The 57671-nt window shown below is 71.1% G+C and carries 50 protein-coding genes, 3 tRNA genes and 1 pseudogene (2 of these 54 running past the window's edge); 21 read left to right on the top strand and 33 right to left on the bottom strand.

Annotated features, from left to right (window positions below; genetic code table 11):
* Together ABH941_RS20030 and ABH941_RS20025 are read right to left on the bottom strand one after the other, a co-directional pair.
* Positions 1 to 2030: pseudogene (locus ABH941_RS20030) on the bottom strand (sarcosine oxidase subunit alpha family protein) (it extends 1110 nt beyond the left edge of the window).
* Positions 2031 to 2063: 33 nt separating this feature from the next.
* Positions 2064 to 3311: a sarcosine oxidase subunit beta family protein gene (locus ABH941_RS20025; RefSeq protein ID WP_370130776.1), complete on the bottom strand. Its 1248-nt coding sequence runs from the start codon at positions 3309 to 3311 to the stop codon at positions 2064 to 2066.
* 107 nt (positions 3312 to 3418) lie between these two features.
* Here ABH941_RS20025 and ABH941_RS20020 point away from each other — a divergent pair, with 107 nt between their 5' ends.
* From ABH941_RS20020 to ABH941_RS20010, 3 genes are all read left to right on the top strand, one after another.
* Positions 3419 to 4078 carry a GntR family transcriptional regulator gene (locus tag ABH941_RS20020; RefSeq protein WP_370130775.1) on the top strand — a complete coding sequence of 220 codons (660 nt, stop codon included), beginning with the start codon at positions 3419 to 3421 and terminating at the stop codon, positions 4076 to 4078.
* A 168-nt stretch (positions 4079 to 4246) separates the two neighbouring features.
* Positions 4247 to 5824 carry an amino acid permease gene (locus tag ABH941_RS20015; RefSeq protein WP_370130774.1) on the top strand — a complete coding sequence of 526 codons (1578 nt, stop codon included), beginning with the start codon at positions 4247 to 4249 and terminating at the stop codon, positions 5822 to 5824.
* Between the two features lie 89 nt (positions 5825 to 5913).
* Complete coding sequence (locus ABH941_RS20010) at positions 5914 to 6660, top strand: FadR/GntR family transcriptional regulator (RefSeq protein ID WP_370130773.1); 747 nt, start codon at positions 5914 to 5916, stop codon at positions 6658 to 6660.
* A gap of 5 nt (positions 6661 to 6665) precedes the next feature.
* Here the strand turns inward: ABH941_RS20010 and ABH941_RS20005 are convergent, their stop codons facing one another.
* Positions 6666 to 7496 carry a DUF6597 domain-containing transcriptional factor gene (locus ABH941_RS20005; RefSeq protein ID WP_370130772.1) on the bottom strand — a complete coding sequence of 277 codons (831 nt, stop codon included), beginning with the start codon at positions 7494 to 7496 and terminating at the stop codon, positions 6666 to 6668.
* A 67-nt stretch (positions 7497 to 7563) separates the two neighbouring features.
* Here ABH941_RS20005 and ABH941_RS20000 point away from each other — a divergent pair, with 67 nt between their 5' ends.
* Positions 7564 to 8148 (top strand): TIGR03086 family metal-binding protein, encoded by a 585-nt coding sequence (locus tag ABH941_RS20000; protein WP_370130771.1) that lies wholly within the window; start codon positions 7564 to 7566, stop codon positions 8146 to 8148.
* Positions 8149 to 8211: 63 nt separating this feature from the next.
* Here the strand turns inward: ABH941_RS20000 and lepA are convergent, their stop codons facing one another.
* Together lepA and ABH941_RS19990 are read right to left on the bottom strand one after the other, a co-directional pair.
* Positions 8212 to 10083 (bottom strand): translation elongation factor 4, encoded by a 1872-nt coding sequence (gene lepA / locus ABH941_RS19995; RefSeq protein ID WP_370130770.1) that lies wholly within the window; start codon positions 10081 to 10083, stop codon positions 8212 to 8214.
* A gap of 93 nt (positions 10084 to 10176) precedes the next feature.
* Positions 10177 to 10617, bottom strand: coding sequence for a hypothetical protein (locus tag ABH941_RS19990; RefSeq protein WP_370130769.1), 441 nt, complete (start codon positions 10615 to 10617; stop codon positions 10177 to 10179).
* A 61-nt stretch (positions 10618 to 10678) separates the two neighbouring features.
* On the opposite strand from ABH941_RS19990, the gene ABH941_RS19985 reads away from it, so the two are divergent.
* Positions 10679 to 10987, top strand: a complete 309-nt coding sequence (locus tag ABH941_RS19985) for an antibiotic biosynthesis monooxygenase (RefSeq protein ID WP_134009648.1) — start codon at positions 10679 to 10681, stop codon at positions 10985 to 10987.
* Between the two features lie 124 nt (positions 10988 to 11111).
* Positions 11112 to 11378, top strand: coding sequence for a 30S ribosomal protein S20 (gene rpsT, locus ABH941_RS19980; RefSeq protein ID WP_030250781.1), 267 nt, complete (start codon positions 11112 to 11114; stop codon positions 11376 to 11378).
* Between the two features lie 178 nt (positions 11379 to 11556).
* Here the strand turns inward: rpsT and holA are convergent, their stop codons facing one another.
* The 8 genes from holA to ABH941_RS19940 form a co-directional block, all read right to left on the bottom strand.
* Positions 11557 to 12540, bottom strand: coding sequence for a DNA polymerase III subunit delta (gene holA / locus ABH941_RS19975; protein WP_370130768.1), 984 nt, complete (start codon positions 12538 to 12540; stop codon positions 11557 to 11559).
* A 40-nt stretch (positions 12541 to 12580) separates the two neighbouring features.
* Complete coding sequence (locus ABH941_RS19970; RefSeq protein ID WP_370130767.1) at positions 12581 to 12844, bottom strand: hypothetical protein; 264 nt, start codon at positions 12842 to 12844, stop codon at positions 12581 to 12583.
* Positions 12845 to 12858: 14 nt separating this feature from the next.
* Positions 12859 to 15252 carry a ComEC/Rec2 family competence protein gene (locus tag ABH941_RS19965; protein ID WP_370130766.1) on the bottom strand — a complete coding sequence of 798 codons (2394 nt, stop codon included), beginning with the start codon at positions 15250 to 15252 and terminating at the stop codon, positions 12859 to 12861.
* Positions 15249 to 16094, bottom strand: coding sequence for a helix-hairpin-helix domain-containing protein (locus ABH941_RS19960; RefSeq protein WP_370130765.1), 846 nt, complete (start codon positions 16092 to 16094; stop codon positions 15249 to 15251). The genes ABH941_RS19965 and ABH941_RS19960 overlap by 4 nt, the downstream gene beginning before the upstream one ends.
* A gap of 103 nt (positions 16095 to 16197) precedes the next feature.
* Positions 16198 to 17037, bottom strand: a complete 840-nt coding sequence (locus tag ABH941_RS19955; protein WP_370130764.1) for a DegV family protein — start codon at positions 17035 to 17037, stop codon at positions 16198 to 16200.
* 57 nt (positions 17038 to 17094) lie between these two features.
* Positions 17095 to 17691, bottom strand: a complete 597-nt coding sequence (locus ABH941_RS19950; protein ID WP_370130763.1) for a hypothetical protein — start codon at positions 17689 to 17691, stop codon at positions 17095 to 17097.
* A 144-nt stretch (positions 17692 to 17835) separates the two neighbouring features.
* Positions 17836 to 20745, bottom strand: a complete 2910-nt coding sequence (leuS, locus tag ABH941_RS19945) for a leucine--tRNA ligase (RefSeq protein ID WP_370130762.1) — start codon at positions 20743 to 20745, stop codon at positions 17836 to 17838.
* Between the two features lie 251 nt (positions 20746 to 20996).
* Entirely contained in the window at positions 20997 to 23150 is a 2154-nt protein-coding gene (locus ABH941_RS19940) for a protease pro-enzyme activation domain-containing protein (RefSeq protein WP_370130761.1), read from the bottom strand.
* Between the two features lie 369 nt (positions 23151 to 23519).
* Between ABH941_RS19940 and ABH941_RS19935 the strand changes: the two genes are divergently transcribed.
* The 8 genes from ABH941_RS19935 (at position 23520) to ABH941_RS19900 (ending at position 32399) form a co-directional block, all read left to right on the top strand.
* On the top strand, positions 23520 to 24956 hold the full coding sequence (locus ABH941_RS19935) for a hypothetical protein (protein WP_370130760.1): 1437 nt from the start codon (positions 23520 to 23522) through the stop codon (positions 24954 to 24956).
* Positions 24953 to 26467 (top strand): NADH-ubiquinone oxidoreductase-F iron-sulfur binding region domain-containing protein, encoded by a 1515-nt coding sequence (locus ABH941_RS19930; protein WP_370130759.1) that lies wholly within the window; start codon positions 24953 to 24955, stop codon positions 26465 to 26467. The genes ABH941_RS19935 and ABH941_RS19930 overlap by 4 nt, the downstream gene beginning before the upstream one ends.
* Positions 26468 to 26529: 62 nt before the next feature.
* Complete coding sequence (locus ABH941_RS19925; protein WP_370130758.1) at positions 26530 to 27291, top strand: methyltransferase domain-containing protein; 762 nt, start codon at positions 26530 to 26532, stop codon at positions 27289 to 27291.
* Between the two features lie 254 nt (positions 27292 to 27545).
* Entirely contained in the window at positions 27546 to 28592 is a 1047-nt protein-coding gene (locus tag ABH941_RS19920) for a LuxR C-terminal-related transcriptional regulator (RefSeq protein WP_370130757.1), read from the top strand.
* 58 nt (positions 28593 to 28650) lie between these two features.
* Entirely contained in the window at positions 28651 to 29625 is a 975-nt protein-coding gene (locus tag ABH941_RS19915; RefSeq protein ID WP_370130756.1) for a LuxR C-terminal-related transcriptional regulator, read from the top strand.
* 408 nt (positions 29626 to 30033) lie between these two features.
* Positions 30034 to 30603, top strand: a complete 570-nt coding sequence (locus ABH941_RS19910; RefSeq protein WP_370130755.1) for a nucleoside 2-deoxyribosyltransferase — start codon at positions 30034 to 30036, stop codon at positions 30601 to 30603.
* Positions 30604 to 30659: 56 nt separating this feature from the next.
* Positions 30660 to 31619, top strand: coding sequence for a LuxR C-terminal-related transcriptional regulator (locus tag ABH941_RS19905; RefSeq protein ID WP_370130754.1), 960 nt, complete (start codon positions 30660 to 30662; stop codon positions 31617 to 31619).
* 546 nt (positions 31620 to 32165) lie between these two features.
* Positions 32166 to 32399, top strand: a complete 234-nt coding sequence (locus ABH941_RS19900; protein ID WP_370130753.1) for a hypothetical protein — start codon at positions 32166 to 32168, stop codon at positions 32397 to 32399.
* Between the two features lie 46 nt (positions 32400 to 32445).
* Here the strand turns inward: ABH941_RS19900 and ABH941_RS19895 are convergent.
* Together ABH941_RS19895 and ABH941_RS19890 are read right to left on the bottom strand one after the other, a co-directional pair.
* Positions 32446 to 32518, bottom strand: a tRNA-Ala gene (locus ABH941_RS19895).
* A gap of 81 nt (positions 32519 to 32599) precedes the next feature.
* On the bottom strand, positions 32600 to 34069 hold the full coding sequence (locus tag ABH941_RS19890) for an MFS transporter (RefSeq protein ID WP_370130752.1): 1470 nt from the start codon (positions 34067 to 34069) through the stop codon (positions 32600 to 32602).
* 102 nt (positions 34070 to 34171) lie between these two features.
* On the opposite strand from ABH941_RS19890, the gene ABH941_RS19885 reads away from it, so the two are divergent.
* The 6 genes from ABH941_RS19885 to ABH941_RS19860 all read left to right on the top strand — a co-directional run bounded on the left by ABH941_RS19885 (position 34172) and on the right by ABH941_RS19860 (position 40974).
* Positions 34172 to 35062 (top strand): helix-turn-helix transcriptional regulator, encoded by an 891-nt coding sequence (locus ABH941_RS19885; protein WP_370130751.1) that lies wholly within the window; start codon positions 34172 to 34174, stop codon positions 35060 to 35062.
* A gap of 538 nt (positions 35063 to 35600) precedes the next feature.
* Positions 35601 to 36692: a phytanoyl-CoA dioxygenase family protein gene (locus ABH941_RS19880; protein ID WP_370130835.1), complete on the top strand. Its 1092-nt coding sequence runs from the start codon at positions 35601 to 35603 to the stop codon at positions 36690 to 36692.
* Positions 36674 to 38005, top strand: a complete 1332-nt coding sequence (locus ABH941_RS19875) for a DUF6271 family protein (protein ID WP_370130750.1) — start codon at positions 36674 to 36676, stop codon at positions 38003 to 38005. The genes ABH941_RS19880 and ABH941_RS19875 overlap by 19 nt, the downstream gene beginning before the upstream one ends.
* Positions 38002 to 39207: a type III PLP-dependent enzyme gene (locus ABH941_RS19870; RefSeq protein ID WP_370130749.1), complete on the top strand. Its 1206-nt coding sequence runs from the start codon at positions 38002 to 38004 to the stop codon at positions 39205 to 39207. The genes ABH941_RS19875 and ABH941_RS19870 overlap by 4 nt, the downstream gene beginning before the upstream one ends.
* Positions 39200 to 39745: a GNAT family N-acetyltransferase gene (locus ABH941_RS19865; protein WP_370130748.1), complete on the top strand. Its 546-nt coding sequence runs from the start codon at positions 39200 to 39202 to the stop codon at positions 39743 to 39745. Before ABH941_RS19870 ends, ABH941_RS19865 begins: the two co-directional genes overlap by 8 nt.
* A 5-nt stretch (positions 39746 to 39750) precedes the next feature.
* Complete coding sequence (locus ABH941_RS19860; RefSeq protein WP_370130747.1) at positions 39751 to 40974, top strand: MFS transporter; 1224 nt, start codon at positions 39751 to 39753, stop codon at positions 40972 to 40974.
* Between the two features lie 66 nt (positions 40975 to 41040).
* Here the strand turns inward: ABH941_RS19860 and ABH941_RS19855 are convergent.
* From ABH941_RS19855 to ABH941_RS19820, 8 genes are all read right to left on the bottom strand, one after another.
* Positions 41041 to 41113: transfer RNA gene (locus tag ABH941_RS19855), tRNA-Ala, on the bottom strand.
* A gap of 30 nt (positions 41114 to 41143) precedes the next feature.
* Positions 41144 to 41216 (bottom strand) — tRNA-Ala (locus ABH941_RS19850).
* 91 nt (positions 41217 to 41307) lie between these two features.
* Complete coding sequence (locus tag ABH941_RS19845; protein WP_134005147.1) at positions 41308 to 41961, bottom strand: histidine phosphatase family protein; 654 nt, start codon at positions 41959 to 41961, stop codon at positions 41308 to 41310.
* Positions 41958 to 42428 (bottom strand): ribosome silencing factor, encoded by a 471-nt coding sequence (gene rsfS, locus ABH941_RS19840; protein ID WP_370130746.1) that lies wholly within the window; start codon positions 42426 to 42428, stop codon positions 41958 to 41960. Before rsfS ends, ABH941_RS19845 begins: the two co-directional genes overlap by 4 nt.
* 82 nt (positions 42429 to 42510) lie before the next feature.
* A complete protein-coding gene (locus ABH941_RS19835) occupies positions 42511 to 44163 on the bottom strand; it encodes a LytR C-terminal domain-containing protein (RefSeq protein ID WP_370130745.1) in 1653 nt (550 codons plus the stop codon).
* A 16-nt stretch (positions 44164 to 44179) separates the two neighbouring features.
* Positions 44180 to 44812: a nicotinate-nucleotide adenylyltransferase gene (nadD, locus tag ABH941_RS19830; protein WP_370130744.1), complete on the bottom strand. Its 633-nt coding sequence runs from the start codon at positions 44810 to 44812 to the stop codon at positions 44180 to 44182.
* 65 nt (positions 44813 to 44877) lie between these two features.
* Positions 44878 to 45033, bottom strand: a complete 156-nt coding sequence (locus tag ABH941_RS19825; RefSeq protein WP_370130743.1) for a hypothetical protein — start codon at positions 45031 to 45033, stop codon at positions 44878 to 44880.
* Positions 45034 to 45148: 115 nt separating this feature from the next.
* On the bottom strand, positions 45149 to 45292 hold the full coding sequence (locus ABH941_RS19820) for a hypothetical protein (protein WP_166682523.1): 144 nt from the start codon (positions 45290 to 45292) through the stop codon (positions 45149 to 45151).
* A 233-nt stretch (positions 45293 to 45525) separates the two neighbouring features.
* Between ABH941_RS19820 and ABH941_RS19815 the strand changes: the two genes are divergently transcribed.
* Positions 45526 to 46623, top strand: a complete 1098-nt coding sequence (locus ABH941_RS19815) for a M48 family metallopeptidase (RefSeq protein ID WP_370130742.1) — start codon at positions 45526 to 45528, stop codon at positions 46621 to 46623.
* Between the two features lie 48 nt (positions 46624 to 46671).
* Here the strand turns inward: ABH941_RS19815 and ABH941_RS19810 are convergent, their stop codons facing one another.
* The 10 genes from ABH941_RS19810 to ABH941_RS19765 form a co-directional block, all read right to left on the bottom strand.
* On the bottom strand, positions 46672 to 47877 hold the full coding sequence (locus ABH941_RS19810) for a hypothetical protein (RefSeq protein ID WP_370130741.1): 1206 nt from the start codon (positions 47875 to 47877) through the stop codon (positions 46672 to 46674).
* A gap of 115 nt (positions 47878 to 47992) precedes the next feature.
* A complete protein-coding gene (locus ABH941_RS19805; protein ID WP_370130740.1) occupies positions 47993 to 48466 on the bottom strand; it encodes a hypothetical protein in 474 nt (157 codons plus the stop codon).
* Positions 48467 to 48569: 103 nt separating this feature from the next.
* Complete coding sequence (locus tag ABH941_RS19800; RefSeq protein ID WP_370130739.1) at positions 48570 to 49916, bottom strand: glutamate-5-semialdehyde dehydrogenase; 1347 nt, start codon at positions 49914 to 49916, stop codon at positions 48570 to 48572.
* Positions 49917 to 49947: 31 nt separating this feature from the next.
* Positions 49948 to 50439 (bottom strand): hypothetical protein, encoded by a 492-nt coding sequence (locus ABH941_RS19795; protein WP_134005130.1) that lies wholly within the window; start codon positions 50437 to 50439, stop codon positions 49948 to 49950.
* A 72-nt stretch (positions 50440 to 50511) separates the two neighbouring features.
* Positions 50512 to 51627, bottom strand: a complete 1116-nt coding sequence (gene proB / locus ABH941_RS19790; protein ID WP_370130834.1) for a glutamate 5-kinase — start codon at positions 51625 to 51627, stop codon at positions 50512 to 50514.
* A gap of 102 nt (positions 51628 to 51729) precedes the next feature.
* On the bottom strand, positions 51730 to 52749 hold the full coding sequence (locus ABH941_RS19785) for an adenosine deaminase (RefSeq protein WP_370130738.1): 1020 nt from the start codon (positions 52747 to 52749) through the stop codon (positions 51730 to 51732).
* A 5-nt stretch (positions 52750 to 52754) separates the two neighbouring features.
* Positions 52755 to 54248: a GTPase ObgE gene (gene obgE, locus ABH941_RS19780; protein ID WP_370130737.1), complete on the bottom strand. Its 1494-nt coding sequence runs from the start codon at positions 54246 to 54248 to the stop codon at positions 52755 to 52757.
* Positions 54249 to 54377: 129 nt separating this feature from the next.
* Entirely contained in the window at positions 54378 to 54632 is a 255-nt protein-coding gene (gene rpmA, locus ABH941_RS19775; protein ID WP_370130736.1) for a 50S ribosomal protein L27, read from the bottom strand.
* 12 nt (positions 54633 to 54644) lie between these two features.
* Positions 54645 to 54959, bottom strand: coding sequence for a 50S ribosomal protein L21 (gene rplU / locus ABH941_RS19770; protein ID WP_030250665.1), 315 nt, complete (start codon positions 54957 to 54959; stop codon positions 54645 to 54647).
* A gap of 278 nt (positions 54960 to 55237) precedes the next feature.
* Positions 55238 to 57671: the 3' portion of an Rne/Rng family ribonuclease gene (locus tag ABH941_RS19765; RefSeq protein ID WP_370130735.1), read on the bottom strand. The gene runs 1223 nt beyond the window's last position; the window shows 2434 of its 3657 coding nt (coding positions 1224–3657); its start codon lies beyond the right edge, outside the window; its stop codon occupies positions 55238 to 55240.

Genomic DNA, 57671 nt, shown 5'->3' with positions numbered 1-57671 from the left:
CTGGCCGACGTTCTCGAACTCCGCCCCGTGGGCGGTGTGCCAGGAGTGCAGCGGGGTCACCCGCACCGGGTCGAAGAGCGCGCCCCGGTCCCGTCCGGCCAGCGCGGCGAAGGACACCGGCGTGTAGGGCGGACGGAAAGTGGTGGTGCCCAGCGACGCGACATCGACCCCGAGCGCCTCGGCGACGATGCCCGAGGCAATGACGCCGGAGGTACGGCCCTGGTCGTGGGCGGTGCCGATGGTGGTGTAGCGCTTGACGTGCTCCACCGAGCGCAGCCCGGCTCCGGTGGCCCGGAGCACGTCGGCGACGGTGGCGTCGCGCTGGAGGTCGACGAAGCGGGGGCGGGGCTCGCCGCCGTCCTGTTCGGCCGGGTCGGGGACCGACCAGAGGACCAGCCCTGGGGTGCGATCCGGCGTCGGCTCGACTGCCGGGACCGGGAACGGGATCGAACGACCGACCGCCCCTGCCCCGTCCGCCAGGCACTCGGCGAGCGTGGCGCACCCCCGGGCTGATCCGGCAACCCGGATGCCCGGCAGTTCGCCGGCGGGGAGGAACGCGCCGCGCGCCGGGTCGTACCGGAGGGTGCCCCGCGCATGGCTGTACAGGTGCGCCACCGGGTTCCAGCCGCCGGAGACCAGCAGCAGGTCGCAGTCGACGCCCCGGCGCAGGCCGTTGAGCCGCCCGCCCGCGTACGGCGCGGTGTGCGCGCGGGTGATCCGCTCCGATCCGCTGGTCCCGGTCACCACCTCCCCCGCGCGGACCTCGATGCCGCGCCGGGCGCACTCCTCCGCCCACGCCTCGGGCACCCGGGCGCGGGCGTCGACCACGGCCGTGACGGTCGCACCCGCGTCGGCGAGGTCGACCGCCGCCCGGTAGGCGCTGTCGTCGGTGGTGCACACCGCCACCTGACGCCCCGCCAGCACGCCGTAGCGGTGCAGATAGGTGCGCGCCGCGCCGGCCAGCATGATCCCCGGCCGGTCGTTGTCCGCGAACACCAGCGGACGCTCGTGCGCCCCGGTGGCGACGACGATCCGCCGGGCCCGCAGCCGCCAGATCCGCTGCCGGGACATCCCCGGCGGGGCCGCGAACCCCAGATGGTCGGTGCGGCGCTCCAGCGCCAGGACGAAGCCGTCGTCGTAGTAGCCGAAGGCCGTGGTCCGGCTGAGTACCCGCACATCGGGGAGCCCGGCCAGCTCGGCCGCGACCCCCGCGGCCCATTCCGGGCCCGGTCGGCCGTCCAGCGTCTCCGCGCTGCCGAGCAGCGATCCGCCCGGCTGCGCCTGGTCGTCGACCAGGACCACCCGCTGCCCGTCCCGTGCTCCGGCCAGTGCGGCCATCAGCCCGGCCGGGCCGGCGCCGACCACCAGCAGATCGCAGTGGGCGTGCACAGCGTCGTAGCGCGCCGGGTCGGGGCCGGGGGCGAGCCGCCCGCGTCCGGCCAGACCGCGCGCGACCAGTCCGGCGTACAGCTCCACCGTCGTGGCCTGGAGCATCGGCTCGGGGAACGGCGCCTCGATCTGCACCAGCGCCGAGGGCTCCTCGACACCGGCCGAGACGATGCCGCGCGGACGCCCGGTGCGGATGCCGGTCGCCACCCGGTGCACGCCGTTGGCGAGCAGCGCGGAGGCCAGGCTGTCGCCGGGATGGCCGGAGTACGTCCGGCCGTCGAAGCTGAACTCCAGGTCGGTGCCCTGGTCCACCAGGCCGCGGCCGGGCAGGCGGAAGGATGCTGCGGTCACGGGGCTCATGGGGTGGGCACCTCCGGGCGGGGCTCGCCGCTCCGGTACACGGCCAGCAGTCGGTGGGTGGCGGTGTCGCGGACGGCGTTGAACCAGCGGCGGCAGCCGGCGCTGTGCATCCAGCGCTCGGCGAAGGGGCCCTTGGGGTTGTCACGGAAGAAGACGTACTGCGCCCACTCCTCGTCGGTCAGGCCCTGCGGGTTCTCGGGGTAGGCGACATGGGCCTGGCCGCCGTAGTGGTACTCGGCCTCCTCGCGCGGGCCGCACCAGGGGCAGGGGATGAGCTGCATGCGCGTTCCCTCCTCTCAATGGGCTCAGTGGGCTCAGTGGGCCACGGCGGCGGCGCCGTGCTCGTCCACCAGCGCTCCGGTGGTGAAGCGGTCCAGGGTGAACGGGGCGTTGTAGGGGTGCGGTTCGTCATGGGCGATGGTGTGCGCGAAGCACCAGCCGACCCCCGGAGTGGCCTTGAATCCCCCGGTCCCCCAGCCGCAGTTGAGGTAGAGGCCGTCGACCGGGGTGAGCCCGATGATGGGCGAGGCGTCCGGGGTGGTGTCCACGATCCCGGCCCAGCTGCGCAGCAGGTGCGCCCGGGCGAAGACCGGGAAGAGCTCCAGCGCCGCCGCCATCTGACGCTCGATGATGTGGAACGATCCGCGCTGGCCGTAGCCGTTCTGGCTGTCGATGCCGGCACCCATGACCAGTTCGCCCTTGTGCGCCTGGGAGACGTACACATGCACGGCGTTGGACATCACCACGGTTGGGTGGACCGGTTCCAGCAGTTCGGAGACCAGGGCCTGCAGCGGATGGCTCTGCAGCGGCAGCCGCAGCCCCGCCATCCCGGCCAGGACCGAGGTGTGGCCCGCCGCCGCCAGCGCGACCTTCCCCGCCGCGATCCGGCCCCGGGTGGTGTTCACCCCGACGACGCGCCCCGCGCGGATGTCCAGGCCGGTGACCTCGCAGTCCTGGATCAGGTCGATCCCGTACTCGTTGGCCCGGCGGGCGAAGCCCCAGGCCACGTAGTCGTGCTTGGCGATGCCGGCGCGCGGCTGGTAGGTCGCACCGAGCACCGGATGGCGCACGTCCGGCGAGATGTTCACGATCGGGCAGACCTCGGCGACCTGCTCGGGCTCCAGCCATTCGGCGTCGACCCCGTTGAGCTGGTTGGCATACACCCGCCGCCGGCTCTCGCGGACGTCCTGCAGGGTGTGGGCCAGGTTGAGCACCCCGCGCTGGCTGAACAGCAGCGGGTAGTCGAGGTCCTCCTCCAGCCCCTCCCAGAGCTTGAGCGCGTGCTCGTAGATCGCGGCGCTCTCGTCCCAGAGGTAGTTGGAGCGGATGATCGTGGTGTTGCGGGCCATGTTGCCGCCGGCCAGCCAGCCCTTCTCCAGCACCGCGACCCGCCGGATGCCGTGGTTGCGCGCCAGGTAGTAGGCCGTCGCCAGCCCGTGGCCGCCACCGCCGACGATCACCACGTCGTAGCCGGACGCGGGGTCGGGGTTGCGCCAGAGGAAGTCCGGATGATCGACATCGGGATCGTCGGCGTCGTGTTGGTGAGAGCTCGCCTGCGGCATGCGACTCCTTGGAATCCCCGTGTGCGACGACTGATATATCAGTTGTTGCGCTACGGTAGGTCCATCGGCGGAGCAGCGTCAAGAAGTCCCAGGGAGGTCCCCCGACCATGCCGGTCAGCAGCGGTACGGTCGCCCCTTCACTGGCCGAACAGGCCTACCGGACCCTCACCGACCAGCTGGTGACCCTGCAGATAGCCCCGGGGTCCCCGCTCAACGACGAACAGCTGGCGCGGGAGCTGGGCGTCGGGCGGACGCCCGTCCGGGAGGCGCTGAAGCGGCTGGAGGCGGAGCGCCTGGTCGTGGCGTACCCCCGCCGGGGCACTTTCGCCACCGAGGTGCACCTCACCGACCTCGGTCATGTCTCGGAGGTGCGGCGACAGCTGGAGCCGCTGGCGGCCGCCGCCGCGGCCCGCCGGGCCACCGCCGCGGACCGGGAGCTGCTCGCCGGACTGGCCGACCTGGTGGCCGAGCGGAGCGGCCGACCGTCCACCACCCCGCTCGAGCTGATGCGCCTCGATCTGCGGCTGCACCGCGCCGTCTACGCCGCGACCGGCAATCCGTACCTGGAGTCCACCCTCGTCAGCTACGACAATCTGGCGACCCGGATCTGGTGCCTGTTCCTGGACCGGCTCCCCGGCCTGGCCGGACATGTCGGCGAGCACAGCGGTCTGCTGCGCGCGATCATCGACGGCGACGCGGAGCGTGCTGCGGCGTGTGCGACCGACCATGTGACGGGCTTCGAAGCCGCGATCCGCGCCGTGCTCTGACCGAGAAACCCACGCGAAACCGCTCAGCAAAAAGCCTTGTCATCAAAACCTCTAACCTTATACCTTAACGCACCGACGAACCGCAGCACGCCTGTGCGCCAGCGCCCCACCGCGCCCACCCGCCGGTTGATCCACCGTCACGCCCCGACTCCGCAGCGAGGACCAACCATGGCCACTTCCAGCCACGAATCCATCACCCAGGACGACGACAGACAGCTCGCCGAACTCGGCTACAAGCCGGAGCTGAACCGCTCCTGGTCCGGCTTCTCCAACTTCGCCATCTCCTTCTCCGTCATCTCCATCCTCAGTGGCTGCTTCACCAGCTTCTTCGTCGGCTGGAACAGCGGCGGCCCGGTGGCCATCGCCTGGGGCTGGCCGCTGGTCTCGGCATTCATCCTGGTCATCGGGGTGTGCATGTCCGAGCTGGTCTCGGCCTATCCGACCTCGGGCGGCATGTACTTCTGGTCGGCGAAGCTCGGCAGCATCAAGGCCAGCTACAACACCGGCTGGCTGGACTTCATCGGCCTGCTGGCCATCACCGCCTCGGTGGCCTACGGGTGCGCGACCTTCCTCGACGCCACCATCGGTACCTTCAGCAGCAGTTGGGCCTCGCACTACTCGCTGGACCGGGTCTTCCTGATCTTCCTCGGGGTGCTCGCCGCGGTCGCGCTGATCAGCATCTTCTCCAGCCACCTGCTGGCGCTGCTGAACAACATCTCGGTGTGGTGGCATGTGGCCGGCGTCGCCGTGATCATCATCATCCTGGTCGCCCTGCCGCACCACCACCAGAGCGTCGCCGCGGTGTTCACCCACACCGTCAACAACACCGGCTTCTTCGGCGGCAGCACCAGCGGCCTCGGCTTCCTCTTCTACGTCCTGCCGCTGGCCGCGATCCTGCCGCAGTACACCATCACCGGCTACGACGCCTCCTGCCACCTCTCCGAGGAGACCGTCGGCGCGGCCGACTCCGCCGCCAAGGGCATCTGGAAGTCGATCCTCTACTCCGCCATCGGCGGCTGGGTGCTGATGCTCAGCTTCCTCTTCGCGGTGCAGGACCCGGCCAAGGTCACCGCGGCCGGCGGCGGCGTCGCCACCGTGCTCACCCAGGCGCTCAGCCCCAACTGGGCCGGGTTCGTGCTGCTGGTCTCCTCGGTCGGCCAGTTCTTCTGCGCGGTCGCCTGCATGACCAGCATCACCCGGATGCTGTACGCGTTCAGCCGGGACGGCGCGGTGCCCGGCGCCCGCTACTGGACCAGGCTGACCAGCAAGCAGGTCCCCGTCTACGGCATGCTGGCGATCGCGGTCCTCGCCGTGCTGCTGACCCTCCCGGCGCTGGTCACCGTGGACATCAACGGCGCTCCGGTACCGGTCGCCTTCAACGCCATCATCTCCATCGGCGTGGTGGGCCTCTACCTCTCCTTCGCCATCCCGATCTTCCTCCGCTGGCGGGCCGGCGACGCCTTCAAGCCGGGCGGCTGGACGCTCGGGGCGAAGTACAAGTGGCTGTGCGTACTGGCGCTCGCCGAGATCGCCGTCACCACCGTGATCGCGGTGCTGCCCACCTCCCCCGGCGGGATGCCCGGCAACTCCGGATTCAGCTGGAAGTACGTCAACTACACCCCGCTGGTCGTGGGCGGCGCCCTGATCCTGCTCTGGGCGGCCTGGCACCTGTCGGTGAAGAAGACCTTCACCGGGCCGCGGCAGACCATCGACTCCCCCTCCGACCTGGACACCGTCACCGGGTGATCCACTGGTTACCATCGGAGCCTGAGCTCCACCCCTCCGACCGGGCCGGATGCGGTCCGGTCGGAGGGGCACACCAGGGAAAGGGTGCGGTGTCCGACCTCTCGGCGTTCCTCAGACTCCCCGGGTCGGAGACGGCGGCCCGTGCCGAGCTCGTCGTCCAGCAGCTGGAGACGGCCGTCTCCATCGGCCTGCTGGTGCACGGCCAGCGGCTGCCGCCCGAGGGCGAACTGGCGTCCCAGCTCGGCGTCTCCACCGGCAGCCTGCGCCAGGCACTGACGATCCTGCGGCAGCGCGGGGTGATCCGGACCCGGGCCGGACGCAACGGCGGCAGCGTCATCGACAGCTCCGCCGCCGTCTCGGCGGAGTCACTGGCCGACCAGCTGCGCGCCCGTACCGCCGAGGACCTGCGCGATCTCGGCGACCAGTGCGCGGCCGTGCTGGGCGCGGCGGCGCGGCTGGCCGCCGTCCGGGCCTGCCAGCAGGACCTGGACGAGCTGCGCAGCCACGCGGCCCGGTTCCGCACCGCCGTGGTGACCAATGACCTCGGCGCCTGCCGCCGCAGCTACAGCCGCTTCCGCATCCATCTCGGCGTCGCGGCCCGGTCCCCTCGACTGACCGTCCAACTGGCGCAGTTGCAGGGCGAGTTCGCCCCGCTGCGCTGGTCCGCCGCGGAGACGGTCACGGCCCGTAAGCGTGTCGACGAACGGCAGGTGGCGATCCTGGACGCGGTCGAGGCGAAGGACGGCGCCGGCGCGCAGGCCCTGGTGGTCGCCCACCAGGAGGAGGAGACCCAGGGCCTGATCGACCGTCACCTGTTGTTGCTGGCCACCGAGTAGGGATCTCAGCCCCGCTGTGCGTACCGCGTCGGCGGCAGTCCGACCACGGCGGTGAAGTCGCGGGTGAGGTGGGACTGGTCGGCGTAGCCGAGGTCGGCGGCCAGTGCGGACCAGTCGACGGGGCCGGCGCCCGCGCGCTGGGCGGCCTCGTGCAGCCGGGCGCGGCGCAGCACCCACTTCGGGCTCGCCCCCACGTACTCGGCGAACAGTCGCTGCAGAGTACGGACGGAAACGCCGCAGCGGTCGGCGAGTTGCTCGACCCGGACCAGGTCGTGGTCGCTGCCGGCGGTCTCCACCATGGCGGCGACCTCGACCGCCTGCGGATCGGGTTCGGGCAGGCGGGCCAGCAGCAGCGCGTCCGCCAGCGCGGCCATCGCGGCCGGCTCCGCCAGCGCCAGGATCCGGCGGTTGGTCTCCTCCACCGCCGCGCCGAAGACCTGCTCCGCAGGCACGACCCGGTCGGACAGCTCCTGGACCGGGCACCCCCAGAACGGCCGGAAGCCACCAGGCCGGAACTTCACCCCGAGCACCTGGCCCGCACCCTCCAGCCGCCGGACGAACAGCCCGCGGTCCACCCCGTACAGCGCCGCGCCGGTCTCCTCGAACACCAGATGGACGTTGGGGTGGGAGAGCACCTTCTGGTCGTACGGGGCCTGCCCGCGCAGATCCCAGCGGACATGCCAGTGGAACTCCACGAACGGGGCCAGGGCCGGCGCCGGCGGGATCGTCGTCAGGGTGGAGTGGGCCGCCGCGCGCCTGGGGCTCAGCACCCCGCGCGCCTCTTCGATGGCGGGCTGGGTCCGGTCCGGCGTGCTGTCCGCATCCGTGCTGGTCATGGGTTCCCAGCGTAGGGTGTCGCGTTTCTTCAAGACAGCGGAATCAGGCACGCCTAGCGTGGACCGTATGACGAATCTTCTTCCCCAGATCACCGCCGCCGCCGACGAGGCCGCACGAATCGTCCGCGGCGTCACCGCCGACCAGCTCTCCGACCGCACCCCGGACACCGAATGGGATGTCAGGACCCTTACCAATCACCTGGTGCTCTGGACCGCCTACAACTTCGAGCTCCGCGCCCGCGGCGAGTCCGTTCCCGACGACTGGCAGCAGCGCGACTTCACCGCCGAGCCCGGCTGGGCCGACGCCTACGCCGATCAGCTGGACCGGGCCGTCACCGCCTGGTCGGATCCGGCGGTGTGGGAGGGCGAGGTCAAGATGGGCGACTCCTCGATGCCGGCCGCCGCCGTCGCGGGCATGATGCTGCTCGAAATGGTGCTCCACGGCTGGGAGCTGGCCGTCGCCACCGGCCAGGAGTTCCGGGTCCCGGGAACGGTGGACGCCGCCGTCCTCGGCCTGGTCGAGGAGTACGCCGAGATGTACCGGCAGTACGAGGGCTTCGCGGAGGCCAGGCCGACCGAGCCCGACATGACCATGTTCGACCGCGCGCTCGCCCTCTCCGGCCGCGACCCGCACTGGACCGCCGCCGGGTGAAGCCGACAGGCGCCCCCGAAGATTCCGGTGGGCGCCTGTCGTCAGGCTTCTGGGCTCTGCCCGCTACTTCTTCTTCTCGGAGGGGGCGTCCGCGTCCGTCGACAGCGCCGCGATGAAGGCCTCCTGCGGGACCTCGACCCGGCCGACCATCTTCATCCGCTTCTTGCCCTCCTTCTGCTTCTCCAGCAGCTTCCGCTTCCGGGAGATGTCACCGCCGTAGCACTTGGCGAGGACGTCCTTGCGGATGGCGCGGACCGTCTCACGGGCGATGACCCGCGAACCGATGGCGGCCTGGATCGGCACCTCGAACTGCTGGCGCGGGATCAGCTTCTGCAGCTTCCCGGCCATCATCACGCCGTAGTTGTAGGCCTTGTCCTTGTGCACCACCGCGGAGAAGGCGTCCACCGCGTCACCGTGCAGCAGAATGTCGACCTTCACCAGGTCGGCGGCCTGCTCACCGATCGGCTCGTAGTCGAAGGAGCCGTAGCCGCGGGTCTTGGACTTCAGCTGGTCGAAGAAGTCGAACACGATCTCCGCGAGCGGGAGGGTGTAGCGCAGCTCCACCCGGTCCTCGGAGAGGTAGTCCATGCCCTGCAGACTGCCGCGCCGGGCCTGGCACAGCTCCATGATCGCGCCGACGAACTCATTGGGCGCCAGGATGGTGCCGCGCACCACCGGCTCGTTGACCTCGGTGATCTTGCCGCCGGGGAACTCGCTGGGGTTGGTGACGGTGATCTCGCTGCCGTCCTCCAGCACCACCCGGTAGACCACGTTGGGCGCGGTGGAGATCAGGTCCAGGTTGAACTCGCGCTCCAGGCGCTCCCGGATGATCTCCAGGTGCAGCAGCCCAAGGAAGCCGCAGCGGTAGCCGAAGCCCAGCGCCACCGAGGTCTCCGGCTCGTAGACCAGCGCGGCGTCGTTGAGCCGCAGCTTGTCCAGCGCGTCGCGGAGCAGCGGGTAGTCGGAGCCGTCCAGCGGGTAGAGGCCGGAGAACACCATCGGACGCGGGTCCTTGTAGCCGCCCAGCGCCTCGGTCGCGCCCTTGTGCATCGAGGTGATGGTGTCACCCACCTTGGACTGCCGGACGTCCTTCACCCCGGTGATGATGTAGCCGACCTCGCCGACACCCAGGCCGTCCGCGACCTTGGGCTCCGGGGAGATCACCCCGATCTCCAGCAGTTCGTGGGTGGCGCCGGTCGACATCATCGCGATGCGCTCGCGCTTGGTGAGCTCGCCGTCGACGACCCTGACGTAGGTGACCACGCCGCGGTAGGTGTCGTAGACCGAGTCGAAGATCATCGCTCGGGCCGGGGCGTCCTTGACGCCGACCGGAGCGGGGACCTTCTTGACGACCTCGTCCAGGATGGCCTCGACGCCCAGGCCGCTCTTGGCGCTGGCCAGCAGCACGTCCTCGGGGTCACAGCCGATGATCCGGGCGAGCTCCTCGGAGTACTTCTCCGGCTGCGCGGCCGGCAGGTCGATCTTGTTGAGCACCGGAATGATGGTGAGGTCGTTCTCCAGCGCCAGGTAGAGGTTGGCGAGGGTCTGCGCCTCGATGCCCTGGGCCGCGTCCACCACCAGCAGGGTGCCCTCGCAGGCCGCCAGCGACCGGGAGACCTCGTAGGTGAAGTCGACGTGGCCCGGGGTGTCGATCATGTTGAGGATGTGCGTGGTGCCCTGCTGCTCACCGCTGAGCGGTGCCCAGGGAAGGCGCACCGCCTGCGACTTGATGGTGATCCCGCGCTCGCGCTCGATGTCCATCCGGTCGAGGTACTGGGCACGCATCTGCCGCGGGTCGACGACGCCGGTGATCTGCAGCATCCGGTCGGCGAGCGTGGACTTGCCGTGGTCGATGTGGGCGATGATGCAGAAGTTGCGGATCAGCGCCGGGTCGGTGCGACTGGGCTCCGGGACGCTGACGGGGATGGCGGGCACTCAGGATCCAATGGTGTCGGTGGCGAGAGGCTAGCGATTGCCCCCATCGTCCCATGACCGGGGGCCTCGCCGCTCATACGCTCCCCCGTGCTCCTACTGGGCCCCGCCCGCTCTGCCCGGTCCACCCGGTCCGTTTGGTCCGCCGCTGCGGACGGCGAGGGCCCAGCCGATCAGCGGCGCCTGCAGCGGCAGCCGGCCGAACGCGACGTACCGCTTGAGCTTCGAGGCGTTCCGCCAGTCGTAGGCCATCTGCACATTGGCCGGGTAGACGGCGGTGAACAGCCCTGCCGCGGCGAGGCCGCCCAGACGGCGGGTCCGCGGGACGGCGACCGCGGCGGCGACGGCCAACTCGGCCGCCCCGCTGGCCCTGGTCCAGAGCCTGGGACTCCCCGGCAGCCCCTTGGGGACGATCGCGTCGAAGGGCTTGGGCGCCGCGAAGTGCAGTGCGCCCATCCCGGCGAGCAGCCCGGAGAGCACCAGCGCGGAACGGGTACCGGTTGTCGCGCTGCAGAGGCGGCCGATGGCGGGGGTCATGCCGTCCACACTGGCATACCGGGCAGTAGGCCGGTGAGGGAATGGGGCATGATCCGGAGCAATGATCCTGGAATCCGCACAGCTCGACGTCATCCCCGGCAAGGAGGAGGCGTTCCTCGCCGACTTCCGGCGGGCCCGCCCGCTGATCGCCGCCCAGCCGGGTTTCCTGGCCCTGCGTCTGCTGCCCTGCCTGGACGAGGGGCGCGGCTCGCGCTTCCTGCTCCAGGTGGAGTGGGAGCGCCTGGAGGACCACACCGAGGGGTTCCGCCGCTCCGCCGAGTACCCCGAGTGGGGCCGGCTGCTGCACCCCTACTACGACCCCTTCCCGCTGGTCGAGCACTACGGGGAGCCGCTCCCGGGCCTGGACTGACCGGTTTGGGCCGAGACCCGGACGGCTGATAGCCTGGGCCACCGTGTCTGCGATACCCCATGCCCTCCGGGCGGGGGCGAGCGGGCACAGAATCACAACCAACCAATCAGACTGAGGCTATTTCGTGGCGAACATCAAGTCCCAGATCAAGCGCATCAAGACCAACGAGAAGGCTCGTCAGCGCAACAAGGCTGTCAAGTCCTCGCTGAAGACCGCGATCCGCAAGGCCCGTGAGGCCGTGGAGGCCGGCGACTTCGAGAAGGCCACCGCGCTGACCCGCGAGGCCAACAAGAAGCTCGACAAGGCCGCCAGCAAGGGCGTCATCCACAAGAACCAGGCCGCCAACAAGAAGTCGGCGCTCAGCTCCAAGGTCTCGGCTCTGCAGGGCTGACAGCTCCTTGCATTGATCTGTACCCGTTGAACGGAAACCGTCCGGCCCTCTACCCGGACTCCGTACGACACCCCTGCACCGCACGCGGCCTGCGTTCGCCACGCGGGTGCGGTGCTGTTTGAAGGCTTCAGACGACACCAGGGCCCCGCCTCGTTCTTCGAGGCGGGGCCCTGGTGTGTCAGCGCTGGGAGCGGGCGGCGTGGGAGACGGCTACGACGCACTGTTCCAGGGCGTAGGCCGGGTCGCCGGAGCCGCCCTTGACGGCGGCGTCGGCGTCGGCGATGGCGCGCAGGGCGGCGGCCACGCCGTCGCCGCTCCAGCCGCGGAGCTGCTGGCGGACCCGGTCGATCTTCCAGGGCGGCATGCCCAGCTCGCGGGCCAGGTCGCCGGGGCGCATCCCGCGGTCCGCGGTGGCGACCCTGCCGATCGCGCGGACGCCCGAGGCCAGGGCGAAGACGATGCCGGTGGGCTTCTCCCCCACGGCCAGGGCCCAGCGGAGCTGGCCCAGGGCCTCGGCGGTGCGGCCGGTGACGGCCAGGTCGGCGACCTGGAAACCGGAGGACTCGGCGCGGCCGGTGTAGTAGCGGGCGACGACGGTCTCGTCGATGGTGCCCTCGGTGTCGGCGGCCAGCTGGCTGCAGGCCGACGCCAGCTCGCGGAGGTCGCTGCCGACCGCGTCGAGCAGGGCCTTGCAGGCGTCCTCGGTGGCCGAACGGCCGGTCACCCGGAACTCGGCGCGGACGAAGGCCAGCTTCTCGGCCGGTTTCCCGAGCTTGGGGCAGGCGACCTCACGGGCCCCGGCCTTCTTGGCCGCGTCCAGCAGACCCTTGCCCTTCGCGCCGCCGGCGTGCACCAGGACCAGCATCACCTCGGGCGCCGGGTCGTCGAGGTAGGCCTTGATCTCCTTGACCGTGTCGGCGGCGAGGTCCTGCGCGGCCCGGACGACGATCACCTTGCGTTCGGAGAAGAGCGACGGGCTGGTGAGCTCGCTGAGCATGCCGGGCTGCAGCGCGCCCGGCTGCAGGTCCCGGATGTCCGTGTCCGGGTCGGCCTGGCGGGCGGCGGTCGTGGTCTGCGCGACGGCGCGGTCGAGCAGCAGCTCCTCCTGGCCGACGACCACCGTCAGCGGAGCGAGCAGGTCTTCAGTCGATTGCTTGGCCATCGGAGTCAGCCTAGCGGCAGGTACCGACAACGCAGGGCACTCACTCCGGGTGGTACCCCTCCAGCCAGCCGTCCTCGGCGGCGGCCAGGGCGTCGAGGTCTGCTGCGGTCAGGCCTGCGGGCAGCGGTGGGTGCAGCACGACCAGCCACTGGGCGTCCTCGGCGTCGTCCTCTCCTGCCAGTGCCTCCCGGTGCAGCTCGGGCTCCGGCAGCGCGGGGTGCTCCTCCGTCAACCGCTCGGCGACGGCCTCGGCGGCATCGCGGTCGGGGAGCACCAGGACGAGGGGATCGTGATCGTTGTGCACCCCGGGATTATCGCTTACGGGCCATGGGTCGCCACGGACAGCCGACCGCCGGTGTCCAGGACGGCGAGGTCGCCCTGGACGTCGGTGCGCAGGACGGTGGCGCCGAGGGAGCGGAGCAGCGAGACGGTGGCGGGTGCGGGGTGTCCGTATGAGTTGCCTATGCCGCAGGAGATCAGGGCCAGCCGGGGAGCCAGGGCGCTGATCAGGTCGGGGTCCTGCTTCGCGGATCCATGGTGGGCGACCTTGAGCACGTCCAGCCGGCGCAGGCCGGGATAGGCGTCCAGGTGTTCCAGGAGGCGCGCCTGGGCCGGGGGTTCCAGGTCGCCCAAGAAGGCCATCCGCAGACCCGGGGCGGTGACCAGCAGGGCGACGCTGGCGTTGTTGGGGCCGCGGACGGCGGCGTCCAACGGGCCGTCAGGCCACAGCACCTGCCAGCGCAGCGCGCCGAGGCTGCGGCTCTCGCCTGCGGCGGCGGTGAGCAGCGGGACCCGGGCCTCCCCGGCCCAGCGGCGGATCCTGGCCCACTCGCCGGGCGGGTCCTGGCTGGGCGTGGTCTCGATCGCGCCCACCTGACGGTCGTGGAGCACCCCGGGCAGGCCCTCGACATGGTCCGCGTGGTCGTGCGTCAGCAGGAGCAGCGGGATCCGGACGATGCCCAGGCCGCGGAGGCACCGGTCCACGGCGTGCGGGTCCGGGCCCGCGTCGATCACCAGCGCCGAGCCGTCCCCGGCCGAGACCACCTCCGCGTCGCCCTGCCCCACCGAGCACATGACGACCCGCCAGTGGTCCGGCGGCCAGCCGGTCACCAGCCGGGTCAGTGGCGCCGGCCGCAGCAGTACCGCCAGCAGCGACAGCGCCAGCCCCACGGCGACCGTACGGTGCCGCAGCACCGGCAGGCAGGCCACTGCCGCGCAGGTGACTGCGGCCAGCAGGGCCGCGCCGCCCCAGCCGCCGGGCCAGGCGACCTCGGCGCCGGGCAGAGCGGCGGCGAAGCGGGCCAGCGCGATGATCCACTCAGTGGGGAAGGAGGCCAGCCAGGCGAGGAACTCCGCCGCGCCCATCGACACCGGCGCGGTGGCCAGCGCCGCGAAGCCCAGCAGCGTGGCCGGGGCGACCGCCGCCTCGGCCAGCAGATTGCACGGGATGGCCACCAGGCTCACCCGCGCCGCTTTCGCCACCAGCACCGGACCGCACATCGCCTGCGCGGCCGCCGCGCAGGCCAGCGCCTCGGCCGCCCACGTCGGCCAGCCCCGGCGGGTCAGGGCCTCGGCCCAGCGCGGGCCCAGTGTCAACAGCCCGGCGGTGGCCACGGCCGAGAGGGCGAAGCCGTAGGACAGGGCGAGCCAGGGATCCACCAGCATCAGCAACAGGGTCGCCCCGGCCAGGGCGGCCAGCGGAGCCGTCCGACGGCCGGTGGCCAGCGCCAGCAGCATGATCAAGCCGGTGGCCGCGGCCCGCAGCACGCTGGGGTCCGGACGGCAGAGGATCACGAACCCCACCGTCAGCGCCGCCCCGCAGCCGGCCGTGACCCGCAGCGGAAGCCCCACTCGGGCCGCCAGACCACCGCGCTCCACCGTCCGGGCCCGCGCCGCCGCCCCGACCAGCAGCACCAGCACGATCGAGAGGTTCGCACCGGATACAGCAGTAATGTGCGCAAGATCGGTCGCCTTGAATGCCTCCTCCAGATCCGGCGGCACCGCACTGGTGTCGCCCACGACCAAGCCCGGCAGCAGCGCCCTGGGGTCGGCGTCCAGCGGCAGCACCGCCGACCGCAGCCCGGCCCGCAGTGACCCGGCGGCCCGCTGCACCGGGTCAGGACCGGCCACCACCTCCGGCGGCCCACGGACGACCAGCAGCGCGGCGACGTCCCCACCCTCCACCGCGTGCAGCCGTCCTGACACCACCAGCCGGGTCGACGGCAGCAGCGCCAGCCAGCGCCCGGCCTCGGAGCCCTCAGCGAGCACGGTGACCGGCGTCCGCACCGACATGCCCTCGACGCGGTCGACGGTCGCCCGGACCACGACATACGGCGTCGAGCCGCCGCCCGCGCCCTCCCGGGGGTCCCTGGTGACCGTCAGCCCGACCTCCACCACGGCCTGACGCCGCGCCAGACCCGGCAGCGGCCCCCGGTGCAGATCGGCCGTCGCCATCGTCGCGGCCACCACCGCGGCGCCGACGCTCAGCAGCAGCGCGGCGAGCTGACGGCCTCGGGATCCCTGCCCCGACCAGAGCAGCAGCACGGCCCCGCCCACGGTGACGGCCACTCCGGCGACGCCCCACAGCACCGCGCCGGGACCGGCCCCCAGCACCACGGCCGTCGTCGCCCACACCACCAGCGCGGGACCGACCAGCCGCAGGTCCGGAGGCGCCTTCGCCTGATCCGGCGGACCCGCTCCCGTGCCGCTCATGGCTGGAGCTTGGCCCGCAGGTCGGCGAGCCTGCGCTCACCAAAACCGCTGACCTTGCGCAGCTGGTCGACCGAGGTGAATCCACCGTGCTGGTCCCGGTACTGGATGATCCGCTGCGCCAGCACCGGACCGATGCCGGGCATCGCGTCCAACTGCTCGACCGTCGCCGAGTTCAGGCTGAGCGGACCGGCCGGGCGGCCTGGGGAGCCTGCGGCGGCCGCCGCCGGAGCGGCGCCCACGATGATCTCCTCGCCGTCATTCAGGCGGCGCGCCAGATTCAGTCCGGTCAGATCCGTCCCCGGCGCCGCTCCCCCGGCGGCCTTCAGCGCGTCCTGCACCCGCGCTCCGGCCGGCAGCGTACGCACGCCCGGCTCCCGGACCCGTCCGGCGACGTCAACGACCACCCTGCCGCCCGCCGCCGAGGGCGCCAGGGCCGACGACCGGCCGGACGGCAACGGTGATGCCGACGGCGAAGGAGCGGCACCGGCCTCGGCCGTCGGCACGGCGACCGGCTCCGGCCGCCCGGCCCAGAACTGCTGCGCCCCATAGCCGACGCCGAGCACCAGCAGCACCGACAGGCCGACCACGGCCCGCCGGTCCAGGTCCAGGCGCTCCTGCAGGGCCAGCGGCAGCCGCCGCCGTACCGACAGGGACGCCGGCCGCGGTGACGGCGCGGGCGCCAGAGGTGACGGCACCGGCGGCGGCGCTGCCTCCGCCACCGGTGCTCGCGCTGCAGCCTCCTCCCCCCGTCCACGCCCCATGGGCACGGGGTCGAACAGCGCGTCCATGCGCTGCCGTACCAGCTCTGTCGTGGTGTCGCGGTCCCGCGTCAAGGTCCTCATGGGGCCGACGTTAGCCCGGCAAAAGCCGCCCACGGCACGCCAGCTGACGCCCTGTGGACAAACCCGGGGGTGTGCAGAACCTGCTCACCCGCAGGGGTGAACCTCAGCGCGGGGAGACGACGACTGCCAGCAGTCCGGGGCCCACATGCGCCCCGATCACCGCGCCGACCTCGCCGACATACAGCTCCCGCAGCCCGGGAACCCGCTCCCGCAGCCGCTCGGCGAGCTGCCGCGCTCCGGCCTCCGCCGCCAGGTGGTGCACCGCCAGGTCGACCTCGCCTGTGCCGGCCTGGTGTATCGCTATCTCCTCCAGCCGCGCGATGGCCCGGCTTGACGTACGCACCTTCTCCAACGGTTCGATCCGGCCACCGGAGAGGTGCAGCAGCGGCTTGACCGCGAGCGCCGACCCCAGCATCGCCCGGGCCGCGCCGATCCGTCCGCCGCGCCGCAGGTACTCCAGGGTGTCCACGTAGAAGAACCCAGTGGTGGCCCCGGCCCGCTTCTCCGCCGCGGTGGCGACCTCGTCCACTCCGCCGCCGTTCCCGGCCACCTCGGCGGCGGTCAGCACGCAGTAGCCGAGCGCCATCGCGACCATCCGGGTGTCCACCACCCGCACCGGGATCTCGGCGGCCTCGGCGGCCAGCACGGCCGCCTCGTAGGTGCCGGACAGCTCGGCCGACAGATGCAGCGAGACCACGCCCTCGGCGCCCCGCTCGGCGGCAGCACGGTACGCCGCCGCGAAGGCCTCCGGATTCGGCCGCGACGTTGTGACCTGCACTTTTCTCCGCAGGGCGTCAGCCACGTCCCCCGGGGTGACCTCTATGCCCTCCGCCAGCACCCGGTCGCCCACCACCACGCTCAGCGGCACCACGTCGATGCCGTACCGCGCTACCGCCTCGTCCGGGAGGTAGGCGGTGGAATCGGTGACCAGAGCGACGGGCATATCGGGGAGATTACCTGCCAGGACCTACCAGGGACAGGGCCGAAACCCCTGTTGACATCAGCTGGGCAGGCGTTTCGCGGTCCTGTCCGCGACCGGCATGGCCAGGTCCTCGACCGGCGTCCAGTGCCGCAGCGCACCGGCCTCCGCCTCGCACTCCTCGCCCAGCCGCACCAGGTCGTCGTCCGCGAAGCGGTGCAGCCGGTCCTGGGCGGCCCAGCGCAGCGAGGACGCGAGATGCACGATCCGCTCGCCGCGCTCCTTCGCCACCGCGAACCGTGCCTCGACCCTGCTGAGCTCCGGTTCCCGCTCCAGCAGCCGCAGTTCGCCGTCGAGCACCGCCGCGTGTCCCTCCAAGCGGCCGAGCAGTGCCATCGCGTCGTCCAGCTGGGTGTCCTCCACCGAGCCGGCCTCCAGCACCCGGCGCGAGGCCGCCAGCGCCGCCCTGACCTCGGCCCGCAGTGCGGACACCTTGCCCTGCACCCCGCCCCGGGTCAGCGACCTGGCCCTGATCCCGACGTCCTCGACCGCCCGCCGCGCCTGCGGGGCGGCCTTGGCCACTGCCCGCTTCGTCTTGACGACGGCCAGCGCCGCCACGCCGACGACCGTGCCCGCCAGCAGGACGAGCAGTCCGATCAGCACGACCAACAGTTCCACTGAGGATCTCCTCCCAGGCTTCTCCCCCACGGTAAGCCGTGCGCACGCGCCCGCCTATCCGTTCCGGCCCGGAACCGCGAAAGCCAGGGAAAGGTCAGGGGGACCCCGAGCGGGATCCCCCTGAGCCTCAGCCCGTCGGGTGTGTCAGCCGGTGACGATGTTCACCAGCTTGGGCGCCCGGACGATGACCTTGCGCACCTCGGCGCCGCCCAACGCCGCGACCACGGCGGGGTCGGCCAGCGCCAGCGCCTCCAGGTCCGCGTCCGAGATCGTCGGCGGGATCTCCAGCCGGGCCTTGACCTTGCCCTTGACCTGCACCACGCAGGTCACCGTCTCGTCCACCAGGTACTCCGGGTCGGCGACCGGCAGCGGGTGGTGCGCCAGCGAGGTCGGGTGGCCCAGCCGGCTCCACAGCTCCTCGGCAATGTGCGGGGCCAGCGGCGCGACCAGCAGCACCACCTGCTCGGCCACGACCCGCGGCGTCGAGCCGCGCTTGACCAGGAAGTTGTTCAGCTCGGTGGCCTTGGCGACCGCCGTGTTGAACTTCAGCCCGGCCAGGTCGGCGCGGATGCCGTCGATGGCCTTGTTCAGCGCCCGCAGGGTGGCCTCGTCCGGCACCTCCTCGGTGACGACCAGCGCGCCGGACTCCTCGTCCACGACGGTGCGCCACAGCCGCTGCAGGAAGCGGAACGAGCCGACCACGGCCCGGGTGTCCCACGGGCGGGAGACGTCCAGCGGGCCCATCGCCATCTCGTACAGCCGCAGCGTGTCCACGCTGTACTCGCCGGTGACCTCCTCCGGCGCGACCACGTTCTTCAGCGACTTGCCGATCTTGCCGATCTCCCGGCTGACCTGCTCGCCCTGGTAGTACCAGGCGCCGTCGCGCTCCTCCACCTCGGCGGCCGGGACCGGGAACCCACGGGAGTCGCGGTAGACCTGACCCTGGATCATGCCCTGGTTGAACAGCTTGTGGAACGGCTCCCTGGAGCTGACATGCCCCAGGTCGAACAGCACCTTGTGCCAGAACCGGGAGTACAGCAGGTGCAGCACCGCGTGCTCGGCGCCGCCGACGTACAGGTCGACGCCGCCGGCCGGCTTGTCCGCGTCCGGGCCCATCCAGTACTGCTCGTTGACCGGGTCGACGACCAGTTCGCTGTTGTCCGGGTCGACGTAGCGCAGCTCGTACCAGCAGGAGCCGGCCCAGTTGGGCATGGTGTTGGTCTCGCGCCGGTAGGTCCGCACCCCCTCGCCCTGGCCCAGGTCCAGCTCCACCGTGACCCAGTCCTCGCGGCGCGACAGCGGCGTCTCCGGGGAGGTGTCGGCGTCGTCCGGGTCGAAGGTGCGCGGCGAGTAGTCGTCGATCTCGGGCAGCTCGACCGGCAGCATGGAGTCGGGCAGCGGGTGGGCCACGCCGTCCTCGTCGTAGACGATCGGGAAGGGCTCGCCCCAGTAGCGCTGGCGGCTGAACAGCCAGTCGCGCAGCTTGAAGTTGACGGTGCCCTCGCCGATTCCCCGGGCCGCCAGCCACTCGGTGATGGTGCGCTTGGCGTCGACGACGCCCAGGCCGTCCAGCGAGACCTCAGCGTTCGCTGAGTTCACGATCGCCGCGTCGTAGGAGACGAAGGCGTCGTCCCAGGTCGAGGCGTCGGTGCCGCGGCCGTCGCTGGGCTGCACCACGCAGCGGACCGGCAGCTTGAAGGCGCGGGCGAAGGCGAAGTCGCGGCCGTCGTGCGCCGGGACGGCCATGATCGCGCCGGTGCCGTAGCCCATCAGCACATAGTCGGCGATGAACACCGGGATCTGCTCGCCGTTGACCGGGTTGACCGCGTAGGCGCCGGTGAACACGCCGGTCTTGGCCTTGGCGTCGGCCTGGCGCTCCACGTCGGACTTGCTGGCGGCCAGCTTGCGGTAGGCGGTGACGGCCTCGGTCGGGGTCGCATGACCGCCGGTCCACTCCTCCGGCAGGTCGGCGCTCGGCCAGGCGGCCGGGACCATGCTGTCGACCAGCTCGTGCTCAGGGGCCAGCACCATGTAGGTGGCGCCGAACAGGGTGTCCTGACGGGTCGTGAAGACGCTGATCGCGGCATCCTGGCGGCCGGCGACGGCGAAGGCGACCTTGGCGCCCTCGCTGCGGCCGATCCAGTTGCGCTGCTGCAGCTTGATGGCGTCGGGCCAGTCCAGCAGGTCCAGGTCGTCGATCAGCCGGTCGCCGTAGGCGGTGATCCGCATCATCCACTGGCGCAGATTGGACTTGAACACCGGGAAGTTGCCGCGCTCGGAGCGGCCGTCCGCGGTGACCTCCTCGTTGGACAGCACCGTGCCCAGCCCGGGACACCAGTTGACCGGGGCCTGCTTGATGTAGGCCAGCCGGTAGTCGCTCAGCACCTCGCCGCGCTCGACCGAGCTCAGCGCGGCCCAGGGGCGGCCGTCCGGGGTGGCCTGCTCGCCGCGCTCGAAGCGGGCGACCAGCTCGGTGATCGGGCGGGCCGCGCCGGTCGGGCCCGACTCGCCCACCGGGCCGGCCTCGGGGTCGTACCAGGAGTTGAAGATCTGCAGGAAGATCCACTGCGTCCAGCGATAGTACGTGGGGTCGATGGTGGCGATCGAGCGGCGCTTGTCGTGGCCCAGGCCCAGGCTGCGCAGCTGTCGGCGGTACATCTCCATCGCAGCCTCGGTGGACACCCGGGGGTGGGTGCCGGTCGCCACGGCGTGCTGCTCGGCCGGCAGCCCGAAGGCGTCGAAGCCCATGGTGTGCAGCACGTTGTGGCCGGTCATCCGCAGGTAGCGGGCGTAGACGTCGGTGGCGATGTAGCCCAGCGGGTGGCCGACGTGCAGGCCCGAGCCGGAGGGGTACGGGAACATGTCCATGATGAAGGCATGCGGACGGGACTCGACGTCCGCGGCGCCGGTGTCACCGGCCAGGTCTCCCACCGGGTTGGGCGCCTCGAAGGTGCGCTCGCGCTCCCAGCGGTCCTGCCAGTCGCTCTCGATCCTCGCTGCCAGTGCGGGGGTGTAGCGGTACGCCTCGGGCGCCTCGGGTGTGGTCTCGCTCATCGTCCTCAGACTCCATCAGGGGTTGCTCGCTGCCGACTGCTCCGACTGTGCAAACAGTTCAAAAACGCAGAAAGACCCCTCTACATGAGGGGTCGCCACGCTGACTCCGGCCTGAAGCCGGTCCTCGTCAGCGCGGCCGGCTAAGAAGCAGGCGCACGGATCGCATGGGCACAGGGTACCGCAGTGCCGGATCCGCTCGCCCGCCCCTCAGCCGCGCTGCATGACCTCTGCCGCCGGGCGGTTCTGCCGGACTAGCGCTGTGGTGCCCCGGTGACGCCGTGCGACCTGCCGGCGACGGGGGCGGCGACAGGGCCGACGGCAGGAGAGCTCGGCAGGTAGGAGGCCAGGTACTGCGCCGTGGGTGTGCCGAGACCGGTCACGTCGTCGAAGCCGGTGACGGCGTGCAGTGAGGAGTCGTGGCCCATGGTCCGCAGCGTGGTGTCGATTCCGTCGTCCGCGTTGGCGCCGTTGTGGAAGTCCTTGCGGACCATCGCCAGCGTGGTGCCGGCGCCGAGCGGGGTGTCGGTGACGTCGTGGAAGGCCGGCGTGCCGTAGCGGGCGTAGAGCGCGGGGTTGGCGAAGCCCAGCGGCCTGCCGCCCCGGGCCTGCTGGGCGAGGGCCTGGATGGCGGCGATCACGGGGGTGGCCAGGCTGGTGCCGCCGATCCGGTACTCGCCGTAGTGGACGGTGTTGTCCGGCCAGGTCTCGGTCTGGCCGACCAGGAAGCCGGTCGCGGGGTCGGCCAAGGCCGCGATGTCCGGCACGACCCGGTGGAGCGTGGCCCCGGACCTGGCGAGTTCCGAGGGGACCACACGGTTCTGGTAGGACGGCTCCTTGACCCGGGCGCTGGTGCCGCCGCCCGCGCCGCCGGTGAACGTCCCCGGGAGCTTCAGCCAGCTCCGGCCGTCCTTGGCCAGCCGCGCGGTGTCGTTGCCCCAGCCGGTCTCGAAGCGGTAGTCGCCGCTCTTGTCGGTGGCCAGCGAGGTGCCGCCGACCGCGGTCACCCAGGGCAGCGCGGCCGGCATGCCGACCTCCCGGACCCCGGTCTTGGCCTTGTAGTCGCCGTCGTCGCCGGTGGCGGCGTAGAAGCCGATACCCAGGGCCGCGCCGCGCATGAAGATGTCGTCGTAGACCGGGTCGGAGGCGGGGTCGCTGCCGCTCTCCGGCTCGCCCCAGGAGTTGCTGACGATGTCGGCGAGCCGGCCGTCGACGATCCGGTTCAGCGCGTCGCTGAGGTCGGAGTCCTGACAGGAGGCGGCCGCCGAGTAGAGGATGTCGGCGCCGGGGGCGACGCCGTGCACCGCCTCCACGTCCAGCGACTGCTCGCCGTACCAGCCGGAGGCGCCGCAGCCGTTGGGGAAGGCTGCGCTCGGGTCCTCGGTGTCGGTCCAGTTCTCCGGGCCGGTCCGGCTCAACTGGCCGGGACGGTACGCGGGGTCGCCGTGGGCGGCCGCGTAGGCGGCGGCGTCCGCGCCGATGGTCGGCGAGTCGTAGGCGTCCACGATGGCGACGGTGACGCCCGCGCCGGTCGCCCGGGCGCCGTCGACGCCGTAGGCGTGGCGCAGCTGCCCGCCGGTGTAGCCGCGCAGCGCGTACGGCTGGATCAGGCCGTACGCGGTCGGGGTGCCGGTCGCGGGGTTGGCGCCGAAGTAGTCGGAGAACGGGCCGGAGTTGGCGAAGGCCGCTGCGGGCGGGGGCAGCAGGTCGCGACGGCTGTGGTCGGTCCGCGGCGCGGCGAGGGCGCCGGCGTCGGCGCCGGCGTCGAGCCCGGCGTTCGCCGGGCGGGCGATGTGCGGGGCGTCGTCGAGGCCGGTCACCGCGAGCACCGCCGAGGCGACGGCGGTGGGGACGGTGGCCGCGGCGGCGGGCGCGCGGTAGGTCCTGCCGTCCTTGCGGAAGGAGTGCAGCCGGGTGCCGAAGGCCTGCCGGACCGCCTTGGCGTCGCCCTGCACGGAGAGGAAGTGCGGGGTGGTGGCCAGGACCCGGAACCCTGCCGAGGTGAGCCAGCCGCGGACGGCCTGCTCCTGCTCCCGTGTCGCCCCGAAGCGCTCCTTGAGCTGGTGCGGCGTCAGATAGTGGCCGTAGGAACGCGAGTGGGGGTCGGACACGGCCCCGGCCAGCGCTTCAAGACCGCCCCGGTTCCGCCCGGCGAGGTAGACCCGCACCGTGACCTGCGCCTCCTCCGCCACCGCGCCCCGGTCCGCCGAGGGCGCGGCCCAGGCCGGGAGGGTGGCCGGAAGTACCACCCGGTCCTGGCGCCCCTGGGCCGCCGCGGACGGCGCGGCGACGCCCGCCATGACCAGCGGCAGGGCGAGCAGGGCGGCGGCGCGGGAGCGCGAAGACTGGGCAAAACCGGGCAACCGGGACAAGCGGGTCGACGGCGATGGTTCTCTGGTGGAACGCATGGGGGCCTCTCGGGCGGGAGCATGTCCTGATATGTCCTCAAGACGATGTGCTCCGGAGGTCGGCTCTAACGGTTTCCCGCGTCCGATTGGCGGATCATCAGCTGAATAATCATCAGTTCGGGCCAACATCGGCCCTGCTACCGGCCGCGCCGTCGCACGCCGACGGGCCTGCGGAGCGCCGAACAGCCCGTATTGCGGTGACCCGGGTGCGCAAACAGTAGGTCACGACACTCACCTCCGTATGGGTTTCAGCCGAGCCTTCGGTTCGGCCCGAACATCTCGGTAGCATCACGGCCACGCAAGCGATTCGGGGGAAGCGCGATCCAGGGCCGCATGTCGGCATCACTTGGACGAGTCGGAGGCATCACGATGACCGCCCGTAACAAGCGCAGCGCATCCGCGCGCTCCATCCCCTTCCCGGTGTTCCTGCTCGTGGTCACCGCTGCGGTGACCATCGGGGCCACCTCGTTGCGGGCACTCGGCGGTGGAGCGGGCGCCCCCAGCATGGGCAGCGCGCTCGCCGGAACGGCCGGCCGGCTGATGGCCTTCCTGGACTACTTCGCCGGAGTCTTCACCCTGCTCTCACTCACCGCCGCCGTGGTCTGCGGACTCGCCGCCACCGACCGTCTGGTGCTGAGCATCAAGCAGCGGGTGGCGATGCAGTCCATACACCGGGCGACGGCGGTGGCGGCGCTGGGCTTCCTGGTCACCCATATCGCCGTCAAGGTGGCCGAGCAGGAGGCTTCGCCGCTGGTGGTGATCCTCCCGTTCAGCGGCGGGGCCACCTTCGCGGTGAGCCTCGGCGTGATCGCCGCCGATCTGCTGGTGCTCGCGGCAGTGACCGGCGCGGTCCGCGGCCGCTTCGCCGGCAGCCGCTGGCCCTGGCTCTGGCGGCTGCTGCACGGCAGCGCCTACGCCTGCTGGCCGATCGCGCTGGCGCACGGCCTGACCGCGGGCCGGGCAGCGGCCACGTACGTGCTGTGGAGCTACGGGATCTGCGTGGCGATGGTGGGGCTGGCCCTGGTGGTCCGGGTGCTGGGCTCGGCCGAACGGAGCAAGGCCCGGCGGCGCACGGACCGGACGCTGCTGGCGCGCGAGGCGTCCCCGGCCACCAGCTATGGCAGCGTGGCCGAGGAGGAGCTGACGCTCGCGGTCCACGCCCAGCTGCCGTCTCCTGCGGAGGCCCCGGCGGAACCCGTGTCCGCGCCCGAGCCCGAGTACGTCCCGGAGCCGGTCACCGCGGTCATGCCGGTCGCGGCCCCCGAACCGCAGTACGTGCCCCAGCCGCAGTACGTCCCCGAGCCGCAGTACCTGGCACAGCCGCAGTACGTGCCCCAGCCCGAACCCCAGCTTCAGCCCCAGTACGTCCCGTACGCCGAGCAGGTCCCGTACGCCGTGCCGATGGCGTACGCCGAACCTGTCTCCTATGCCGAGCCGGTCACTTACGCCGAGCCGGTCACTTACGCCGAGCCGGTCCAGTACGCCGGGAACGTTCAGTACGCCTATCAGCCCGACTACTCCTACGCCGAGACCGGCGGTTACGGCTACCCCGCGGCGCCTTCCCCCTGGGCCGGCGACGGCAACGCCCGGCCGCACCCGACCCTGGCCGAGACCCCGCCGCACGGCTTCGCCGTTCCCACCGGCCTCTTCGGCACCCCCTACCCCCCCGACCAGGTGCAGGCCGACTCCTGGACCCCCGACTGGATGGACGACAGCGGCGCCTGGTCCGCCCTGACCTGGGACACCCCGCCCTACGGAATCCCGGTCCAGGCCGCGACCGCCCGCGAGCACGGAGGCGGTTGGTGACGGCCCCCGAGGTCATGCGGCTGGGACCGGCCCGGCTCACCGCGGGCCTGGACCAGCACGTACGGCTCGGCCTCGAGGACCACCGGACCGCGCACGGACCGCTGCCGCGCTACGACCGGGAGGAGCTGCTCGCCCTCGTCGAGCGCCTTGACATGCGCGGACGCGGCGGGGCCGCCTTCCCCTTCGCGCGCAAGGCGCGCGCCGTGCTGGCCACCGCCGACCGCACCGGGCAGCGTCCCGTCATCGTCGTCAACGCCACCGAGGGCGAGCCGGCCTGCGCCAAGGACCGGATGCTGCTCGCCCGCACCCCGCATCTGATCCTGGACGGCGCCTGCCTCGCCGCGGAGGCCTTCGGGGCCGAGGAGATCATCGTCGGCGTGAGCGTCGGCGGCCCCGGCGAGGTCGCCGTGCCGCGCGCCGTGGACGAGCGCCTCCGTAAGGGCGCGAAATCGATGCTCCCCTGCCCGATCCGGACCGTCTGCCTCCCCGAGCGCTTCGTCGCCGGGGAGTCGAGCGCACTGATCCGGGGCGTCACCGGGCTGCCCGCGGTCCCGTCGGTCCGCAAGGCGCGCGCCAGCGACGGCGGAACGGCCGGGGTACGCGGACGCCCCACCCTGCTCTCCAACGCCGAGACCTTCGCCCAGCTCGCCATCGCCGGCCGGCTCGGTCCCGACGCCTACGCCGTCGTGGGAACCCCGGCCGAGCCCGGGACGCTGCTGCTCACCCTCACCCGCACCGGGCTGCCGCCGCTGGTCGTCGAGGTCCCGGCCGGCGCCCCGATGGGCGTGGTCCTGGACACCTGTGGCATCCCGCCCGGCCAGGGGCTGCTGGTCGGCGGCTACCACGGCGCCTGGCTGCGCCCTGCGGACGCGGCGCACACGCCGCTGTCCCGCGCCGGTCTGGCCGCCGTCGGCGGCACTCTCGGCGCCGGAGCGATCGCCTCCCTGCCCGACGACACCTGCCCGATCGGCGAGGTGGCCCGGATCGCCGGCTGGCTGGCGGCACAGTCCGCCGGGCAGTGCGGACCCTGCCGGCTCGGCCTGCCGAACACCGCAGACGCCCTGTCCCAGCTCGCCATCGGCGGGGGCGGCTCGTCCGCGCTGGACGAGGCCCGCCGGACCATCTCGTCGACCCGGGGGCGGGGCGCCTGCGCCCACCCCGACGGCACCGCACGCTTCGTCCTGTCCGCGCTGACCGTCTTCGCCGAGGACCTGGCCCTCCACGAGACGGGGCGCGGCTGCGGCCGTCCGGTCAAGGGTCTGCTGCCGCTGCCCGGGGAGACCGCCTCGGCGGTGCCCGCAGGCGAGGCGGAGGCGACGCTGGAGGTGGACTGGTCCCGGTGCGACGGCCACGGCCTGTGCGCGGCGGTGGCCCCCGAACTGGTGGCCCTGGGACCGCACGGCTACCCGGTGATCGGCACCACCCCGATCGCCCCCTGGCTGGAGCACAGCGCCCGCCGAGCGGTGAGCCAGTGCCCCGCCCTGGCACTCCGACTGAAGCACCGTCAGTGACGTCACCTGCCGGAGGATAAACGGGTTCACAGCGGGCCGGTGGCTCGGCGACCATCGACCCCATGATGCGAAGCTTCGAAGAGTTGGTGACGGAAGCCGGGTCCGTGTCCGTCGACGGCTGGGACTTCTCCTGGCTGGACGGCAGGGCCACCGAGCAGCGCCCCTCCTGGGGCTACCAGCGTGCCATGGGCGAGCGCTGGGCCTGCGCGAGCGCGGCGCTGGACATCCAGACCGGGGGCGGCGAGGTCCTCGCCGCGGCGCCGGTCGTACCGCCGGTGGCGGTGGCCACCGAGTCCTGGCCCCCGAACCTCGCCAAGGCGACGCGACTGCTGCACCCGCGCGGCATCGTGCTCGTCGCCGACCAGGACGACCCGCCGCTGCCCTTCGCCGATGCCGCCTTCGATCTGGTGACCAGCCGGCACCCTGTGCAGACCTGGTGGGACGAGATCGCCCGGGTGCTGGCGCCCGGCGGCACCTACTTCTCCCAGCAGGTGGGCCCTGCCAGTGTGTTCGAGGTGGTGGAGTACTTCCTCGGCCCGCAGTCCGAGGAGTCCCGCCGCGGGCGTCACCCCGACGACGCCCGGAAGGCGGCCGAGGCCGCCGGCCTGGAGGTGGTGGACCTGCGCGCGGAGACCCTGCGCACCGAGTTCTTCGACATCGGCGCGGTCGTCTACTTCCTGCGCAAGGTGATCTGGATGGTCCCCGGATTCACTGTCGAGCAGTACCGCGACCGGCTGAGCGAACTGGACCGGCAGATCCGACGCGACGGCCCGTTCGTGGCGCACACCTCACGCTTTCTGATCGAGGCCCGCAAGCCGGTCTGAAGACGGGTCGATCGCGCGCAGGGGGCAGCGGGTCGCTGGTGCCGCTGTCCCCTGCGCGCATATGCCATGATCACAATGATCACCGGATCCGTTTCGAACAAGTGATTTGCGCATGCCTGAATCGGAAACTGCGGAAACCAGAACACCCCACCAGGTTCATCCGATCGAACCCGCACAGGGCTTGTGGCTAGGATCGGCAGCGCTCTTGCGCTCCTGGGGAAGGCAGCAGACAGATCCGATCGGGGAGAACGTCGGTGGAGACTGGTACATCGGGGCTGAGCAAGCAGGCCGAGCTGCTCTACGCCGAGTTGGTCCGCAACGGGGTGTCAGCGCAGGAAGCCGCCCCGTCGCAGGAGCTCGGCGAACTGCTGGACCTGGGACTCGTCAGTCGGCACGGCCACGGCGGGCTCATCCTCAACGACCCGGGCTCCGTCGGCCTGCAGTGGAGCCGCCGGCTGGCCACCGAGGTCAGCGGGCTGCTGCAGGAGGCGGCGGCGGTGCAGGAGCGCCTGGCCGGCATTGCCGAGGCCTTCGACGAGGCGCAGCGGGACTCCAGCGGGCCGGTGGCGTATCTGCGGGGCCTTGTAGAGATCAACAAGTCCATCGCACACGCGGTTGAGAACGTCGAGTTCGAATTGCTGTGCGCCCAGCCGCACGGTGCACGCCTCCAGGTGGAGCTCGACAGGTCCTATCAGCAGGACACGCTGGCACTGGAACGGGGGGTGACGATCCGCACGCTCTACCAGACCAACCAACGTCAGAGGCCGATGTTGCGCGACCACGTCCAGCGCATGACCCGGGCCGGCGAACTCGTCCGCACCGTGCCTTGGCCGTTCACCCGGGCCATCATCATTGATCGCAAGCTCGCCTTCATGCCCACCACCGGGCTCAGCGAGGTCTTCCACGCGATGGGGGTCGGGGGCAGAGTCTCCTACGCCACCGCTCTCTGCACCAGGCATCCCTCGCTCGTCGCACACTTCGTCGACCACTTCGAGTTCTCCTGGGCGCTCGGTCAGCAGTGGGACGGAACCGCAGCTGGGGCGCAAGCCGCCCCACCACTGGATCAGCTGGAGAGGCTGATCCTGGAGTACCTGGACCAGGACCTCTCCCTGGAGGCGATCGCAGCGCGCCTCTCGATCTCCGAACGCACACTGGGAAAGCGGCTCACCGCCCTCCGAACCAAGATGGAGGTGAACTCGCTGTACGGCCTCGGCCGCAAGTGGCAGGGGCTGAAGGGACAGCCTTTCCCTGCACAAGTGCCCGATGCTTCCGAGCCGTTGAGGAGCGTGCAGGATGGTTGACGAACGGCCCGAATCGGTCCTCAGCTCCAGCGCCGAGCAGTTGTTCCTGGGAATACTGGTGTCCAACTGGGCGTCGTCCCCCACCGCCGAACTCGCCGGCAGAGCTTCGGACGTGGCGGAACTCCTCGCCCTGGGACTCGTGCGCGAGTCGGATACGGCACCATCCGGGCTGGCGCCGGTTGACCCGAGTGTCGTGGCGGACGAGTGGAGCGAGCGCAATACCTCGGTCGCGGCCGGCCTGATTCATGATTCTGTGCCGCTCCTGGCCTCTCTGCAGCGTCTTGCCCGTGAGCATCGTGACAGCGCACGGGAGCGCGGGGAGGTTCTCGTCCTGCAGGGCGCACCCGCGATAGAGCAGGCGATGGCCGAGGCCCTCCACGGGGTCGGGCACGAGATCCTGGCTTGCCTCCCCCAGGGGCCGCCGGGCGTGGCCGCCGCCCAGGTGGCCTCGGGTGTGCGCGCCGCCCTGGCCATCGGTCTCCCGGTCCGGGTGATCTTCCACAACGCGGCTCGGCAGCAGGAGCAGCTGCGCAGCCATATCGAAGCGGTGACCCGCAGCGGGGCGCAGGTCCGCACCGTTCCCTGGCTGGTCGCCCAGATGCTGGCCGTCGACCGCCGTATCGCCTTCCTGCCGGAGGCGGTGGCTTCCAAGGTCACCGACAAGTCCGCGCCGCCCGACGCGGGAGTGCGCCATCTGCAGGTCTCGAACGCCAGTGTGGTGGCTCACTTCGTCGACCACTTCGAGATGTTGTGGGCCATGGGACAGCACTGGGACGGCGCAGCGGCAACCGGGGACCCCACGCCGATCTCACTGGACGACGAGGAGCTGGCGATCCTGCGCTTCCTCGACCAGGGCCTGACCATGGACGCCATCGCCAACCGCCTGGGCATCTCGGAGCGCACGCTGAGCAATCGCCTGGCCCATTTGAAGGGGAAATTCAACGTGTCCGGCCTGTATGCGTTGGGCAGCCGCTGGCAGGCCCTGCAGGACAGTCAGTCGATCCCGGGGCCACGAGCTGCCCAGAGCGAGTGAAAGCGAGGCGCCGCGACCGGGGGTGACGCGGCGCCTCGTACCTGGACCGCCGAGGAGGGTCGGCCCGGGGTGTGTCCCCATATTTGCGCGTGCCAACTTGGCGCGTCCATGCCCTTCGTGCGGCTAGTATGTGCCATGCCAGCGTTTGCCAGTCACCGCAGCCGAAGCCGGCCCTGACTCATCGGGCGCCCCGTCCTACGAGGGGGCCAGCGGCCGAATGTGGCCATCGCTTGCCATGCCATCGGTGGCCGACGGGAACACCTGGACACACGTACGAGCACCGGGCGAGGATCTGGTCATCCCCCCGAAGGGCCGCCGGCGCCGGCCGCTCTACCCCAGTCCCACCGACACTCCGACCTGGTTCTTCCTACCTGGTCGGGGCTGTCGGCTGTCTCGACGGAGCTGAGCATGAGTGAGTACCTGGTCGAGGACGGCACAGCCGACAGGATCGCAGCTGTGGAGCCACAGCTCCTGCGGGTATTTCTGGCCACTCCCTCCCTGCGCCTGACCGGTCCCGCCGACGGCGTGTTCCCCCTGGCCCTGCGGGCCCGGGTGACCGCTCTGCGTGAGGCCTTGCTGAACAGTGGCGTTCGCGTCTTCTCCTCGCATCACGACCAGTCCTGGGTTGCTCGTGGTGCCGCCGAGAGCCCCCGCGTCCCCTCCACCCACCGCGCGGTGATGACCGCCGACGTGGTGGTCGCCTGCGTCGGCTCGCCGCTGTCGTCGGGCGTCGCCCTGGAACTCGGCTGGGCCTCGGCGATGCGCAAGCCGATCATCCTGCTGGTCGACCGTGCGGTCGAGCACAACCCCCTCGTGGAGTCCCTCGAAGAGGTCTGCCCGGTCTTCCCGCTCGCCTACGACAATTCGTGGTCGGCCACAGCGCTCCAGCAGATCCTGGTCACCGCGCTCGACTGGGCGGACCACACCATCTGGCCGAGCGCCGACGAGATGGGTGCGGCTTCCACCGTCACCAGCTAAGGTCAGCCTGACGCGGCCCTGTGGCGGGCCGACAGACCTTTGTGGGGAGCGGGCGGGTGGAACGGCGCGATCTGACGCCCCGAGAAGAGGCGCTGTACCGCCTTGTGCTCGAGCAGGGGCAGATGCCTGTGGCCGACGCCACCCAATTGGTCGGCGACAAGGATGCCCTGGCCTATCTGTTGGAGTTCGGGCTGTTGGCCGTCGACCCGGAGTTTCCGGATGTGGTGGCCGCCGGAGATCCCGAGCTTGCCGCAGCACGCCAGTCATCACGCGTGCTGAAGGAAGTGGTTCGCGATCTGCTGTGGGTGTCGCGGCTGCCTCAGTCCACCGCCTCCCTGACCAAGCAGTACATACGCGCCCAGGAGTCCCAGAGCGGTGCCATCGAGGTGGTCACGGGGACGCCCGCCATCGACCAGCGTCTGTCCATGCTGCTGGAGAGTTGCCAGGAGCGGATGCTGACCATCCATCCGGAGGCCACCAGGCCGTCAGCGACGCTGCAGTCCGTCATCGGGCGGGATCTTGATGCCGTCCGGCGCGGTGCCGATGTCCGCATGCTCTACCTGACTCCAGTACGGCGCCAATCAGCTGCGCAGGCATATGTGGAAGCAGTCACGGCAGCAGGTGCCGGTGTTCGGACACTGGCGCACCTGCCTCAGCGTCAGTTCGTGATCGACGATACCGTGATCATTCCCTACAACGGCGACATCAGTGGAGCGGTCTTCATTCAGGACCCCTCGACCGTTACTGCCCTCGCACGCATTTTCGAAGTGCTCTGGCAATTGGGCGAGGACTTCATGCCTCGTCCAGGACAAGAAGCGCCGATCGACAAGACGCTGCTGACGGTGATGCGCATGCTGGTCGATGGAATGAGCACCCGGCAGATAGCCAGGAATCTTCAGCTGAGCGAGCGGATGGTCACGCGAATTCGTGCGGAGATCAACGAAGAGTACGGCACGGATTCGGCCATTCGCCTCGGCTGGCTGCTGCACGAACGCTTTCCGAACGGAATCAATTAGGGCGACGCCGGCACGTCGCCCTAATCAACCATGCTATTTAAGCAAGGACGCGTTCTGGTTCCAGCCTGAGTCAGCCTCAATAACATGGCTCTGGCCATGCGTGACATGCGACCCCAGGCTGGAGGCGGCTGGAGCAACCACACCCAGGGACACGCCGACAACCGCAGCTCCGGCTGCAAGCAGCGTTCCGACCGCGATCCGAATCCGCTTCACTTTGGTTGACTCCTCTCGGTGGGGCCGAGGGTGCCCCGTCGCGCCCATATGGGCATGGCAACACATTATAAGTACCGACCAATCTTAGCCCACGATCTTCACCAGCCCCAGAGGGGAAGCGGCAAAATGCGGCATCGAACGAGAATGCCCCTTTTAGGCCGATCCATCCCATAAGCTATCTGAGAACCACTGCTGCTACTTTGCCCGTCTTATTCACCATTTGTCGGGCGGGGTGCATGAACGACGATGCACTGCCACCCCCCACCAGGGTGAATCTGAGACAAGCACTCGCACCCACTTCCCCCTCAACCGCCGAGCAGAGAAGATGGGGACATGCCAATCGAGACCGTCGAAGCCATCCCCCTACTGGCGCAGATCCACCTGCGCACCCGCGAGCACAAGGAGGAGCTGTGGGAGCTGGCGGTCCGCGCATTCCAAGCAGGGGCGACACCGGCGAGCATCGCCAGAGTGATGGGGCTGAGCGAGACCGAGATCGGCCAACTCTCGCAGGCGCTCAGTGCCGCGACCGCAGATAGCGTCAACATACCTGCCTCGCAGGCATCTTGAGGACGAAAAGATCCCGCCCGGTCTCTCGACCGGACGGGATCCACTGTGGAGCTACGGGGAATTGAACCCCGGACCTCTTGCATGCCATGCAAGCGCTCTACCAACTGAGCTACAGCCCCGGACCGCCGCCGAGCGGGTTCCGTCTCCGGTCCCGCTCGCGACATGTCTCACTGTACACGGTCGGGAAGGCGCCCCACCACTTACTTGTCACGCCTCCGACCTGCGAGGATCGCTCCGATGAGCATCAGGATGCCGACCCCTGCGGCGGTGGTCGCCAGGGCGTGCCCGGAGGTCGAGGCTGCCGCCGGGTAGCTCACCTGGCTCAGGAACAGGGTGCCCAGGGTGGCGACGCCGACCACGCTGCCGAGCTGGATCATCGTGACGAGCACGCCGCTGGCGTCCGCCGCGTCGGTAGGGGCGACCCGGCCCAGCGCACGGCCCATCAGCGGGCCGTACGCGCATCCGCCGATCAGGCCGAGCGGCAGCAGCACGATCTCGACGGCGGCGCCGACCCGCTGTCCGTCCCTCAGCAGCAGGCCGACCGCCGCGTAGCCGACGGCGCACAGCGCCAGGGCGATGACCGGGAGCTGCCGGTGCATCCGCTGCGGGAGCCGCTGCCAGTACATCCCGGAGATCCCGAAGCCGAACGACATCGGCAGGAAGACCAGCCCGGCGTCGAGCGGGCTCAGACCGAGCCCGGCCTGGACGTGCATCGCCATGGCGAACATGAAGCTGCCGACGCAGCACATGATCAGGAAGAGCGCGGAGCCGGCCGTGAGCAGTCCGGGCGAACGCAGCACCCGGCCGCGGATCAGCGGGCTGCCGCCGCGCGCCGCCACCCGGCTCTCGACCAGCCCGAACAGGGCGAACAGCAGCACGCTCGCGCCGAGCATCAGCCAGCCCCACACCGGCCAGTGCTCCTCGTGGCCCATGACCAGCGGCACCACCAGCAGACCCAGGGCCGCCGCGAGGGTGACCAGGCCGGCCAGGTCCAGCTTGCGCTCGCGGTTCCCCGGGATCGCCGGAAGCAGCTTGCGCCCCGCCACCAGTAGCAGCACCCCGATAGGGACGTTCACCAGGAACACCGGCCGCCACCCCGAGCCGAACAGGTCGGCGTTGACCAGGACCCCGCCGAGCACCTGGCCGACGGCCCCCGCGCCGCCGATCACCGCGCTGTAGCCGCCCAGGGCGCGCAACCGGGCCGGGCCCTCGAAGATGCGCTGGATCAGGCTCATCACCTGCGGCACCATCAGCGCCGCGCCGACGCCCTGCAGGATCCGGAAACCGATCAGCGAGTCGGCCCCGGGCGCCAGGCCGCAGGCCAGCGAGGCCAGGGTGAAGGAGGCGACCCCGAACCGGAAGACCCGGCTGAAGCCGTGCCGCTCCCCCAGCCTCGCGCCGGTGATCAGCAGGACCGCGTAGGCGATCGTGTAGCCGGCGATGACCAGTTGCAGAGCGGCCCCGGAGGCGTGCAGATCGGTGCGGATGACCGGGGTGGCGACATTGACGATGAAGACGTCCAGGACGGCCATGAACTGGCCGACCAGGATCAGTGCCAGCAGCAGGCCGGGCCGGGTCGGCGCGGGTGGCGAAGCACCGGGGGTGCTGGGCCCAACTGGCTTGGTGGGGGTAGATGTTGTGCTGTCAGGAGTGATCTGCGTATCGGCCATGCGACTATCGTGGCGGTCATCCGGTACAGGTAGTTAGAGCCTGCTGATACGGGTACTGGGAGTACCTGTCAGCGGTTCCGCCGATGCGGCACCATGAAACGCATGAGCGTGATGGACGACGCAGTTGTCAGCAACCGTTTGGCCGCCGCCCCGCGACGCACCGAGCTCGCCGCCTTCCTCAAGGCCCGCCGGGCCCGGGTCACCCCCGAGGACGTGGGCATGGCCCCGGGCCTGCGACGCCGCACCCCCGGACTGCGGCGCGAGGAGGTGGCGCAGCTCGCCGGTGTCGGTGTCACCTGGTACACCTGGCTGGAGCAGGGACGTCCGATCAACGCCAGCGAGCAGGTCCTGAGCGCGATCGCCCGCACCCTGAAGCTGGACGGCGCGGAGACCCGCCATCTCTTCACCCTGGCCGGGCTGCAGCCGGCCCTCCCCGTGATGGACTCCTGCCCGCTGAACCCGGAGATGCAGACCATCCTGGACGCGCTGTCCCCGCTCCCCGCGTCGATCACCAGCGCCCGTTACGACATCCTGCGCTGGAACGCCGCCTACGAGGCGCTGTTCCCCGGCGTCACCCGCGCCGAGACCGGGCGGCACAACACCATGTGGTCCACCGCGACCATCCCGGAATGCTGCAACGCCTTCGTCAACCGCGCCGAGGAACTGCCGCGGATGGTCGCGGTGCTGCGCTCCGGCTACGGGCAGCATGTCGGCGAACCCTACTGGGAGGACTTCATCCGCGACCTGATCGGCGCCAGCGCGGAGTTCGCCCGGCTCTGGGCGCAGCAGGACGTGGCCGCGCACTCCACTCGGCACAAGATCTTCCGGCACGCGGCGGTCGGCGAGGTGCGGATGTCGGCGACCAACCTGACCTCGATGGGCATGCCCGAGGGGCGGCTGGTGGTGTACACCCCGGAGGACGAGGAGAGCCGGCAGCGGATCGCGTGGCTGATGGCCAACCCGGGCCTGCCGGTGGTAGACCACACGCACTGATCGAGCGCAACGCCTCCCCCGCGGGTCGCTGGTACGGACCAGGGGATGGTGTCCCGGGTCGCGCGAGGCTGTCAAGGGGACCCCTATCAAGCCACTGACCTGGACTTTTGGCCTGAAACCGCGCAGGTCGCCGGAGCACCTGCACTGACCTGCGCCTGCGCCTGGTCTTTGCATATCCATGACATTCTGCACACACAATCTCCTTGAGCCAGCTGTTGACGTGACCACTTGGTCTAGTCCAATTTGGTGGGGCGGGAGTTCACCGAGTGAAGAACGCGACGGCACTGGACCAGAGGAAGACAAGCAGCGTGCCGCTCCCGCGAAGATCCCCGACTTCTCCAGGTTGACCAGCGCGCAGCCGGCCTGCGCGACATCCGAGTCCCTCCGAGCCTCTGTCGGCCTCCCCCCTGTTCGTCCTCCCTGCTCGTCCTCTCGTGCTGCCCGCGCATGACCCGCCGCAGCGTCAGCCCGTCGTGGGCTGCCCGGCGCCTCGCACCCATGCCGATTCCGTGTCGATTCCGTGGAGCGACCCATGCCGATGCCTGATGACCCCTACCTGTACCGAGCCGCCTCCGACCTGCCGTACTTCAGCTCGGACGGCGAGAAGTACCTGGCCCTGACCCCCCTGCGGGACCTCGAAAGCCCGCGCCCGCTGCGGGTCCTCTCCCCGGAGGACTTCGCCTTCTGGCAGACCTACGGCTACGTCATCGTGAGGCAGGCGATCCCGGCCGCCGCTGCCGCACGCCTGCTGGACTTCGCCTGGGACTTCCAGGGGCTGGACCCCGACCGGCCGGACACCTGGTACGAGGACCGCCCGTACCGCACCGACCTGGACCGTGAACTGCACATCTACGGCTTCGTCGAGGCCTACCAGCACCAGCTCATCTGGGACAGCCGGCAGACCCGGCGCGTCTACGAGGCGTTCGCGGACGTGTGGGGCTGCGAGGAGCTGTGGGTCAGCCTGGACCGGCTGAACCTCAACCCGCCCAACGTCAGAAACCGTGACCGGGCCCTGATCGCGCCCACCGACCGGGGCTTCGACATCGAGCTGCACTGGGACGTCGACACCTCGCTCGGGGTGCTGCCGCAGCGGGTGCAGGGGCTCATCGCCCTCAACAACACCACCCTTGACGAGGGCGGGTTCCAGTGCAACCCCGAGCTGTTCCGCCAGTTCGACCGCTGGAAGACGGCGCAGCCCGCGGACCGCGACCCGATCCGGCCCCGGGTCGACCGCGCCCTGATGCCGGTGGTGCGCCCGGAACTGCGCGCCGGGGACCTGCTGATCTGGAACGGCCTGCTGGCCCACGGGGTCGCCCGCAACACCTCGGCGAACGGGGTGCGGGCGGTGCAGTACCTGTCGATGATGCCCGCCCTGGAGTCGCACCAGCAGTTGCGGCGCTCCCGGATCGACTCCTGGCGCCACCTCAGCACGCCGGACTGGAACGGGACCCTGGTCGGCGACGCGGTCAAGCACGAGGCGCTGCGCTACGGGCCGGCCGAACTGAACGAGCTGGGCCGCAAGTTGCTGGGCCTCGACTCCTGGGGCAACCGCAAGCCCGCAGACAGCGGGTCCGAAGCCAGCGAGTCCGAACTCACGAACGGAGACCACGCATGCGCCGTGTCTGTCTGACTCTGCCCACCGACCGGGCCTGCGCCGGAACGATCGCGGCCGTGCACCAGGAGGCGGCCTACGCGGCCGGGCACTTCGAGGTCGAGGTGCACCTGCTGGTCCTGGACTCCTCCGACGAGGAGACCGTCGCAGAGCATGCCGCCGCCGTCCGCGCCTTAGCCCCCGTCCCGAACGTGGTGACGCACCACCTCGACGAGGCGTCCCAGCGGGTGTTCCTGCGCGGGGTGATCGAGCAGGCGCGGGTGGCCCAGCCGGAGCTGGTGCTGTCGCTGATGCTGCCGGACCGGTCGTCCTACGGGGCCTGCACCAACCGGGCGTTCCTGATCGCCCGGGCGCTCGGCTGCGAGTCCGTCCTGCGCCGCGACTCCGACATCCACTACCAGTCGCTGGACGGCGTCCCCGTCTATCCCGTCCACCACGAACTGGCGTCCCTGGGCCGGCCTGCGAGCGAGGCCACGGCGTATGTCACCGAGACCGCGCTGGACCCGGGGCGCGCGCACCGGCCGGTGGCGATGGTCGGCTCCTCCTTCATCGGCGAACTCTCGGTGGACATCAGCGAGATCGAGAAGCTGGACCCGGAGGTCTACCACGACATGGTCAGCCTGTGGGCGCCGACGGACTGGTCGGCGCAGCAGAAGCGGGAGTTGGTCGCCGAGTCGTTCCGCGGTGCGGGTACCGAGGCGTTCAGCGGTGACCGGTCGACGCTGACCGTGGTGGACCCGATGCGGGTGGACATGTCCAACATCGGTTTCCACCAGGTGCAGGAGCTGGTGCCGCTGCCACCGGGGACCGAGACCATCGGCAGCGACTACTTCCTGATCCACCTGGTGCACGACGCCGGACTGCCCGGGGTGCTGCACAACCGACACATCGTCAACTACTACACCCCCGAGCGCCGTACCGACGCGGGCTTCGCCGCCTACCACGTGCGGCTGGTGAAGTTCTTCCTGTCGATGCTCTACTTCAACGCCGTCTACGCCCGGATGGCGGCGGCCGGCGAGTCGATGCTCGACGACCGGGACCAGGTGCGGCCCGCGGTGATCGCCGGGTTCCTGCGGGAGAGCGCCGAACTGGACCGGGCCGAGAACGTCCGGCGGCTGCGGACCCTGGACGGTTGCTACCGCAGGCTGGGCGGCCGGTACGCGGCCTTCGCCGACCTGCTGGCCGTGCGCGGTCCGCGGCTGCTGGACGAGGCCCGGCGCGACATCGAGGACTTCGCCCTGCTGACCGAGGTCTGGGGTCCGCTGATACGGGCCGCCGGCACCGCCACCTCCCTCGAACCGCGACGACAGCTGGAGCACAGCAGCACATGACACATGAGAACGGGTTAGTAAGCGCCGCCCTGTCGGACGCCCTGTCCGACGCTCTGTCCGACGCCGACGGGGACCGGATCATCTTCGATCTGGACGGGATCGAGGACCGCTGCACCGCCCTGCAGCGGGAGCTGCCGCAGGTCGCCGTCCGCTTCGCGGTCAAGGCAAGCCCGGTGGACGAGGTGCTGGCCGCCCTGGCGGGGCGGGGCGCCGGGTTCGACGCGGCGTCCCCGCAGGAGATCGCGCAGGCGCTGCGGACCGGGGTGCCGGCCGGCTCGATCCACTACGGCAACACCGTCAAGTCCGACCGGAGCATCGCGGAGGCCTACCGGCTGGGGGTGTGCGACTTCGCCACCGACAGTCTGGCGGACGTCGCCGCGATCGCGCTGCACGCCCCCGGAGCGCGGGTGTTCTGCAGGCTGGCGACCAGCGGTGAGGGGGCGCTGTGGGGGCTGAACAGGAAGTACGGCTGCTCCGCCCAGGACGCGCCGGCGGTGCTGGCGGCGGCCCGGGCGGCGGGCCTGGTCCCGGCGGGCTTGTCGGTGCACGTGGGCTCCCAGCAGATGACCGCCGGGGCCTGGCGGGAGGCGTTCGACTCGCTGGCCGGCGTGCTCACGGCACTGGACCTGCGCGGCATCCACCCGGACCACGTCAACCTCGGCGGCGGCCTGCCCGCGCTCGGCTACCTGGACCGGCGCGGTGAGCCGCTGGACCCTCCGCTGGACAAGATCCTGGCCGTGATCCGTGAAGGCACCGCGCGGCTTCAGGAGGTGGCGGCCAGGCCCCTGGACTTCGTCATGGAGCCGGGCCGCCACCTGGTCGCCGACCACGGCGCGATCCGCGCCCATGTCGCCAGGCTGACGATGCGTCAGCAGCCGGGCGGGGAACGGGAGCACTGGCTCTACCTCAGCTGCGGCAAGTTCAACGGCCTGTACGAGATGGACGCGATGCAGTACCGGCTGGTGTTCCCCACCCACCGCCCGGACGCACCGCGGGTTCCCGCCGTGATCGCGGGGCCCACCTGCGACAGCGACGACGCCTACTCCCGCGGACACAGCCTGGTCCCGGTGCCCGAGGCGCTGGCCTCGGGCGATCCGGTGTGGGTGCTCTCGGCCGGCGCCTATGCCACCAGTTACCTCACCCAGGGCTTCAACGGCTTCCCGCCGCTCGGGTACACCTGCGTCCGGGGCTCCCATGGGTGAGGATCCGATCATCCGCGGGATCCGCTCGCCCGACTGGGAGGCCATCGTCGCGCTGGAGTCCGCCGCCTACACGACGCTCGGCCTGTCGGAGCAGCAGGCCGCGCTGGAGTCCCGGGTGCGCGCCTCGCCGACCACCTGCTTCGTGCTGGAGCACGGATCGCGCGGACGGCGGATCGCCGGCTACGCACTGGCGCTGCCCTACCCGAGGTTCCGCTATCCGGGGCTGGGCGAGTCGGAGCGGAGCGCGTTCCGTTCGCGCAATCTGCACCTGCACGACCTGGTCGTCGCCGAGGAACTGCGCCGTCGCGGGCTGGCCGGGCGACTGCTGGGCCATCTCGAAACGGTGGCGCGGGCCCTGAAGCACCAGCACGTCTCCCTGGTCGCGGTCGCGGGCACCGACGCCTTCTGGTCACGGCACGGATTCGTGCCCCACCAGGAGGTGGCCGCACCGGTGCACTACGGCGCGCACGCCGTCTACATGTCCAAACCGCTCGGCGGCCCGCCGTACGGCCCACCCCCGCACCACGAAGGAGACTGACGCCCATGTTCCGTGTTCAGGACGAGTTTCGCCGGACCCAGCTGGCGGTGGTGGCGCTGTTCTGTTCGCTCGGGTTCCAGTACGCCACCTGGGCCTCGCGGATACCGGCGATCAAGGCGCACCTGGACCTGAGCTCCGCGCAGGTGGGCCTGCTGCTGATGGCCACCGGCGTGGGAGCGGTCGCGTCGTTCCCGCTGGTGGCGCTGCTGATGAAGCGGCTGGGCTCGCGCCGGCTGTCGCTGCTGTCGGCGCTCGGTCTGGCGCTGCTGCTGCTGGCCATGGCGCAGCTGCCGAACTATCCGACCGCGCTGGTGGTGATGTGCGCCGACGGTGTGCTGGTGGGCGCGCTGAACGTGGCGATGAACGCGCAGGGCGCGGCCCTGGAGGTACGGTTCCGGCGCAACACCATGGCCACGCTGCACGCCACCTTCAGCGGCGGATCGCTGGTCGCCGCGCTGCTGGCCTCCGGTATGAACCTGCTGACCTCCTCGCTGGCGGTGCACTTCGCCGTCGCCATGGGCCTGTTGCTGCTGGCGGTCGGCTACGCCCGCCCGGGTCTGCTGACCCAGGACAAGCCCGCCGAACCGGCCACTGCCGCACCGCAGCAGAAGAAGCGCGGCAGGATCACCCTCCCCGGCCAGCTGACGCTGTGGCTGGGCCTGGCCATGGCCTTCGGCACCATCACCGAAGGGGCCATGAACGACTGGTCCTCGCTCTACCTCAAGGACGTCGCCAGGGCGTCGGCGGGGCTGGCGCCGATGGGCATCGCGGTCGTCTCGGTGACCATGGTGCTGGCCCGCCTGCTGACCGACGGCTGGCGCGGCCGCTGGGGCGACGGGCTGATCGTGCGCACCGGCAGCACCCTGGCGGCGCTGGGACTGGCCCTGGCCCTGCTGGCCGGCGGCGTGCTGCCGGCGCTGATCGGCTTCGCCTGCGTGGGCCTGGGCGTGGCCGCGGTGACCCCCTGCGTCTACGTCGCGGCGGCGGCCCAGGGGTCGGACGCGCTGACCCTGGTCGCCACCATGGGGACGGTCGGCCTGCTGGCCGGGCCCCCGGTGATCGGCTTCATCGCCAACGCCAGCGGCCTGACCTGGGGAATGGGCGCGGTCGCGGCCTCCGCGCTGATCGTGGCCCTGTGCGCGACCCGGATCCGGTGGGCGCCTGCCTCCGCAGCCGCGCACGACGACGCCGCCCCGCTCACCGCCCAGATCGAGGCCGAGGCCGTGTAGCCCCCACAACCACGAGATCCCGCCCGATCGCACTGATCGGGCGGGATCTCGTCAACTCTTCTTCTGTGGAGCTACGGGGAATTGAACCCCGGACCTCTTGCATGCCATGCAAGCGCTCTACCAACTGAGCTACAGCCCCGTATTGCGTTGTTCCCTGCTATTTACTGCGTGGAGCTACGGGGAATTGAACCCCGGACCTCTTGCATGCCATGCAAGCGCTCTACCAACTGAGCTACAGCCCCGCTGTTCCCCCAGCCGTTTCCGGCTGTGCGAACGAAGGAAACTTTAGCGGCAGGAGGGCCGAACTGCGAAATCCGACCCCGCGCCCACCCCTCAGGTGTCGTCCCCGATCACCGGTTCCGGCAGGGTCCCCGCATTGTGCTCCAGCAGCCGCCAGCCGCGGGCGCCCTCGCCCAGGACCGACCAGCAGCAGTTGCTGAGGCCGCCGAGCGCCTCCCAGTTCGAGGAGTCCAGCCCCAGCAGACGGCCGATGGCCATCCTGATGGTCCCGCCATGGCTGACCACGACCACGGTGCCGCGGTCCGGGAGCAGCTTCACCGCGTCCATGACCACCGGCACGGCGCGGTCGGCGACCTCGGTGCCGAGCTCGCCGCCGCCCCGGCGGACCGGCTCGCCGAGCTTCCAGGCGCGGTACTCCTCGCCGTACTGCTTCTGGATCTCCTCGTTGGTCAGGCCCTGCCAGCTGCCCGCGTAGGTCTCGCGCAGCCCGGGGTCGTGGGTGACCTCAAGCCCGGTGACCGCCGACAGCTCGGCGGCGGTGTGCGCCGCGCGCTGGAGGTCGGAGGAGACGATGGCATCCGGGCTGAGGGCCGCGAGCAGCCGGGCGGCGCGCTGCGCCTGCGACCGGCCGGTGTCCGTCAGCGGGATGTCGGTACTGCCCTGGAAGCGGCCTTCGAGGTTCCAGGAGGTCTGGCCGTGCCGCCAGAAGACGACACGCCTGCCGCGACCGCGGGTGCTCCCGTTCAGCGCATGCTCCGATCAGCCTCGGCCTGCAGTACGGCTTCGACGTGGTCGAACTCGTTGGGCTCGCGGACGTACTCCTCGTCACCGGGGCGGTTCCGGCTGGCGATGGCGTCCTCGGGCAACGCGATCTCCGGGCAGTCCTTCCAGAGCCGCTCCAGGCCGTAGTAGGAGCGCTCCTCGGAGTGCTGGACATGGACCACGATGTCCAGGAAGTCGAGCAGGATCCAGCGGCCCTCGCGCTCGCCCTCGCGGCGCACCGGCTTGGTCGCGTGCTCCTTGGCGAGCTGCTCCTCGATGGCGTCCGCGATGGCCTTGACCTGGCGGTCGTTGGGCGCGGACGCGATCACGAAGGCGTCGGTGATGGCCAGGACGTCACTGACGTCGAAGGCGATGATGTTCTGGGCCAGCTTGTCGGCTGCCGCCTGGGCGGCGGTGGTGACAAGTGCTACGGCCCGGTCTGTCGCGGTCACAGGATGCTCTCGGTTCGGGGACACGGATGCCTTCCAGGATCTCATGGACGGCAGACGGCCCGCTCCGGCGTTTTCGGCGTCGTCAGCCCTGGTAGTCCTTTCCGAGTACCACCACCAGGTCCGCGGACTGTGCGCTGGTGACCTTGGTCACCACTGTGGTCGGCAGGCCGAGGTCCTGGGCGAGCTGCTTGGCCTCGGCGGCGCGGGTGTCGTCGCTGTAGCTGATGCTGCTGGTGCTCCGGGTGGACGGGGCCTTGGAGTTGCCGGGGACGAGGGTGAAGCCGCCGTTGACCACGGCGGCCTCGGCGAGGTTGGCCTTGTTGCCGTCGCCGGTGGCGTCGGTGATCGCCACCCGGGCCGCCGTGGCACCGCTGCTGGTGGTGACCGTGCCGCCGAGCAGCTGCTTCACCAGGTCGCCCGCGCTGCTCGCCGGCGTCCCGTTGGCGTTCACCGGGAGCGTCCGGGTGGAGTACTTGCCGCCCTGGGCGTCCTTGGACAGGGCCGCCATCAGCGCGCCGAGGGTGGCGTCCGGCAGCGAGGGGTCGGCGACGGCGCCCATCTTGGTGATGTCGCTCGCGGCCGAGGTCGCGTCCTGGGGCATCGCCTGGACCAGCCCGGCCAGCACCTGCCCGTAGCGGGACAGCTGCGCTCCGGCGCTCTCGCCGTTGGCCTGGTAGTCGGCGTAGGCGATCGCCGCGGCGCCGGTGAGGATGGCCTTGCCGGGCTTCACCAGGTCCTTGCCGTTCTGCGTGATCGTCGTGTTGGAGTCGACGGTGATCCCGCCGAGCAGGTCGATCAGGTTCTGCAGGAACGGGGTGTAGAGGGACCAGGTCGCCGAGACGTCGGCGCCGAGCAGCGCGTGCAGTCCGTCCCGGGTCGCGGCGTTGCCCTGGGCGTTCACCGAGGAGGCCAGGGTCACCGAGGCGCCGCCGCTGTCGGTGGGAACGGCCAGGGTGCCCGGGAGCAGCAGCGTGCTGCCCTGCCCCGAGGCCGGGTTGGAGACCAGCAGCGCGGTGTAGATGTTCTTGTTGAGGTCGTGCAGGTGGACCGCGATGACGGTGCGCTGGGTCGAGGCGGCGACGGTCCCGGACGAGGAACCGCGCAGCCACACGTAGCCGGCCCCGCCGGCGGCGATCAGGACCAGCGCCACGGCGAGGGCGATCAGCCGGGTGCGCAGCTGCTTGCGGCGCTCGTCCCGGCGCTCGCCTCGGGTCTCGCTGAACTTCATCCAGTCGATGACGTCGTCGGACTCCTCCGCGTCGTCGACGAAGGCGAACTCCTCCGAGGTCGGCACGGCAGGGCCGGCCGGGGCCGCGGTCGCCCGCGCCGGCGGCACGGACTCCACCGGGGGCGCCGGCTGCTGCTGCGGGATCGCGTACTGGCCGGTGTCGTACGCCGGCTGGGCCTGCTGCTCGTACCCGGTCGGGTAGGCGGGGTACTGGGGCTGCTGCTGGTAGCCGTAGGCCGGGTCCTGGTACGCCGGGTCCGGGTACTGGGGCTGCTGCTGGTAACCGGCGTCCTGATAGCCGGCGTCCTGGTACCCGGGGTCCGCATACCCCTGCTGCTGGATCGGCCGGCCGTAGCTGTCGTAGCCGTAGGCCGGCTGGTAGACCGGTTCCTCGGGCTGGGACGGATAGTCCGGGTACTGCCCGTAGCCGTACGCCTGCTGCTCGTAGCCGTAGGACTGCGGCTGCGGCTCGCCCTCCGGCTCCCGGCGGTCTGCGGTTCCGGTCACGGCGACCCAGCCCCTTTCAGTTCGTGCTGCTCGGGTCGAGATAGAGCCTGCGCTTGTCGATGTAGCGGACCACACCGTCCGGTACCAGGTACCAGACCGGCTCGCCACGGGCGACCCGGACCCGGCAGTCGGTGGAGGAGATGGCCAGCGCGGGCACCTCGACCAGGGACACGCCTCCCTCGGGCAGACCCGGGTCCGACAAAGTGTGCCCTGGACGGGTCACTCCGATGAAGTGCGCGAGGTCAAAGAGCTCCTCGGCGTTCCGCCAGGAGAAGATCTGGCTCAGCGCGTCGGCGCCGGTGATGAAGAAGAGGTCCGCGTCGGCGTGCTCGGCACGGAGGTCCCGCAGGGTGTCCGTGGTGTACGTCGGCCCCTTGCGGTCGACGTCGATGCGACTGACCGAGAACTGGGGGTTGGAGGCGGTGGCGATGACCGTCATCAGATAGCGGTCCTCGGCCGGGGACACCGGCCGGCGGTCCTTCTGCCAGGGCTCACCCGTGGGGACGAAGATCACTTCGTCCAGGTGGAACTGGCTGGCCACCTCACTGGCGGCGACCAGGTGGCCGTTGTGGATCGGGTCGAAGGTGCCGCCCATGACGCCGATGCGCTTCTTCACTGGCCCGTCTCCGAGCTCAGGCTGCTCTCCCATGAGCGCTCACCCTACGTGGTCCGCGCGACGGAGGTACGCCCGGCCGAGGCCGGGCGGCCGGGCGACTAGCGGTCCTTGTTGAAGCGGGTCGTGAGGAAGAGCAGGATCAGCAGCACGACGAGCGCGCCGCCGCCGGTCACGATCGGGTTGAGGCTGTGGTGGGCGTCACTGCTCTCCGCGAGGACGGAGCGGACGGGCGCAGCGGCTGCGTGGAGGCTCATCGGTGGCGGACCTTCTGACTCGGAGGCGTGCGGGGGGCCTGCTGGATCGTGCTCATGGTACGGGCAGCACACCAGGAACTGCTCGGCGGCTCCACACGTCTGACTCCGTGTGCGCTCATTCGCGGTAGCCGCGCAGCAGGAAGACAGCGAGGAAGACGACGCCGACGACGGCGCAGATGACGATGATCCGCAGGAACATCCCCGGGCCGCTGCCGTTGGAGATGGCGGCCAGCTGCTGCAGAGCGGTGGTGGTGCGCATGGGGCGGGACTCCTCGGGGGTACGGCCGGACGACTCAGCCTAGACCCGGCCCGGTGCGGAATTGTCGGCGGGATCGCCGGTCGTCGTGGGCCGCCCGGCGTAGTGTGGCGAACGAAGTTCCGGGGACGAGCGGCAGCAGGGCGGAAAGCAGCTGTGCAGCAGAGGACTTACACAGGACGGCGGGGGCCCGGCGGTGGCGCCGGGGTCCGCTGTCGATCGGGAGGAAGCAGCAGATGACCCAACCCACCGAAGGCAGCGTGCCGAGCCGGAACCGCAAGCGCTTCCCCGGCATCTCCACTCGTGCCTGGGAGCACCCCGCCGACCGCTCCGCGCTGGTTGCGCTGCGCAAGCTCAGCGGCTTCGACGACATCCTCAAGAAGCTCGGCGGCATGGTCTCCGAGCGCGCCGTGCGGCTGATGTTCCTGGCCTCCGCGGTCCGCGCCTCGGAGCGCCAGTTCGCGCACCTGCACGACATGGTGCGGGACGCCGCCTACATCCTGGACCTGGAGAAGGTCCCGCCGCTCTACGTCACCCAGGACCCGGTCCCGAACGCCATGTGCATCGGCATGGACTCCCCGGTGATCGTGGTGACCACCTCGCTCGTCGAACTGCTCGACGAGGAGGAGATGCGGGCCGTGATCGGCCACGAGGTCGCCCACGCCATGTCCGGGCACGCCGTGTACCGGACCATGCTGATCATCCTCACCAACCTGGCCACCAGGATCGCCTGGATCCCGCTGGGCGGGATCGCCGTCCTGGCGATCATCACCGCGCTCAAGGAGTGGTTCCGCAAGTCGGAGATCTCCTGCGACCGGGCCGGGCTGCTGGTCGGCCAGGACCTCCAGGCGTCGATGCGCGGCCTGATGAAGCTGGCCGGCGGCCACCACCTGCACGAGATGAACACCGACGCCTTCCTGGAGCAGGCCGACGAGTACGACCGCGCCGGGGACCTGCGCGACGGCGTGATCAAGCTGCTGCAGCTGCTGCCGCAGACCCACCCGTTCGTGGCGGTGCGGGTGCAGAAGCTGAAGAAGTGGGCCGAGAGCGAGGAGTACAGCTCCATCATGGCCGGGGCCTACCCGCGCCGGGAGCAGGACGGCGACGCCTCGGTCACCGACCAGATGAAGGCGGCGGCGGACTCCTACGCGCAGTCCTTCAAGGAGAGCAAGGACCCGCTGATGGGTCTGATCCGCGATGTGGCCGGCGGCGCCGGGGACATCGGCGGCAAGCTGCGGGATGCCTTCTCCGGAAGTCGCAGTGCCGGCAACCGTGGCGGCAGCAACGACACCACGACCGAGCCACCGGCCGAGCCGGGCGCGGCACCGGCCTGACGGCCGCTCAGCAGTTCCGTTCGAACCTGGCCGACGTCCTGGCTCTGCTCAGGGCGTCGGCCCGCTCATGACCCCGCAGAGGGACCAGACGCTGCGGCTCTGGTCGTAGGGGTCGACGACGGCCTGGGTCGGCGAGGCGGAGACAGCGGCGGAAGCGGCGGGGCTCGCCTTCGTGGAGGCGGCGGCCGTTGCCGTCGTGGTCGGCAGGGCCGGGGTGAAGTACCTGGCGGCGCTCGCGGCGTCGCAGGCCATCGGGCCGGCCTCGGTCGCCGAGGTGGTCAGCTCGACCCGGTTGGCGGCGAGGTCCGCAGCGGTGAAGCGGTAGACGACCTGCCTGCGGACCGTGAACAGAACGGTGGGCTGCTGGGTCCCGTCGGCGGACACCGGGGTCAGCGCGTAGACGAAGGTGTGGTCACCGGTCAGCTGGAGCGCGCCGTCCACCTCCTGCGGCACGGTGAACGAACCCTGTACCCGGGTCTCCTGGCCTGCGGCGGCCTTCACCTTCGACGCGTCGAAGCGCACCAGCCAGCCGGTCGCCTCGTGCTTGCCGTCGTCGGCCGGATTGCTGATGCTCTGGTCGAACTGGCTCCGCTGCCCGGACGCCAGCAGGTCGCGGACCAGATCGGTCCTGCCGCCGAACAGGACGCCGGTGTCCAGCGAGGACACCTCCACGTAGTTCTGAGCCAGGATCAGCGCCTGGGCGACCTGGTTCTTGCTGAAGTGGTCGGTCGCTCCGGCGTTGGGCAGGATGAGTCCGGCGGGTCCCAGCGCGTAGTTCCTGGGGTCGACCTCGGTCGACGCGGACGCGCCCGCACTGGCGCCCGCACTGGCGCTCGCCGTCGCGGTCACGGCCGCGGTGGTGGTAGCGGTGGCCGTGGCACTCCCGCTCGCCACCGGCGCCAGCGTGGGGACGCCGCCGGCACCCGGCTGCAGGGCGACCACGGTCATGCTGAGCTCGGCGGCGGAACCGGCGCCCGCCTGGGGGTAGGGATGCTTGGTCCCCAGGTACACGGCGGCCGAGAAGGCGATCGCGACCAGCAGCATCAGCGCCAGCGCCTGCCGCGAGAGCCCGCCGCCACGCAGGCCCCGGCCGCGGATGGGCCGGCTGCCGGCCGACAGCCGTTCCTGCGCCGAGAGCTCCTGGATCCGGGCAGCCCTCACAAACGATTCGTCGAAAACGACGGATCGGAACTCGTCATCGCCACCGGCACCGCCCTCGGGCGTGCCCTCCGGTGGTTCCGCCCGGCCTGCCATGGCACAAGGGTATGTCGGTCCAAGGACAGTGAAGGGTGCTCATAGGCCAACTTCTGGGCCGGTTCTGAGAGATTCCTCACCCGGCCGGGACCCGATCGAGGTCAGGACGGCATGGCTAGCGCGGCGACGCGGTCGCTGCCGTCGAGGAGACCGGGGCCGAGGCGCTGCCCCCGGTTCCGCTGGTGGGCCGTTGCACCGACTGGCCGCTCTCGCTTCCGGTGCCCCGGTAGACGGCGGCTGCCGCGACCATCACCGCGAGCATCCCGATCACCACCAGCATCAGCCGGGCGATGATCCGCTGCCAGCGGCCGGGGTGAGCCTGATGCCGTCCCCGCGCAGGGCCGAACGGGGTCACCGGCCGGCCCGCCGTGGCGGTCCGGCCCGCGGCGGAGCCGGCTGCGGCCCTGCCCCGGCGGCGGCCGGGGGCGCGCAACGCCAGGCTGCGCTCGGCGGCCGACGGTTCATGGATCAGCGCGGCGAGGACGAACGCCTCGTCGAAGACCATGCCGTCGAAGATGTCGGCCGGGTCGCTGTCGGGCTGTCCGGCGTCAGCATCGCCGGAGCCGGTGTCGAAGCCATCGGGATTCACGGGACCCCCCAGGTACTCGGTCGCACCACTCCCAGCAGAGTAGCGCCGGGTCCCGCGCTTGTCTGTGCCTTACTGCACAGGCCACCCTGCCGTCACCGGCCGCTCACCCCCGTACATGCCCGTCGCCGGTGACGATGTACTTGGTTGAGGTCAGCTCGGGAAGGCCCATGGGACCGCGGGCGTGCAGCTTCTGGGTGGAGATGCCGATCTCCGCGCCGAAGCCGAACTGGCCGCCGTCGGTGAACCGGGTCGAGGCGTTGACAGCGACCGTGGTGGCGTCGACCAGCTGGGTGAACCGGCGGGCGGCGGACTGAGAGGTCGTCACGATCGCCTCGGTGTGGCCCGAGGACCACAGCCGGATGTGCGCGACGGCGGCCTCCAGCGAGTCCACGACGCCGGCCGCGATGTCGTAGGAGAGGTACTCGGTCTCCCAGTCCTCGACGGTCGCCGGGACGACGGTCGCCTTGGAGTCCGGCGCGTAGGCCAGCACCCGGTCGTCGGCGTGCACGGTCACCCCGGCCTCGGCCAGCGCGTCCAGCGCCAGCGGGACGAAGGCGTCGGCGACGTCCTTGTGCACCAGCAGGGTCTCCGCGGCGTTGCAGACGCTCGGCCGGGAGGCCTTGGAGTTCACCAGGATCTGCACCGCCATGGCCAGGTCGGTCTCCGCGTCGACGTAGACATGGCAGTTGCCGGTACCGGTCTCGATCACCGGAACGGTGGAGTTCTCGACGACGTTGCGGATCAGCGCCGCCCCGCCGCGCGGGATCAGCACGTCCACCATGCCCCGGGCCCGCATCAGCTCGGTCACCGACTCCCGGCTCTCCCCCGGCACCAGCTGGATGCAGTCGGCCGGCAGCCCGGCGCCCCCGACGGCGTCCCGCAGCACCTCCACCAGCTTGCGGTTGGAGGAGTACGCGGAGGAGGAGCCCCGCAGCAGCACCGCGTTGCCGGACTTCAGGCAGAGCGCGGCCGCGTCCACGGTGACATTGGGGCGGGCCTCGTAGATGATCCCGACGACGCCCAGCGGCACCCGCACCTGGCGCAGGTCCAGGCCGTTCGGCAGGGTCGAGCCGCGGACGACCTCGCCGACCGGGTCGGGCAGCCCGGCGACATGCCGCACATCCGCGGCGATGGCGGCGACCCGCTCCCGGTTCAGCGTCAGCCGGTCGATGATCGACTCGCTGGTGCCCGCCTCCCGGGCCCGCTCAATGTCCTCGGCGTTGGCCTCGACGATCTCCCGGGTGCGCACCACCAGGGCGTCGGCGATGGCGAGCAGCGCCTCGTCCTTGGGCGTGCGCGGCAGCGGCGCCAGCTCGTTGGCCGCGGCCTTGGCCCGGTAGGCGGCCCTCAGCACCGGCGACTGCGGCAGCGGGGAGGGCAGGTCCGGCGAGGGGAACGCGGTCAGCGGGGTGCCGTCGAGGGGGAGGTCGGATTCGGGGCTGCTGCTCATGGCGGAAAGCCTATCCGTCCGGGGCCGGACCTCAGTACGGATGGACCCCGCCGAGGAAGGCCCGTGACTCTCCGTAGCCCTCCGCTATCCGCTTGTGGTAGGTCGGCCGGTCCACGACCTCCAGGCCGACGATCTCCCAGGGCGGGAGCTGCGCGGTGGCCTTGTGCTCGCCCCACAGCCGCAGGGCCATCGCCGCCGCGTCCTGGAGGTCCTCGGCCTGCTCCCAGTAGCGGATCTCGCCGTGGTCGGCGGCATAGCGCGCGGTCAGGAAGGGCGTGTGGTCGTGGGCCAGCTGTTCGAGACCGCGCTTGAGCTCGGTCAGCGGGGTGGCCGGGCCCGCGACGCTGAGCACCACATGCCAGAGCCGGGCCCGGCTGCCGTCCTCCTCCAGGGAGGCCGACGGGCCGGGGGCGTCCTGGGTCGCGGCATCGGCGCGCGCCGTCCTGGACGCGCCCCCGTTGATGCTGGTGAGCACCGGATCGGCCGTCCCCGCAGATCTCGCACCCTGGCGCCTGCGTCCCACCGGCGGCCTCCTGTCGACGATCTCGGGCGGTGCAGTACGTACGGCGGACAACGCTGTCAGGACGGCCCCCGCTCAGTGCTCCCGGGCGTCCGGAAGCACCACCAGGTCGTCGCGGTGCACCACCTCGCGCTCGTACTCGGGACCCAGCTCCCGCGCCAGGTCCCGGGAGGACCTCCCCAGCAGCCGGGGAAGCTCCCTTACATCAAAGTTGACCAGCCCTCGCGCTACGATGTGGCCGTTTTCGTCAAGAAGGTCCACCGGATCGCCCGCAGCGAAATCACCCTCAACTCCGGTAACCCCGGCGGCCAGCAGCGAGGTACGGCGTTCGACCACGGCCCGCACCGCCCCGGCGTCCAGGCGCACCGCGCCGCGCGGAGCACTGGCGTGCTCCAGCCACAGCAGCCGGTCGGCGGAGCGCCGCCCGGTGCGGTGGAACAGGGTGCCGGTGGCCCGCCCGGCCAGGGCGTCGGCGGCGTGGCTGGCGGCGGTGAGCACCACCGGGATGCCCGCGCCGGTGGCGATCCTGGCCGCGTCGACCTTGGTGACCATGCCGCCGGTGCCCACCCCGGCCTTTCCCGCGCTGCCGATGGTCACCCCGGCCAGGTCCTCGGGGCCGCGCACCTCGTCGATCCTGCTGCTCCCCGGTTTGCTGGGGTCGCCGTCGTACAGCCCGTCCACGTCCGAGAGCAGCACCAGCAGGTCCGCGCGAACCACATGCGCGACGATCGCGGCGAGCCGGTCGTTGTCGCCGAACTTGATCTCGGCGGTGGCCACCGTGTCGTTCTCGTTCACCACCGGCACCGCGCCCATCACCAGCAACTGCTCCAGGGTGCGGTACGCGTTGCGGTAGTGCGCGCGCCGGCTGGCGTCCTCGGCGGTGAGCAGCACCTGCCCGGCGCGCAGCCCGTAGCGGGCGAAGGAGGCGGTGTAGCGGGCCATCAGCAGCCCCTGGCCGACGCTGGCGGCGGCCTGCTGCCGGGCCAGGTCCCTGGGCCGCTTCGCCAGCCCCAGCGGGGCCAGCCCGGCGGCGATGGCTCCGGAGGAGACCAGCACCACCTCGGCGCCCTCGGTCCGGGTCTTGGCGAGGACGTCGACCAGGGCGTCCACCCGGTCCGCGTCCAGACCGCCGGACGCGGTGGTCAGCGAGGAGGAACCGACCTTGACGACGATCCGGCGCGCCTTGAGCACGTCGTCCCGCAGGGTGCCTGTCACGTCGTCCGCTCCCGGGCTCATGGTTCGTGTCCGCCGCGCAGCAATGTACGCGAAGCGGACACCGGGCTCATCTTCGTTTCACGAGGTGGGAAGGTACGCGTCCAGCTCGGCCAGCAGTTCGGCCCTGCGGGCCTCGTCCAGGAACGACGCCTTGAAGGAGTTCCGCGCCAGCAGCCGCAGTTGATCGTCCGTCAGTCCGAGGGCGGTACGCAGTCCCTGGTAGTTGTCCTCGACGTAGCCGCCGAAGTAGGACGGGTCGTCGGAGTTGACGGTGACCAGCAGACCCGCCGCGAGCATCGCCGGCAGCGGGTGCTCCTCCAGCCGGTCCACGCAGCGCAGCCGGACGTTGGAGAAGGGGCAGACGGTCAGCGGGATCTGCTCCGTCACCAGCCTGGCCACCAGCGCCTCGTCCTCCAGGCAACGGATGCCGTGGTCGATCCGCTCCACGCCGAGCAGGTCCAGCGCCTCGGTGATGTAGGAGGGCGGGCCCTCCTCCCCCGCGTGCGCGACCAGCCGCAGCCCGAGCCGCTTGGCCTCCGCGTACACCTCGGTGAACTTGGCCGGCGGGTGGCCGACCTCGGCGGAGTCCAGGCCGACGGCCGAGATCCGGTCCAGGTACGGGGCGGCGTCCGCGAGGGTCCTCAAGGCGTCCTCGGCGGAGAGGTCGCGCAGGAAGCTGAGGATCAGCCCGGTGGAGACGCCGTGGCGCTCCAGGCTGGTCCCCAGCGCCGCGGACAGCCCCCGGATCACCGTGCCGATCTCCACGCCGCGGGCGGTGTGCGCCTGCGGGTCGAAGAAGATCTCGGCGTGCCGCACCCCCTGCGCCGCCGCGCGCTCCAGGTAGGCCTCCGCCAGGTCGGCGAAGTCCTGCTCGGTCTGGAGTACGGCGGTCAGCCGGTAGTACAGGTCCAGGAAGGACTGCAGGTCACTGAAGGCATACGCGGAGCGGAGCTCGTCCGGCGTCGCGTACGGCAGGTCGACGCCGTTGCGCTCGGCCAGCGCGAAGGCCAGCTCGGGCTCCAGGGTGCCCTCGATGTGCAGGTGCAGCTCCGCCTTGGGCAGCGGGGTGTGCGGCGTCTTGTTGTACGGCGTGCTCATGCTGGTCAGTTGTCCTCGTACTCGTCGAACTCTTCGGCGGCGGGCTCGATCTCACGACGCGGCAGCGGGTCGAACCGGGCGAACTCGGAGGCGGCGTCGTCGCGGACGGCCTCCTTCTCGCGGCGACGGGTGACCGCGTCACGCGGGGACTCGAACCGGTGGTCCTCGCCGCGGCGGCCCAGCATCTCCGCGCCCGCGGCCATGCTCGGCTCCCAGTCGAAGACCACGGCGTTCTCGGTGGCGCCGATGACGACGGTGTCGCCCTCCTTGGCCCCGGCCTTGGCCAGCTCGACCTCGACGCCGAGCCGGGCCAGCCGGTCCGCGAGGTAGCCGACGGCCTCGTCGTTGGAGAAGTCGGTCTGCTTGATCCAGCGCTCGGGCTTGCCGCCGAGGATGCGGTAGAGGTCCTCGTTCGCGTCGTAGCTGACGGTGAAGCCGGCGTCGTCCACCGCGGTGGGCCGCAGCACCACCCGGGTGACCTGCTCGACCGGCTTGGCCGCGCGGGCCTCGGCGACGATCCGGGCCAGGGCGAAGCTGAACTCGCGCAGACCCTTGCGGGACACCGCGGAGACGTCGAACACCTCAAGACCGCGCTCCTCCAGCGAGGCGCGGGTGATGTCGGCGAGGTCCTGCCCGTCCGGGACGTCGGTCTTGTTCAGGGCGACCAGCCGGGGCCGGTCCTCCAGGCCGCCGTAGAGCGCCAGTTCGGCCTCGATGGTGTCCAGGTCGGAGAGCGGGTCGCGGTCGGTCTCCAGGGTGGCGCAGTCCAGCACGTGCACCAGCACCTCGCAGCGCTCGACATGGCGCAGGAACTCCAGGCCGAGGCCCTTGCCCTGGCTGGCGCCGGGGATCAGCCCGGGCACGTCGGCGATGGTGTAGGTGGTGTCGCCCGCGGTGACCACGCCCAGGTTGGGGACCAGGGTGGTGAAGGGGTAGTCCGCGATCTTCGGCTTGGCTGCGGAGAGCACCGAGATCAGCGAGGACTTGCCGGCGCTGGGGTAGCCCACCAGGGCCACGTCGGCGACGGACTTGAGCTCCAGGACGATGTCCAGGCTCTCGCCGGGCTCGCCGAGCAGCGCGAAGCCGGGGGCCTTGCGCCGGGAGGAGGCCAGCGCGGCGTTGCCCAGGCCGCCGCGGCCGCCGGCCGCGATCACGAAGGTGGTGCCGAAGCCGACCAGGTCGGCCAGCACGTTGCCCTGCTTGTCCTGCACCACGGTGCCGTCCGGCACCGACAGCACCAGGTCGTTGCCGTCGCCGCCGGTGCGGTGGTCGCCGGCGCCGGGCTTGCCGTTGGTGGCGCTGCGGTGCGGGTGGTGATGGTAGTCGATCAGCGTGGTGACCTGGGGGTCGACCACGAGCAGCACATCGCCGCCCTTGCCGCCGCTGCCCCCGTCGGGGCCGCCCAGCGGCTTGAACTTCTCCCGGTGAACGGAGGCGCAGCCGTGGCCTCCGTTACCCGCGGCGACATGCAGCTCGACGCGGTCCACGAAGGTGGTCATGGTTGGAGCGCCTCTCGATAGGCAACAGGAATGTTCGAATGGGACCGGTGGTGCAAACACTGAGGGTGGACCGGAATGTTCCGATCCACCCTCAGTGTCGTGTATGGGACGTCCAACGGCAGGCCTGGATCAGGCGACCGGGACGACGTTCACGACGCGACGGCCACGGCGGGTGCCGAACTCCACCGCGCCGGCGTTCAGCGCGAACAGGGTGTCGTCGCCGCCACGGCCCACGCCGGAACCGGGGTGGAAGTGGGTGCCGCGCTGGCGGACGAGGATCTCGCCGGCGTTGACCTTCTGGCCGCCGAAGCGCTTGACGCCGAGGCGCTGAGCGTTCGAGTCACGACCGTTACGAGTAGAGCTTGCGCCCTTCTTGTGAGCCATTTCCGCCTCCCCTTACTTCGCCGTGTTGATGCTGGTCACGCGGAGCGCGGTGTGGCGCTGACGGTGGCCCATGCGCTTGCGGTAACCGGTCTTGTTCTTGTACTTCTGGATGTTGATCTTCTCGCCCTTGTGGTGGTCCACAACCTCGGCGGAGACCTTCACGCCCGCCAGGACCCAGGGGTCACTGGTGACCGAGTCACCGTCGACGACCAGGATCGTCGAAAGCTCAACGGTCTCGCCGACCTTGGCGTCAACCTTGTCGGACTCAAACACATCGCCGACAGCAACCTTGTGCTGCCGACCGCCGCTACGCACGATCGCGTACACCGCGAACCCACTCTCATCACTCGGTCGGAGCCCCTGATGCCAGCACTCCCCGCAGTGGAACGGCAGGGGGCCTCTCCCGGGCGCGAAGCTCGGAAGGTGGTTGCTCAGGAGCGGGGCGTGACGGTGCCGAAATGCAAAGCACGCCGAGGGTCAAGGCTACGGAACCACGGCCTGCGGGTCAAACCGCCCCAGGTGGGACAGGGTCCGCCCGGCAACGCCGCAGCCCGTACCTGTCCTCGGAACGGAGACAGGTACGGGCTGCGGCTGCGCGTGCGCTGCTACTCGGCCGCCTCGGGGGCGGGAGCGTCCGTGCTCGCGGTCTTCTTGACGGCGCGCTTGGCGGCGGTCTTCTTGGCCGGCGTCCCGTCAGTCGCAGTCTTCTTCGCCGGCGCCTTGTCAGCAGCCGCCTTCTTGGCCGGGGCCCTCTTCACGGCCTTCTTGGCCGGGGCGGCGTTCTCTTCTGTCGGCTCGCCCTCGACCGCCGCCGTCTTCTTGGCAGCAGTCTTGCGTGGGGCACGCTTACGCGGGGCCGGGGCCTCGACCACAGCCTCAGCGGGCGCTTCCTCGGGCTCGGCAACGGGCTCGGCGATGAGCACCGGCTCGGGAGCGACCTCCGGCTCCGGCACGACCTCGGGCTCGACTGCCGCCGGCTCGGGCGTCCGCGCCGGGACGACCACCACGGCCGCCTCCTGCGCGGCGGGGGGCCCCGCAGGCGAGGTCGCCTTGCGGACCGCGCGACGGCGGGTCCGCCCCGGGCGCGCGGAGGACTCGATCATCGCCTCGGCCAGTTCCTCGGCCTCGGCCTGGACCGCGGCGTCCACCGGGGCAGGTTCGACCACAACAGGCGCAGCCACGACCACCGGTTCGGGCAGCACGATCTCCAGGTCCTCCGCCTCGGCGGCGTCCTCGGCCGTCAGGCCGTTGGTGACCAGGTCCTGGGCGAGCTCCTCCAGTGTCTCCTCGCGCACCGGCGTCTCCACCTGGTACGGCGCCTCCTGGTACGCAGAGTCCCCGCCCCGGCCGCGACGGCGGCGCTTGCTGCCGCCGCTGCCGCTGCCCTGCTCCGACGCGGCGTCCTCGTCGGACTCCACCGGAGCGGCCTGCTCCAGGTGCATCGGGCCGGAGAAGCCCTTCGGCGGCGGCGGGGCCTGCTCCATGTGCACGATGACGCCGCGTCCGTTGCAGTGCACGCAGGTCTCGGAGAAGGACTCCAGCAGGCCCTGGCCGACCCGCTTGCGGGTCATCTGCACCAGGCCCAGCGAGGTGACCTCGGCCACCTGGTGCTTGGTCCGGTCCCGGCCCAGGCACTCCAGCAGCCGGCGCAGCACCAGGTCGCGGTTGGACTCCAGCACCATGTCGATGAAGTCGATCACGATGATGCCGCCGAGGTCGCGCAGCCGCAGCTGGCGCACGATCTCCTCGGCCGCCTCGATGTTGTTGCGGGTGACGGTCTCCTCGAGGTTGCCGCCCTGCCCGGTGAACTTCCCGGTGTTGACGTCGACCACGACCATGGCCTCGGTCTTGTCGATCACCAGCGAGCCGCCGCTGGGCAGCCAGACCTTGCGGTCCAGCGCCTTCATCAGCTGCTCGTCGATGCGGTACGTCGCGAAGACGTCCACCTCGGAGGTCCACCGCTGGAGCCGGGGCACCAGGTCCGGGGCGACCCCGGCCACGTACTCGTGGATGGTCTTCCAGGCGGTGTCGCCGGAGACGATGACCTTGGTGAAGTCCTCGTTGAAGATGTCGCGGACGACGCGGACGGTCATGTCCGGCTCGCCGTAGAGGAGGGTCGGCGCGTTGCCGCTGCTGACCTTCTTCTGGATGTCCTCCCACTGCTGCTGCAGCCGCAGGACGTCGCGGGTCAGCTCGTCCTCGGAGGCGCCCTCGGCGGCGGTGCGCACGATCACGCCGGCGTCGTCGGGGACGATCTTCTTGAGGATGTTCTTCAGCCGGGCCCGCTCGGTGTCGGGCAGCTTGCGGCTGATCCCGGTCATCGAGCCCTCGGGCACGTACACCAGGTAGCGGCCGGGCAGCGAGATCTGGCTGGTCAGCCGGGCGCCCTTGTGGCCGATCGGGTCCTTGGAGACCTGGACCAGCACGGACTGACCGGACTTCAGCACCGACTCGATCCGGCGCGGGCCGCCCTTGACGCCCAGGGCGCCGAAGTTGACCTCACCGGCGTAGAGCACCGCGTTGCGGCCCTTGCCGATGTCGATGAAGGCGGCCTCCATCGACGGCAGCACGTTCTGGACCTTGCCGAGGTACACATTGCCGACGTACGAGGTGGCCTGCTCCTTGTTGACGTAGTGCTCCACCAGCACGTCGTCCTCAAGGACGCCGATCTGGGTGCGCTCGCCGTTCTGACGGACCACCATGACCCGCTCGACGGCCTCGCGGCGGGCCAGGAACTCGGCCTCGGTGATGATCGGCACCCGGCGGCGGCCCTGCTCGCGGCCCTCGCGGCGGCGCTGCTTCTTCGCCTCCAGACGGGTGGAGCCCTTGATGGACTGCACCTCGTCCGGGTCGAACGGGACGTCGGCGCGGTCGCCGCCGGCGGCCGTACGACGACGCGGCTCGCGGACCTTCACCACGGTGCGCTCGGGGTCGTCCCCGGGGGCGGCGGTCTCGACCTCGGCGGCACTGTCGCCGCTGCGACGGCGGCGGCGCCGACGGCGACGGCTGGACGCGGACAGCGCCTCGCCCAGGTCCTCG

This window comes from Streptacidiphilus sp. EB103A (genome assembly GCF_041261405.1).
GTDB lineage: Bacteria > Actinomycetota > Actinomycetes > Streptomycetales > Streptomycetaceae > Streptacidiphilus.
This window is presented reverse-complemented; position numbering and strand designations above follow the sequence as displayed.

Coding starts and splice junctions, on each gene's coding strand:
- ABH941_RS20025 (WP_370130776.1), bottom strand. CDS start 3,311: ATGCCGCAGGCGAGCTCTCACCAACACGACGCCGACGATCCCGATGTC.
- ABH941_RS20020 (WP_370130775.1), top strand. CDS start 3,419: ATGCCGGTCAGCAGCGGTACGGTCGCCCCTTCACTGGCCGAACAGGCC.
- ABH941_RS20015 (WP_370130774.1), top strand. CDS start 4,247: ATGGCCACTTCCAGCCACGAATCCATCACCCAGGACGACGACAGACAG.
- ABH941_RS20005 (WP_370130772.1), bottom strand. CDS start 7,496: ATGACCAGCACGGATGCGGACAGCACGCCGGACCGGACCCAGCCCGCC.
- ABH941_RS20000 (WP_370130771.1), top strand. CDS start 7,564: ATGACGAATCTTCTTCCCCAGATCACCGCCGCCGCCGACGAGGCCGCA.
- ABH941_RS19990 (WP_370130769.1), bottom strand. CDS start 10,617: ATGACCCCCGCCATCGGCCGCCTCTGCAGCGCGACAACCGGTACCCGT.
- ABH941_RS19985 (WP_134009648.1), top strand. CDS start 10,679: ATGATCCTGGAATCCGCACAGCTCGACGTCATCCCCGGCAAGGAGGAG.
- holA (WP_370130768.1), bottom strand. CDS start 12,540: ATGGCCAAGCAATCGACTGAAGACCTGCTCGCTCCGCTGACGGTGGTC.
- ABH941_RS19965 (WP_370130766.1), bottom strand. CDS start 15,252: ATGAGCGGCACGGGAGCGGGTCCGCCGGATCAGGCGAAGGCGCCTCCG.
- ABH941_RS19960 (WP_370130765.1), bottom strand. CDS start 16,094: ATGAGGACCTTGACGCGGGACCGCGACACCACGACAGAGCTGGTACGG.
- ABH941_RS19955 (WP_370130764.1), bottom strand. CDS start 17,037: ATGCCCGTCGCTCTGGTCACCGATTCCACCGCCTACCTCCCGGACGAG.
- leuS (WP_370130762.1), bottom strand. CDS start 20,745: ATGAGCGAGACCACACCCGAGGCGCCCGAGGCGTACCGCTACACCCCC.
- ABH941_RS19940 (WP_370130761.1), bottom strand. CDS start 23,150: ATGCGTTCCACCAGAGAACCATCGCCGTCGACCCGCTTGTCCCGGTTG.
- ABH941_RS19935 (WP_370130760.1), top strand. CDS start 23,520: ATGACCGCCCGTAACAAGCGCAGCGCATCCGCGCGCTCCATCCCCTTC.
- ABH941_RS19925 (WP_370130758.1), top strand. CDS start 26,530: ATGATGCGAAGCTTCGAAGAGTTGGTGACGGAAGCCGGGTCCGTGTCC.
- ABH941_RS19910 (WP_370130755.1), top strand. CDS start 30,034: ATGAGTGAGTACCTGGTCGAGGACGGCACAGCCGACAGGATCGCAGCT.
- ABH941_RS19900 (WP_370130753.1), top strand. CDS start 32,166: ATGCCAATCGAGACCGTCGAAGCCATCCCCCTACTGGCGCAGATCCAC.
- ABH941_RS19890 (WP_370130752.1), bottom strand. CDS start 34,069: ATGGCCGATACGCAGATCACTCCTGACAGCACAACATCTACCCCCACC.
- ABH941_RS19885 (WP_370130751.1), top strand. CDS start 34,172: ATGAGCGTGATGGACGACGCAGTTGTCAGCAACCGTTTGGCCGCCGCC.
- ABH941_RS19880 (WP_370130835.1), top strand. CDS start 35,601: ATGCCTGATGACCCCTACCTGTACCGAGCCGCCTCCGACCTGCCGTAC.
- ABH941_RS19875 (WP_370130750.1), top strand. CDS start 36,674: ATGCGCCGTGTCTGTCTGACTCTGCCCACCGACCGGGCCTGCGCCGGA.
- ABH941_RS19870 (WP_370130749.1), top strand. CDS start 38,002: ATGACACATGAGAACGGGTTAGTAAGCGCCGCCCTGTCGGACGCCCTG.
- ABH941_RS19865 (WP_370130748.1), top strand. CDS start 39,200: ATGGGTGAGGATCCGATCATCCGCGGGATCCGCTCGCCCGACTGGGAG.
- ABH941_RS19860 (WP_370130747.1), top strand. CDS start 39,751: ATGTTCCGTGTTCAGGACGAGTTTCGCCGGACCCAGCTGGCGGTGGTG.
- nadD (WP_370130744.1), bottom strand. CDS start 44,812: ATGGGAGAGCAGCCTGAGCTCGGAGACGGGCCAGTGAAGAAGCGCATC.
- ABH941_RS19825 (WP_370130743.1), bottom strand. CDS start 45,033: ATGAGCCTCCACGCAGCCGCTGCGCCCGTCCGCTCCGTCCTCGCGGAG.
- ABH941_RS19820 (WP_166682523.1), bottom strand. CDS start 45,292: ATGCGCACCACCACCGCTCTGCAGCAGCTGGCCGCCATCTCCAACGGC.
- ABH941_RS19815 (WP_370130742.1), top strand. CDS start 45,526: ATGACCCAACCCACCGAAGGCAGCGTGCCGAGCCGGAACCGCAAGCGC.
- ABH941_RS19810 (WP_370130741.1), bottom strand. CDS start 47,877: ATGGCAGGCCGGGCGGAACCACCGGAGGGCACGCCCGAGGGCGGTGCC.
- ABH941_RS19800 (WP_370130739.1), bottom strand. CDS start 49,916: ATGAGCAGCAGCCCCGAATCCGACCTCCCCCTCGACGGCACCCCGCTG.
- ABH941_RS19785 (WP_370130738.1), bottom strand. CDS start 52,749: ATGAGCACGCCGTACAACAAGACGCCGCACACCCCGCTGCCCAAGGCG.
- obgE (WP_370130737.1), bottom strand. CDS start 54,248: ATGACCACCTTCGTGGACCGCGTCGAGCTGCATGTCGCCGCGGGTAAC.
- rpmA (WP_370130736.1), bottom strand. CDS start 54,632: ATGGCTCACAAGAAGGGCGCAAGCTCTACTCGTAACGGTCGTGACTCG.